Annotated in this window: 55 protein-coding genes and 4 pseudogenes (1 of these 59 running past the window's edge); 22 read left to right on the plus strand and 37 right to left on the minus strand. The window is 39.6% G+C overall.

Annotation, left to right across the window (positions count from 1 at the left end):
• Positions 1-245: 245 nt before the first annotated feature.
• The 7 genes and pseudogenes from ACTG7L_RS08835 to metG form a co-directional block, all read right to left on the minus strand.
• On the minus strand, positions 246-893 hold the full coding sequence (locus ACTG7L_RS08835) for a TfoX/Sxy family DNA transformation protein (protein ID WP_439328226.1): 648 nt from the start codon (positions 891-893) through the stop codon (positions 246-248).
• A gap of 456 nt (positions 894-1,349) precedes the next feature.
• Positions 1,350-1,637: pseudogene (locus ACTG7L_RS08840) on the minus strand (tetratricopeptide repeat protein); the annotation flags it as partial.
• 58 nt (positions 1,638-1,695) lie between these two features.
• Positions 1,696-1,937 (minus strand): annotated as a pseudogene (locus ACTG7L_RS08845) (heme ABC transporter permease); the annotation flags it as partial.
• A 30-nt stretch (positions 1,938-1,967) separates the two neighbouring features.
• Positions 1,968-2,398 (minus strand): annotated as a pseudogene (gene ccmB, locus ACTG7L_RS08850) (heme exporter protein CcmB); the annotation flags it as partial.
• A gap of 32 nt (positions 2,399-2,430) precedes the next feature.
• Positions 2,431-3,075, minus strand: coding sequence for a cytochrome c biogenesis heme-transporting ATPase CcmA (gene ccmA, locus ACTG7L_RS08855; protein ID WP_439328227.1), 645 nt, complete (start codon positions 3,073-3,075; stop codon positions 2,431-2,433).
• Between the two features lie 176 nt (positions 3,076-3,251).
• Positions 3,252-3,572, minus strand: coding sequence for a ribosome-associated translation inhibitor RaiA (raiA, locus tag ACTG7L_RS08860; RefSeq protein WP_439242885.1), 321 nt, complete (start codon positions 3,570-3,572; stop codon positions 3,252-3,254).
• A gap of 188 nt (positions 3,573-3,760) precedes the next feature.
• Positions 3,761-5,821 (minus strand): methionine--tRNA ligase, encoded by a 2,061-nt coding sequence (gene metG / locus ACTG7L_RS08865; RefSeq protein ID WP_439328228.1) that lies wholly within the window; start codon positions 5,819-5,821, stop codon positions 3,761-3,763.
• A 176-nt stretch (positions 5,822-5,997) separates the two neighbouring features.
• Here metG and apbC point away from each other — a divergent pair, with 176 nt between their 5' ends.
• The 7 genes from apbC (at position 5,998) to ACTG7L_RS08900 (ending at position 14,804) form a co-directional block, all read left to right on the plus strand.
• Positions 5,998-7,110, plus strand: coding sequence for an iron-sulfur cluster carrier protein ApbC (gene apbC, locus ACTG7L_RS08870; RefSeq protein WP_439328229.1), 1,113 nt, complete (start codon positions 5,998-6,000; stop codon positions 7,108-7,110).
• A gap of 483 nt (positions 7,111-7,593) precedes the next feature.
• Positions 7,594-9,147: a 2-isopropylmalate synthase gene (gene leuA / locus ACTG7L_RS08875; protein WP_439242891.1), complete on the plus strand. Its 1,554-nt coding sequence runs from the start codon at positions 7,594-7,596 to the stop codon at positions 9,145-9,147.
• Positions 9,148-9,212: 65 nt separating this feature from the next.
• Complete coding sequence (leuB, locus tag ACTG7L_RS08880) at positions 9,213-10,292, plus strand: 3-isopropylmalate dehydrogenase (protein WP_439328230.1); 1,080 nt, start codon at positions 9,213-9,215, stop codon at positions 10,290-10,292.
• A gap of 166 nt (positions 10,293-10,458) precedes the next feature.
• Positions 10,459-11,868 (plus strand): 3-isopropylmalate dehydratase large subunit, encoded by a 1,410-nt coding sequence (leuC, locus tag ACTG7L_RS08885; protein ID WP_439328231.1) that lies wholly within the window; start codon positions 10,459-10,461, stop codon positions 11,866-11,868.
• Positions 11,869-11,886: 18 nt separating this feature from the next.
• Positions 11,887-12,489 (plus strand): 3-isopropylmalate dehydratase small subunit, encoded by a 603-nt coding sequence (leuD, locus tag ACTG7L_RS08890; protein ID WP_439328232.1) that lies wholly within the window; start codon positions 11,887-11,889, stop codon positions 12,487-12,489.
• Between the two features lie 281 nt (positions 12,490-12,770).
• Positions 12,771-13,766: an amidohydrolase family protein gene (locus ACTG7L_RS08895; protein WP_439328233.1), complete on the plus strand. Its 996-nt coding sequence runs from the start codon at positions 12,771-12,773 to the stop codon at positions 13,764-13,766.
• Between the two features lie 114 nt (positions 13,767-13,880).
• On the plus strand, positions 13,881-14,804 hold the full coding sequence (locus ACTG7L_RS08900; RefSeq protein WP_439328234.1) for a DMT family transporter: 924 nt from the start codon (positions 13,881-13,883) through the stop codon (positions 14,802-14,804).
• A gap of 90 nt (positions 14,805-14,894) precedes the next feature.
• On the opposite strand, the gene ACTG7L_RS08905 is transcribed toward ACTG7L_RS08900, so the two are convergent.
• Complete coding sequence (locus tag ACTG7L_RS08905) at positions 14,895-15,725, minus strand: outer membrane protein assembly factor BamD (RefSeq protein WP_439328235.1); 831 nt, start codon at positions 15,723-15,725, stop codon at positions 14,895-14,897.
• 109 nt (positions 15,726-15,834) lie between these two features.
• On the opposite strand from ACTG7L_RS08905, the gene rluD reads away from it, so the two are divergent.
• The 5 genes from rluD (at position 15,835) to ACTG7L_RS08930 (ending at position 20,239) form a co-directional block, all read left to right on the plus strand.
• Positions 15,835-16,821, plus strand: coding sequence for a 23S rRNA pseudouridine(1911/1915/1917) synthase RluD (rluD, locus tag ACTG7L_RS08910; protein WP_439328236.1), 987 nt, complete (start codon positions 15,835-15,837; stop codon positions 16,819-16,821).
• Between the two features lie 2 nt (positions 16,822-16,823).
• Complete coding sequence (pgeF, locus tag ACTG7L_RS08915; RefSeq protein ID WP_439328237.1) at positions 16,824-17,582, plus strand: peptidoglycan editing factor PgeF; 759 nt, start codon at positions 16,824-16,826, stop codon at positions 17,580-17,582.
• A gap of 98 nt (positions 17,583-17,680) precedes the next feature.
• Positions 17,681-18,568, plus strand: a complete 888-nt coding sequence (gene djlA, locus ACTG7L_RS08920; RefSeq protein ID WP_439328238.1) for a co-chaperone DjlA — start codon at positions 17,681-17,683, stop codon at positions 18,566-18,568.
• 11 nt (positions 18,569-18,579) lie between these two features.
• A complete protein-coding gene (dusC, locus tag ACTG7L_RS08925) occupies positions 18,580-19,509 on the plus strand; it encodes a tRNA dihydrouridine(16) synthase DusC (RefSeq protein WP_439328239.1) in 930 nt (309 codons plus the stop codon).
• A gap of 133 nt (positions 19,510-19,642) precedes the next feature.
• A complete protein-coding gene (locus ACTG7L_RS08930; RefSeq protein ID WP_439328240.1) occupies positions 19,643-20,239 on the plus strand; it encodes a hypothetical protein in 597 nt (198 codons plus the stop codon).
• A 68-nt stretch (positions 20,240-20,307) separates the two neighbouring features.
• On the opposite strand, the gene ACTG7L_RS08935 is transcribed toward ACTG7L_RS08930, so the two are convergent.
• On the minus strand, positions 20,308-21,093 hold the full coding sequence (locus tag ACTG7L_RS08935) for a TatD family hydrolase (protein WP_439328241.1): 786 nt from the start codon (positions 21,091-21,093) through the stop codon (positions 20,308-20,310).
• A 54-nt stretch (positions 21,094-21,147) separates the two neighbouring features.
• Positions 21,148-21,657: a peptidylprolyl isomerase gene (locus ACTG7L_RS08940; protein WP_439256554.1), complete on the minus strand. Its 510-nt coding sequence runs from the start codon at positions 21,655-21,657 to the stop codon at positions 21,148-21,150.
• A gap of 120 nt (positions 21,658-21,777) precedes the next feature.
• On the opposite strand from ACTG7L_RS08940, the gene cysS reads away from it, so the two are divergent.
• The 3 genes from cysS to ACTG7L_RS08955 all read left to right on the plus strand — a co-directional run bounded on the left by cysS (position 21,778) and on the right by ACTG7L_RS08955 (position 25,599).
• The gene (gene cysS, locus ACTG7L_RS08945) at positions 21,778-23,157 is read left to right on the plus strand and encodes a cysteine--tRNA ligase (protein ID WP_439328242.1); all 1,380 of its coding nucleotides are present in this window, start codon (positions 21,778-21,780) and stop codon (positions 23,155-23,157) included.
• A gap of 76 nt (positions 23,158-23,233) precedes the next feature.
• Complete coding sequence (locus ACTG7L_RS08950) at positions 23,234-24,799, plus strand: subtype B tannase (protein WP_439328243.1); 1,566 nt, start codon at positions 23,234-23,236, stop codon at positions 24,797-24,799.
• Positions 24,800-24,858: 59 nt separating this feature from the next.
• Positions 24,859-25,599 carry an HAD-IIB family hydrolase gene (locus ACTG7L_RS08955; protein ID WP_439328244.1) on the plus strand — a complete coding sequence of 247 codons (741 nt, stop codon included), beginning with the start codon at positions 24,859-24,861 and terminating at the stop codon, positions 25,597-25,599.
• A gap of 38 nt (positions 25,600-25,637) precedes the next feature.
• Here the strand turns inward: ACTG7L_RS08955 and iscX are convergent, their stop codons facing one another.
• The 10 genes from iscX to trmJ form a co-directional block, all read right to left on the minus strand.
• Positions 25,638-25,832 carry a Fe-S cluster assembly protein IscX gene (gene iscX / locus ACTG7L_RS08960; protein WP_439328245.1) on the minus strand — a complete coding sequence of 65 codons (195 nt, stop codon included), beginning with the start codon at positions 25,830-25,832 and terminating at the stop codon, positions 25,638-25,640.
• Positions 25,832-26,173, minus strand: a complete 342-nt coding sequence (gene fdx, locus ACTG7L_RS08965; protein WP_439242959.1) for an ISC system 2Fe-2S type ferredoxin — start codon at positions 26,171-26,173, stop codon at positions 25,832-25,834. The genes iscX and fdx overlap by 1 nt, the downstream gene beginning before the upstream one ends.
• A 30-nt stretch (positions 26,174-26,203) precedes the next feature.
• Entirely contained in the window at positions 26,204-28,051 is a 1,848-nt protein-coding gene (hscA, locus tag ACTG7L_RS08970; protein ID WP_439328246.1) for a Fe-S protein assembly chaperone HscA, read from the minus strand.
• 10 nt (positions 28,052-28,061) lie between these two features.
• Positions 28,062-28,706: a hypothetical protein gene (locus ACTG7L_RS08975; protein WP_439328247.1), complete on the minus strand. Its 645-nt coding sequence runs from the start codon at positions 28,704-28,706 to the stop codon at positions 28,062-28,064.
• 10 nt (positions 28,707-28,716) lie between these two features.
• Complete coding sequence (gene hscB, locus ACTG7L_RS08980) at positions 28,717-29,232, minus strand: Fe-S protein assembly co-chaperone HscB (RefSeq protein ID WP_439328248.1); 516 nt, start codon at positions 29,230-29,232, stop codon at positions 28,717-28,719.
• Between the two features lie 14 nt (positions 29,233-29,246).
• On the minus strand, positions 29,247-29,570 hold the full coding sequence (gene iscA, locus ACTG7L_RS08985) for an iron-sulfur cluster assembly protein IscA (RefSeq protein WP_439242967.1): 324 nt from the start codon (positions 29,568-29,570) through the stop codon (positions 29,247-29,249).
• A 169-nt stretch (positions 29,571-29,739) separates the two neighbouring features.
• Complete coding sequence (iscU, locus tag ACTG7L_RS08990) at positions 29,740-30,123, minus strand: Fe-S cluster assembly scaffold IscU (protein WP_439258408.1); 384 nt, start codon at positions 30,121-30,123, stop codon at positions 29,740-29,742.
• A 19-nt stretch (positions 30,124-30,142) separates the two neighbouring features.
• Complete coding sequence (locus tag ACTG7L_RS08995; protein ID WP_439328249.1) at positions 30,143-31,357, minus strand: IscS subfamily cysteine desulfurase; 1,215 nt, start codon at positions 31,355-31,357, stop codon at positions 30,143-30,145.
• A 32-nt stretch (positions 31,358-31,389) separates the two neighbouring features.
• Positions 31,390-31,854, minus strand: a complete 465-nt coding sequence (gene iscR, locus ACTG7L_RS09000; protein ID WP_439242973.1) for a Fe-S cluster assembly transcriptional regulator IscR — start codon at positions 31,852-31,854, stop codon at positions 31,390-31,392.
• Positions 31,855-31,925: 71 nt separating this feature from the next.
• The gene (trmJ, locus tag ACTG7L_RS09005; RefSeq protein ID WP_439258433.1) at positions 31,926-32,672 is read right to left on the minus strand and encodes a tRNA (cytosine(32)/uridine(32)-2'-O)-methyltransferase TrmJ; all 747 of its coding nucleotides are present in this window, start codon (positions 32,670-32,672) and stop codon (positions 31,926-31,928) included.
• Between the two features lie 187 nt (positions 32,673-32,859).
• Here trmJ and suhB point away from each other — a divergent pair, with 187 nt between their 5' ends.
• On the plus strand, positions 32,860-33,663 hold the full coding sequence (suhB, locus tag ACTG7L_RS09010; protein ID WP_439328250.1) for an inositol-1-monophosphatase: 804 nt from the start codon (positions 32,860-32,862) through the stop codon (positions 33,661-33,663).
• Positions 33,664-33,702: 39 nt separating this feature from the next.
• Here suhB and ACTG7L_RS09015 read toward each other — a convergent pair whose 3' ends face one another.
• From ACTG7L_RS09015 to ACTG7L_RS09050, 8 genes are all read right to left on the minus strand, one after another.
• A complete protein-coding gene (locus tag ACTG7L_RS09015; RefSeq protein ID WP_439328251.1) occupies positions 33,703-34,824 on the minus strand; it encodes an AAA family ATPase in 1,122 nt (373 codons plus the stop codon).
• Positions 34,825-34,936: 112 nt separating this feature from the next.
• Complete coding sequence (locus tag ACTG7L_RS09020; protein WP_439328252.1) at positions 34,937-36,520, minus strand: restriction endonuclease subunit S; 1,584 nt, start codon at positions 36,518-36,520, stop codon at positions 34,937-34,939.
• Positions 36,513-38,426, minus strand: a complete 1,914-nt coding sequence (locus ACTG7L_RS09025) for an HsdM family class I SAM-dependent methyltransferase (protein ID WP_439328253.1) — start codon at positions 38,424-38,426, stop codon at positions 36,513-36,515. The genes ACTG7L_RS09020 and ACTG7L_RS09025 overlap by 8 nt, the downstream gene beginning before the upstream one ends.
• A gap of 124 nt (positions 38,427-38,550) precedes the next feature.
• The gene (locus ACTG7L_RS09030) at positions 38,551-40,341 is read right to left on the minus strand and encodes an ATP-binding protein (protein ID WP_439328254.1); all 1,791 of its coding nucleotides are present in this window, start codon (positions 40,339-40,341) and stop codon (positions 38,551-38,553) included.
• Positions 40,342-40,424: 83 nt separating this feature from the next.
• Positions 40,425-43,901 (minus strand): DNA polymerase III subunit alpha, encoded by a 3,477-nt coding sequence (gene dnaE, locus ACTG7L_RS09035; RefSeq protein ID WP_439328255.1) that lies wholly within the window; start codon positions 43,899-43,901, stop codon positions 40,425-40,427.
• A gap of 294 nt (positions 43,902-44,195) precedes the next feature.
• Positions 44,196-46,286, minus strand: a complete 2,091-nt coding sequence (locus ACTG7L_RS09040) for an AAA family ATPase (RefSeq protein WP_439328256.1) — start codon at positions 46,284-46,286, stop codon at positions 44,196-44,198.
• 157 nt (positions 46,287-46,443) lie between these two features.
• Positions 46,444-47,202 (minus strand): PP2C family protein-serine/threonine phosphatase, encoded by a 759-nt coding sequence (locus ACTG7L_RS09045; protein ID WP_439328257.1) that lies wholly within the window; start codon positions 47,200-47,202, stop codon positions 46,444-46,446.
• Positions 47,203-47,284: 82 nt separating this feature from the next.
• The gene (locus ACTG7L_RS09050; protein WP_439328258.1) at positions 47,285-47,782 is read right to left on the minus strand and encodes an opioid growth factor receptor-related protein; all 498 of its coding nucleotides are present in this window, start codon (positions 47,780-47,782) and stop codon (positions 47,285-47,287) included.
• A gap of 308 nt (positions 47,783-48,090) precedes the next feature.
• Here ACTG7L_RS09050 and ACTG7L_RS09055 point away from each other — a divergent pair, with 308 nt between their 5' ends.
• Positions 48,091-49,743 (plus strand): DUF262 domain-containing protein, encoded by a 1,653-nt coding sequence (locus tag ACTG7L_RS09055; protein ID WP_439328259.1) that lies wholly within the window; start codon positions 48,091-48,093, stop codon positions 49,741-49,743.
• Positions 49,744-49,773: 30 nt separating this feature from the next.
• On the opposite strand, the gene ACTG7L_RS09060 is transcribed toward ACTG7L_RS09055, so the two are convergent.
• Positions 49,774-49,923, minus strand: coding sequence for a hypothetical protein (locus tag ACTG7L_RS09060; RefSeq protein WP_439328260.1), 150 nt, complete (start codon positions 49,921-49,923; stop codon positions 49,774-49,776).
• Positions 49,924-50,029: 106 nt separating this feature from the next.
• Between ACTG7L_RS09060 and ACTG7L_RS09065 the strand changes: the two genes are divergently transcribed.
• On the plus strand, positions 50,030-50,404 hold the full coding sequence (locus ACTG7L_RS09065) for a hypothetical protein (RefSeq protein WP_439328261.1): 375 nt from the start codon (positions 50,030-50,032) through the stop codon (positions 50,402-50,404).
• Positions 50,405-50,442: 38 nt separating this feature from the next.
• Here the strand turns inward: ACTG7L_RS09065 and ACTG7L_RS09070 are convergent, their stop codons facing one another.
• The 6 genes from ACTG7L_RS09070 to ACTG7L_RS09095 all read right to left on the minus strand — a co-directional run bounded on the left by ACTG7L_RS09070 (position 50,443) and on the right by ACTG7L_RS09095 (position 54,990).
• Entirely contained in the window at positions 50,443-51,201 is a 759-nt protein-coding gene (locus ACTG7L_RS09070) for a PP2C family protein-serine/threonine phosphatase (protein WP_439328262.1), read from the minus strand.
• A 191-nt stretch (positions 51,202-51,392) separates the two neighbouring features.
• The gene (locus tag ACTG7L_RS09075; protein WP_439328263.1) at positions 51,393-52,028 is read right to left on the minus strand and encodes a hypothetical protein; all 636 of its coding nucleotides are present in this window, start codon (positions 52,026-52,028) and stop codon (positions 51,393-51,395) included.
• 142 nt (positions 52,029-52,170) lie between these two features.
• On the minus strand, positions 52,171-53,376 hold the full coding sequence (locus ACTG7L_RS09080) for a PD-(D/E)XK nuclease family protein (RefSeq protein WP_439328264.1): 1,206 nt from the start codon (positions 53,374-53,376) through the stop codon (positions 52,171-52,173).
• Between the two features lie 80 nt (positions 53,377-53,456).
• Positions 53,457-54,404 carry a helix-turn-helix transcriptional regulator gene (locus ACTG7L_RS09085; RefSeq protein ID WP_439328265.1) on the minus strand — a complete coding sequence of 316 codons (948 nt, stop codon included), beginning with the start codon at positions 54,402-54,404 and terminating at the stop codon, positions 53,457-53,459.
• Positions 54,405-54,605: 201 nt separating this feature from the next.
• Positions 54,606-54,836: a hypothetical protein gene (locus tag ACTG7L_RS09090; protein WP_439328283.1), complete on the minus strand. Its 231-nt coding sequence runs from the start codon at positions 54,834-54,836 to the stop codon at positions 54,606-54,608.
• Entirely contained in the window at positions 54,805-54,990 is a 186-nt protein-coding gene (locus ACTG7L_RS09095; protein ID WP_439328266.1) for a hypothetical protein, read from the minus strand. Before ACTG7L_RS09095 ends, ACTG7L_RS09090 begins: the two co-directional genes overlap by 32 nt.
• Positions 54,991-55,247: 257 nt before the next feature.
• Between ACTG7L_RS09095 and ACTG7L_RS09100 the strand changes: the two genes are divergently transcribed.
• The 4 genes from ACTG7L_RS09100 (at position 55,248) to ACTG7L_RS09115 (ending at position 57,268) form a co-directional block, all read left to right on the plus strand.
• Entirely contained in the window at positions 55,248-55,964 is a 717-nt protein-coding gene (locus ACTG7L_RS09100; RefSeq protein WP_439328267.1) for a hypothetical protein, read from the plus strand.
• A gap of 9 nt (positions 55,965-55,973) precedes the next feature.
• The gene (locus ACTG7L_RS09105) at positions 55,974-56,645 is read left to right on the plus strand and encodes a hypothetical protein (protein WP_439328268.1); all 672 of its coding nucleotides are present in this window, start codon (positions 55,974-55,976) and stop codon (positions 56,643-56,645) included.
• Between the two features lie 157 nt (positions 56,646-56,802).
• Positions 56,803-56,979: a hypothetical protein gene (locus ACTG7L_RS09110; protein WP_439328269.1), complete on the plus strand. Its 177-nt coding sequence runs from the start codon at positions 56,803-56,805 to the stop codon at positions 56,977-56,979.
• Positions 56,972-57,268: a type II toxin-antitoxin system RelE/ParE family toxin gene (locus ACTG7L_RS09115; RefSeq protein WP_439328270.1), complete on the plus strand. Its 297-nt coding sequence runs from the start codon at positions 56,972-56,974 to the stop codon at positions 57,266-57,268. Before ACTG7L_RS09110 ends, ACTG7L_RS09115 begins: the two co-directional genes overlap by 8 nt.
• 26 nt (positions 57,269-57,294) lie before the next feature.
• On the opposite strand, the pseudogene ACTG7L_RS09120 reads toward ACTG7L_RS09115, so the two are convergent.
• Both ACTG7L_RS09120 and ACTG7L_RS09125 read right to left on the minus strand, forming a co-directional pair.
• Positions 57,295-57,483, minus strand: a pseudogene (locus ACTG7L_RS09120) (DUF3418 domain-containing protein); the annotation flags it as partial.
• Positions 57,484-57,498: 15 nt separating this feature from the next.
• Positions 57,499-57,671, minus strand: partial view of a helix-turn-helix domain-containing protein gene (locus ACTG7L_RS09125; protein ID WP_439328271.1) — the 3' portion only. The gene runs 85 nt beyond the window's last position; the window shows 173 of its 258 coding nt (coding positions 86-258); its start codon lies off the right edge, out of view — the gene reads right to left on this strand; it ends in the stop codon at positions 57,499-57,501.

Raw genomic sequence — 57,671 nt, forward strand, 5'->3', positions numbered from 1 at the left:
AGACTTCAAGTTTTATTTAATTTTTTAAAACAAGTCAATCAACAAGTGCCCACACAGATTGTCTGATAAATTGTTAAAGAACAAAAAACAACGACGCACGCTAGAAACTTCGATTTTCACAACAGTGCGTCGTTGTGTGGAGCGTATTATAGAGATCTGAAAATCCTTTGCAAGTGTTTTTTATCAATTTCTTTGAAAAAATACTCACTCGAACAGAAAATCAACAATATACGCTTTACTTTATGCTATGGCTTATATTTCATCGCTCTAAAATCCGCACGAAGAAGTTTTTTATTCACTTCTTTCAATGCCAATTCTTTCTCTGTTTCGGTTAATAATTGCACATATTTATTCTTTAATGCGGCAAAAGTTTTCCAAAACATATGCGAAGTCACAAAAAGCCGATTGGATTTGATCAATATATAAGCGTCTGCTGCGCCAATTTCCCGTAATTTAGAAATTGTGTCAATTCCAACTTTCCCCAACAGACGTTCATACTTTAATGACATATTCGGTAAGTGCCGAATTCTCTTTGCTTTTTCTAACGATTCCGCTAATTTTTCCTTTTCAATTTGTTGTAAAGAGATGTGAATCATCTTAACCAATATAGCGCTCTTATCTTCATCAATAAAATAGATGCTAGGGATCAAATAATAATCTCGGATCTTCAGGTTGCTTGATATTGCCTCTCTATCCCATGGAATGGCGCCAATCGCTTGCACTTTTATCGCTAAATCATCCTTTGCTCTTAAATAAAAACCACCTTTCTTATAAATACCAAACATGTGGTCCTCATAAAAAATACCAATACCAGAAAATAATTGCTTTGACTTAACATTACCAAGCAAAGCAACCAGTTTTTCATGTAAGTTAATTGTAGGTATATTTAACATATATCCTTTCCTTATGTTAACTCAATTAATTTAAAACCCCATAAATCCTTATGAGATCACGAATGTGAATTCACACCCTATTAATATCACAGAACTAGGATGATTAATATAACCAATTGAAAAATAAAATTTATTTTTCAAAAATCGCTGTTTGATCACAGTAGTTTTAACAATATTTTGTTATATTGGAAAATTTTATTTGGCTTAATTTGCCCACATTCCATACAGATAGCCCCCAATTGAATGATATAATCAAGACGCTTAATTTCTTGCCTCTATAAATAACTCTCAAATAGCATGTTGCTTTTCAATATTGTAAAAATACTTGATAGGTCTACGATCGCAGTGAAAAGATAATAAGATTTAAGGAAAAAAGAGGTAAAATTAAGATTACAAGAATGGGGTTATGCTCCTACTCTTTCATCGTTTTGGTGAAATAGTAGAAGTACATGAATATTATTGCGTAGACAACGCATCTCTCGCCGAGCGAATAAACCGTTCTAATAACTCCCGTTTCGGATCATCTTCAGGCATTAATTTTAACATCATTGACCAACTGACGATGGCCATTTTGTAATCTTCCTGTTCAAAATAATGAAATGCCAGTAAGCTTAGAGCATCCAAATTTCTGTGATCTTGCCGAATCACTTGTTTTAACAGGGTTTCGCCTTGCTGTTTGTCCGTTTTATCATCGGAAAACATTAAAATCCGAGCATAAGCCAAAGTATAATCCGCATTTTCAGGGGCATGACGTTAACCGAGCGTCCCACACCCACCAAGTTCCCCACATCGGCTTGCCCTAAATGGCACCTGTCACCAAGGACAAAAAGGTCAACTTTGCCCCAATCGGGGCAAGGGCTAAAATCGATAAATGGGCTTGTTTAATTTGCCACACTAAACCAATCAAACCTGCCACCGCCATTGACACATAAATAATCCGAAAACCGTTGCCCTGTTGATAATCCGCTGGTGAAAATGCCAAGCCCCACACCAATCCCACAACAAGGTGAATACTGCCAACCACGGCAAGCCTTTTCCACACAATGCATATTGCTTTCAGGTAGAACACCGCCTTTTGCGTAAGCCCACTGTCAACGCCACGCCAATTGCCCCAAACAGCTTAATACGGGCGTACCAATCAACAAGGTCAATACCAACGCCCACCAGATGTCAGGCTCAAGGGATAATAACAACGCGGCGATTGGCGATAATAAAATCAACGGTAATCCTGTTAATAGCCAATGGGCGATCACTTTCTCTAAGGCGGTCAACGGCAAGGGTTGAGCAATTAACAGCAATTGTTCCAAGGAATCGTCCACAAAATCATCCCGAAACAGCCGTTCAAAAGACAATAACGCCGATAACAACGCTGCCACCCAAGCTACGGCAGGAGCGACTTTGGCTAATAATTTCGGATCCGCCCCCATTGCCAAGGGAAACAGGGTGATCACCATCAGGAAAAACCACAATGGATTGAGAATTTCCGACTGTTTTCGCCACGCCATTTTGATTTCTCGCTGGATAATTTAGGTGAATATCATTGTATTTCTCCCGAAGTGCGGTAACAATCCAACCGCACTTTTTGCAACATTGTGCTTTCCACATCCTGATGGCTAGTCAGAATCACGATTCCCCCTTGCTGGCAATGCTGTTCTAAATGGGTAATCAACATTTTCACACCGTGTTTATCAATGGCATTAAAGGGGTCATCTAAAATCCACAATGGAGCTTTTGACAGCCACAATCTCGCCAAGCCAATACGTTTTTGTTGTCCTGCGGAAAGTTGACTCGCCATAATATCTTCACGTCCTAACAGTTCCACATTTTGCAACGCCTGCCAAAACACATCATCACCTTGCCAACAATGGCTGGCTTGTTGATAAAATTTTAAATTTTCCCACGCCGTTAATTCAGGCTTAATCCCTGACAAATGCCCCAAATACAATAAATCATATTGGTAATCTTCTCGGCATTCAGAAATCTCCGTAAAATTCCACCGCACTTTACCGTGCAATGGACGAGCCAACCCCGTTAAAATCCGCAACAGACTGGTTTTACCTATCCCATTTTTCCCCTCAATCTGCACAAAATCACCTGATTGAAAACGCCAGTTCAGATCCGCCAACAGCAGATTATCGCCCCGTTGGCAAGCAAGGTGTTCAAGTTCAAGGGTGTTGGGCATTGTATAGTCCGTTCGTGATATTAGCCGTTTATTTTTGCCTGCGAATTTTATCACAAGGTCTTGTCTAAAGGGGTAACTCTTTTGGGGGATATTGCTGAGATAGATCAATTTATCGCCAATAAAAAGACGGATTTCACTGTTTTACTGAAATCCGCCTTAAATCAAAACTGAATTAATTATTGAAAAGAATCTTTCAACCGTTCATCAGCTCGGCGAGCTTCGCCTTTGTGTTGCAGTTTATTTAATTGTCTTTCCAATTTTTCTTCCACTTCATTGATGGCTTTATACATATCATCAGAAGTTGCACTGGCAAATAAATTACCATGTGCAGTACCAATGGTTGCCTCCACTGAAAAACCTTGCGGCACTTTGCTTAATACAAAATGCGGATTAATCAACTGGGTTTGCCATTTTTCCAATTTGGTTAATCGGTCTTCAATATGAGCTCGAATGGCTGGTGTGATGTCCATTTGTTTACTTGCAATATTAAGTGTCATAATAATCACCTCTTTTACTTCTTGATGAATGAAAATCTTTCCGCTTATCTACAAGGTAGGTTGTTTAACAACATTTTTCAAGTGCTTTCTCTCAATTTTTACAAGAAATTATTAAAAATGTGATCTTAGTCTCAAAAATGCAGAAAAACAGCGTCCCCGTTAATTTAGCACGAACATTTAATCAACAATTATTTCACCCGACTACCCGCTTTCGCCCCGTTATCCACATCCAACAAGAACAAATCTGCCCCACCTGTACCAGCCGATAAAATCATGCCTTGGGAGATACCGAATTTCATTTTGCGTGGGGCAAGGTTAGCGACCATAATCACTTGGCGACCGATTAAGTCTTGAGGTTGACTATACGCCCCCTTAATACCCGACAACACTTGGCGTTGTTCAAAGCCTAAATCCAATTGGAATTTCAATAATTTATTGCTTTCTGGTACGGCTTCGCAATGTAAAACAGTGGCGACACGTAAGTCAATTTTAGCAAAATCATCAATACTGATTTCAGGTTCTACGGGTTCAAATTCGCTCGAAACTGCGGTGTTTTTCTCCGCACTTTTTGCACTATTTGCAGAATTATTCACCGCCGCATTTTCTGCTTTGGAGGCCTCAATCATTTCATCAATTTGTTTCATATCCAAACGGTTAAATAAGGCTTTGAATGGGGCGATTTGATGTGCCAATAACGGTTGACTCAAATTGTCCCATGTTAATTCCGCTTGCAAGAATTGCTCCGCCCGTTCGGCTAATTTTGGTAGTACGGGTTTTAAATAGCCCATTAGCACACGGAATAATTGAATCCCCATGGAACAGACTTCGTGCAACTCCCGATCTTTGCCCTCTTGTTTGGCGATCACCCACGGGGCTTTGTCGTCCACATATTTATTGGCTTTATCCGCTAATGCCATAATGGCACGAATCGCCTTGCCATATTCACGACTTTCGTAAAATTCGGCAATTTGCTCGGATTGTGCGGTAAATTCGTCAAATAGGCTTTGATCTTCCAATTCTGCTGCTAATTTGCCATCAAAGCGTTTTTGGATAAAGCCCGCATTACGAGACGCCAAATTCACTAATTTATTGACTAAATCGGCGTTCACCCGTTGTACAAAGTCTTCTAAATTTAAGTCTAAATCATCAATACGGCTACTGAGTTTTGCCGCATAGTAATAACGCAAACATTCAGGATCGAGATGTTTTAAATAGGTGGCAGCTTGAATAAAAGTACCACGGGATTTTGACATTTTTTCGCCATTCACCGTCACATAACCATGCACAAAAATATTGCTTGGCTTGCGTAAGTTTGCCCCTTCTAGCATTGCTGGCCAGAAAAGACTGTGGAAATACATAATGTCTTTGCCGATAAAATGGTAAAGTTCCGCTGAACTGTCTTTCTTCCAAAAGGTATCAAAATCAATCTGTTCACGATCACAGAGATTTTTGAACGACGCCATATAGCCAATCGGGGCATCCAACCACACATAGAAATATTTGTTTTCGGTGTTCGGAATTTTAAAGCCAAAATACGGGGCATCACGGGAAATATCCCATTGTTGCAAGCCCGCATCAAACCATTCTTGCATTTTATTTGCCACTTCCGATTGCAATGCCCCTGAGCGGTTCCACTCTTGCAACATTTTTTCGAAACTTGGCAAATCAAAGAAATAATGCTCACTTTCTTTTAACACAGGCGTTGCCCCTGATACGGTGGAACGGGCGTCAATCAATTCCGTTGGGCTATAAGTCGCCGAACAGACTTCGCAGTTATCACCATATTGATCCGGTGCTTTACATTTCGGGCAAGTGCCTTTCACAAAACGGTCGGGCAAGAACATGGCTTTTTCAGGATCGAATAATTGAGAAATCGTGCGGTTTTTAATAAAACCGTTTTCTTTCAATTTGGTGTAGATCATTTCCGACAACACCCGGTTTTCTTCGCTATGCGTGGAATGATAATTATCGAAACTGATATTAAAACCTGAAAAATCTGCATAATGGGCGGTATGCACATCATCGATCAGTTGCTCAGGCGTGATACCCATTTGATCCGCTTTTAACATAATCGGCGTGCCGTGCGCATCATCGGCACAGACAAAATGAATGTCATTGCCCCGCATACGTTGGAAACGCACCCAAATATCCGCTTGGATATGTTCTAACATGTGGCCTAAATGAATGGGGCCATTGGCGTAAGGCAACGCACAGGTAACAAGAATTTGACGTTTTGGTTGAGTAGACATAAAAATACCTTTTAGAAAATTGACTGGCACAGAACACTGTGAAAATTGCGGTGATTTTACCTGATTTGGGGTATTTTATCCAGTTCATCCGCAATAAAACCATTCTTTGCTTAACATCACCTAAATATCGTGGTTAAATAGTCGGGTATTTAAGCGACTTCATTTTAGGAAAGATAATGAATATCCAATTTTCCCCTCATTTTACTGAAAAACAACAAACAGAGTTCATTCAACTGTTTAAACAGTTTACTCACCCAACCTTGCAAAAAGATTTAATTGCCCTAAGTGCGGTGAAAAAAATCGAAAAAATGCAAGATGTGTTGCGGATCGAAATTCAAATGCCTTTTGCTTGGAACACGGCATTTGAGCAGTTAAAAACCACGCTTAGCCAAAATTTGTTAGGCATAGCAGAAGCCCAACAAATGAAATGGCAATTACATTATCAAATTGCCACCTTAAAACGTGCCAATAATCACCCCGCAGTCAAAGGGGTAAAAAACATTATTGCCATTAGTTCTGGCAAAGGCGGGGTAGGAAAATCTACCACGACGGTCAATTTAGCGTTAGCGTTACAAGCGCAAGGCGCAAAGGTGGGGATTTTAGATGCGGATATTTACGGCCCCTCCATTCCGCACATGCTTGGCGTGCCACACAAACGCCCGACTTCACCCGATAACAAACATATGCAACCGATTCAGGCTTATGATTTGCAGACTAACTCTATCGGTTATTTAATGGCGGAGGACAATGCCACCATTTGGCGTGGCCCCATGGCAAGCAGTGCGTTAAATCAACTGCTAAATGAAACCCTGTGGAATGAGCTAGATTATTTGGTAATTGATATGCCTCCAGGCACGGGGGATATTCAACTTACCCTATCACAACAAATCCCCGTCACAGGCGCCGTTGTGGTCACGACACCGCAAGATATTGCATTACTTGACGCAATCAAAGGCATTGCCATGTTTAATAAAGTATCGGTACCCGTGTTAGGAATTGTAGAAAATATGTCTATGCACATTTGCGCAAACTGCGGTCATCATGAGGCCATCTTTGGTACGGGCGGTGCAGAAAAAATTGCGGAAAAATATCAAGTCAATGTGCTAGGGCAATTACCGTTACATATTTGCTTGCGGGAAGATTTAGATAAAGGTACCCCAACTGTGATTGCTGAATCTAACCCTGACATTAAACAAGCCTATTTACAACTTGCTGAGAAAGTTGCTAGTGAATTATATTGGCAAGGCTCGGTTATTCCGGGTGAAATTATGTTTAAAGAAGTAAAATAGACGCTAATCAGTCTGTTGATCAAATAAAAGCTCAACAGACTGATGTTTAGAAAAAATCCTTATCTAAAGGTTAAATATTTTCAACACAAACCCACCTTAAAAGAAAATAAAATCAAGATAAAACACTAAATATTTTCCAATCCATAGATTTTTATATAAACAATATTTTTATACCATTACATTTTTTGATATTTTTTACTAAAAAACCTTTGACAGAATGCGCTAAATCAGTAATATAGACGCTAATTTAACAAATTTTAGGAATTTTATGTTTATCTTTCACGCTCTGCTACTCAACTTACGATTATCACATTCTTTGTGCGGTTAAGTTGTGGACGATAGAAAAATAGCATAAAACACGAATTTACAACCCCGCACTTTGATAAAAAGTTCGGGGTTTTTTATTAAAAAAACATAAAAAATACACCGCACTTTTAAAGTAAAACCCTAACGAAACGATCTAACAAAGAAAAGGACGACATTATGGCAGCAAACAACATTATTATTTTTGATACGACTCTACGTGATGGTGAACAGGCATTAAAAGCAAGTCTTACCGTAAAAGAAAAATTACAAATTGCCCTTGCTTTAGAACGATTAGGGGTGGATGTCATGGAAGTCGGATTTCCTGTTTCATCAGAGGGCGATTTTCTATCAGTACGTACGATTGCGGAAAATATTAAAAACAGCCGTGTTTGTGCCTTATCTCGTGCTGTAGATAAAGATATTGATGCGGCTTATGAAGCCTTGAAAGTGGCTGATGCTTATCGGATTCATACCTTTATTGCCAGTTCAGCGTTACACGTAGAAGCCAAATTAAAACGTTCTTTTGATGATGTGGTGGGTATGGCTGTGGCAGCAGTAAAACGTGCGAGAAATTATACCGATGATGTAGAATTTTCTTGTGAAGATGCGGGACGTACAGGGATTGACAACATCTGTCGCATCGTGGAAGCTGCCATTTCCGCTGGAGCAACCACAGTCAATATTCCTGATACAGTAGGTTTTTGCTTACCAACCCAATATGGTGGCATTATGGCAGATGTGTTAAACCGCGTGCCAAACATTGATAAAGCGATTATCTCCGTGCATTGCCATAACGATTTGGGTATGGCAACCGCCAACTCGTTAACTGCGGTGTTAAATGGGGCAAGACAAATTGAATGTACCATTAATGGTATTGGTGAACGGGCAGGCAATACCGCACTTGAAGAAGTGGTGATGGCGATTAAAACTCGTCAGGATATGTTTAACGGCTTAGATACCCGTATTAATACCCAAGAAATTCACCGTGTCAGCCAAATGGTGAGCCAACTTTGTAATATGCCAATTCAACCGAATAAAGCCATTGTGGGCGATAATGCTTTTGCTCATTCATCGGGTATTCACCAAGACGGTATGTTGAAAAATAAAAATACTTACGAAATTATGTCGCCTGAAAGTATCGGTTTGAAAAAAGAAAAATTGAATTTGACTGCTCGTTCTGGTCGTGCGGCGGTGAAAGGTCACATGGCGGATATGGGTTATACCGAAGCAGATTACGATTTGGACAAATTATATGAGGCTTTCTTAAAATTGGCGGATAAGAAAGGTCAGGTGTTTGATTACGATTTAGAGGCGTTGGCATTTATTGATATGCAACAGGGCGATGAAGATCGTTTAACCTTAGACGTGATTACTTCACAAACGTTAAGTGGTTTACCTGCTTCAGCCTTTGTACAAGTGGCGTTAGACGGTCATCGTATTAATCAAGTTTCTAATGGCGGTAATGGTCCAGTAGATGCGGTGTATAATGCGATTATGCAAATTGTGGGTATGGATTTGAAAATGTCCCATTATAATTTAACCGCCAAAGGTGAGGGAGCGGAAGCACTTGGTCAAGTGGATATTGTGGTGGAATATGAAGGTCGCCGGTTCCATGGGGTCGGTCTTGCCACAGATATTGTGGAATCTTCCGCACTGGCGTTAATTCATGCGATTAATGCTATTTATCGTTCGCAAAAAGTGGCGAATTTGACCAGAAATTTAAAACATTAATCTTGTAGGGGCGTATTGCATACGCCCCAAAACTCAACATATTGATAAAAAATAGGAAATAAACAATGTCAACATACAATGTAGCAGTTTTATCCGGCGACGGTATCGGTCCTGAAATTATGGCAGAAGCCATTAAAGTGTTAGATGTGGTACAACAAAAATACGGTTTTAAATTAAACTATCAGCATTTTAACGTAGGCGGTATTGCCATTGATAAACAAGGTTGTCCATTGCCTGAAAATACCTTACAAGGCTGTGAATCAGCGGATGCGATTTTATTTGGTTCGGTGGGTGGTCCAAAATGGGAAAACTTACCGCCAGATCAACAGCCTGAACGTGGTGCCTTATTGCCGTTACGTAAGCATTTTAAATTATTCAGTAACTTACGCCCCGCCACGCTGTACAAAGGTTTAGAAAAATTCTGTCCATTGCGTGCGGATATTGCCGAAACAGGCTTTGATATGGTAACAGTGCGTGAATTAACTGGCGGGATTTATTTCGGTCAACCTAAAGGTCGTGAGGGCGAGGGCAAAGATGAAAAAGCCTTTGACACCGAAGTGTATCATAAATATGAAATTGAACGCATTGCCAAAGTCGCCTTTGAAACCGCCATGAAGCGTAGTAAACACGTAACTTCAGTGGATAAAGCCAATGTGTTAATCAGCTCAATTTTATGGCGTGAAACGGTGAATGAAGTAGCAAAACAATATCCAGAAGTCAAATTGGATCATATTTATATTGATAACGCCACCATGCAGTTGATTAAACAGCCGTCTTTCTTTGACGTGCTACTCTGCTCTAATATTTTTGGTGATATTATTTCTGATGAATGTGCCATGATCACAGGTTCAATGGGCATGTTGCCGTCTGCTAGCTTAAATGAACAAGGCTTTGGTTTATACGAACCTGCTGGCGGTTCTGCCCCTGATATTGCGGGCAAAGGTATCGCCAACCCGATTGCTCAGATTTTATCGGCAGCGATGATGTTACGTCATAGTTTTAACCAAAACGAAGCCGCCACAGCCATTGAAAGTGCGGTGAAAAAAGTGTTAGCTTTAGGACACCGTACTGCCGATTTAGCAGATGACAGCCAACCTGTTTCTACCAGTGAAATGGGAACGTTGATTGCGAATGCGATTGAATAAATAACAGCCTCTCCCTTTGGGAGAGGACGGAGAAAATCCGCAAGGATTTTCGGGAGGTGAGGGTTAATGATGTTTTACCCTCACCCTAGCCCTCTCCCAGAGGGAGAGGGGATTTTTATGAATTACCTCCAACGAATAACGAATTAAAACCTAACGAGAAATAAAAATGGGAAAAACACTCTACCAAAAATTATTCGATAGCCATGTGGTGTATGAGGCAGACGGCGAAACACCGATTCTGTATATTAACCGCCATTTGATCCATGAAGTCACCAGTCCGCAAGCCTTTGACGGCTTGCGTGTGGCTAATCGTCAAGTTCGCCAAGTCAATAAAACCTTTGGCACCATGGATCACAGTATTTCTACCCAAGTACGTGATGTGAATAAACTTGAAGGTCAAGCCAAAATTCAAGTACTTGAACTGGATAAAAACTGCAAAAATACCGGTATTCAATTATTTGATATGAATACCAAACAACAAGGGATCGTGCATGTTATGGGGCCTGAACAAGGCTTAACTTTACCCGGTATGACCATTGTTTGCGGTGATTCGCATACCGCTACTCACGGTGCATTTGGTGCTTTAGCATTTGGGATCGGGACATCTGAAGTCGAACATGTACTTGCCACCCAAACCCTAAAACAAGCACGTGCCAAAAGTATGAAAATTGAAGTGCGTGGCAAAGTCAACCCAGGGATTACGGCGAAAGATATTGTGTTAGCCATTATTGGCAAAACCACCATGGCAGGCGGAACAGGTTATGTAGTCGAATTCTGTGGTGAGGCCATTCGTGATCTTTCCATGGAAGGGCGTATGACCGTCTGCAATATGGCGATTGAATTAGGTGCCAAAGCAGGACTTGTTGCACCCGATGAAACCACCTTTGCTTATTTAAAAGATCGCCAACACGCACCGAAAGGCAAAGATTGGGACGACGCCGTTGCCTATTGGAAAACCTTAAAAACCGATGATGATGCCGAATTTGATGCGGTAGTCACCTTAGAGGCGAAAGATATTGCACCACAAGTGACTTGGGGAACCAACCCAGGGCAAGTGATTGGTATTGATCAACGGGTGCCAAATCCTGAAGAAATGGCGGATCCAGTGGCTCGAGCGTCAGCAGAAAAAGCCTTAAACTACATTGGATTAGACGCTAATACCGATTTAACTAAAGTAGAAGTGGATCAAGTCTTTATCGGATCTTGCACGAACTCACGTATTGAAGATTTACGTGCGGCAGCGGCGGTGATGAAAGGTCGTAAAAAAGCGGATAATGTCAAACGTGTATTAGTCGTACCGGGTTCGGGTTTAGTCAAAGAACAGGCGGAAAAAGAGGGATTAGACAAAATCTTTATTGCCGCTGGTGCAGAATGGCGTAACCCTGGTTGCTCCATGTGTTTAGGTATGAATGATGACCGTTTAGGTGAATGGGAACGTTGTGCATCTACATCTAACCGTAACTTTGAAGGTCGTCAAGGTCGAAACGGTCGTACCCACTTAGTTAGCCCTGCTATGGCGGCGGCGGCGGCGGTGTTTGGTAAATTCGTTGATATTCGTAATGTCGCACTAAACTAAGCCAATAAGGAGCAAAACATGGCAGGATTTAAACAACTTTCTGGTCTCGTTGTGCCACTTGATGCGGCGAACGTAGATACGGATGCAATTATTCCAAAACAATTTTTACAAGCCATTACTCGTGTTGGGTTTGGTAAACATTTATTTCATGAATGGCGTTATTTAGACGCTGACGGAACCCAAGCCAACCCTGAATTTGTATTGAACTATCCACAATATCAAGGTGCCACCATTCTACTGGCACGCAAAAATTTAGGTTGTGGATCTTCACGTGAACACGCCCCATGGGCATTAGCAGATTATGGTTTCAAAGCGATGATCGCCCCGAGCTTTGCGGATATTTTCTATAACAACAGCTTAAATAATCACATGCTACCCGTGCGTTTAAGCGAAGAGGAAGTCGAAGAAATTTTTCAATGGGTCTGGGCGAATACAGGCAAAGAAATTCAAATTGATCTGGAAGCTATGACCGTGACCACAGGCGATAAAGTCTATCATTTTGAACTGGACGAATTTCGCCGTCATTGTTTATTAAATGGCTTAGATAATATCGGGTTAACCTTGCAACACGAAGACAAAATTGCGGAATACGAAAGTAAAATTCCCGCATTTTTACGTTAAAAATAACAAAAAAAACACCGCAGTTTAATGGAAAAATCCAAAAACTGCGGTGTTTTTTCAGGTAATTTTCTGATTAACACTAGCCTTTTTCCCCATAAAGTTTTATACTACTTTTCTAGTATCAACTCGGACTAGAACAGTATGTTATTAATGAAAAATCAGCGAATTTTTTATAACATTCCCACCCTATTTATCAATACATGCTCATTGATAAGCGGTTTATTTTCTATTAATACGCATTTCCTATCCGCTCACTTCACATCTATCATTATGGAATCCTTATGAAAAATCATGTTCGTAGCTTTAAAACCTATATAAGAGATGAAATTATCAAAAAAGGCGGTTGGGTCAACGCCCATGCTCATGCCGACCGTGCTTTTACCATGACACCGGAAAAAATCAGTATTTATCATAACTGTAATCTGCAACAAAAATGGGATCTGGTGGATGAAGTAAAACGCACCTCCACGGTGGAACATTATTATGCACGTTTTAGTCAAGCTATTGAGCTGATGATTTCGCAAGGGGTTACGGCGTTTGGCACATTCGTGGATATTGATCCTGTCTGTGAAGATCGGGCGATTATTGCGGCACATAAAGCTCGAGAAGTGTATAAAAGCGACATTGTGTTGAAATTTGCCAACCAAACCTTAAAAGGGGTGATTGAGCCAACCGCAAGAAAATGGTTTGATATTGGTTCAGACATGGTGGATATGATCGGTGGCTTACCCTATCGTGATGAATTAGATTATGGTCGTGGTTTAGAGGCCATGGATATTTTACTGGATAAAGCCAAATCGCTGGGGATTATGTGTCATGTTCACGTGGATCAATTTAATACCCCCAAAGAAAAAGAAACCGAGCAACTTTGTGATAAAACCATTGAGCATGGTATGCAAGGACGTGTCGTCGCCATTCATGGGATTTCGATTGGCGCCCACTCCAAAACTTACCGCTACAATTTGTATAAAAAAATGCGTGAGGCACAAATGATGATGATCGCTTGTCCGATGGCATGGATTGATAGTAACCGCAAAGAAGAATTGATGCCATTCCATAACGCCTTAACGCCCGCTGATGAAATGATCCCTGAGGGTATCACAGTCGCCATTGGTACGGATAATATTTGTGATTATATGGTGCCATTATGTGAGGGAGATATGTGGCAGGAACTTAGCTTGTTAGCTGCAGGCTGCCGTTTCCCAAATTTAGAAGAAATGGTCAATATTGCCAGTATTAATGGGCGTAAAGTATTAGGTTTAGATCCGATTAAATAATCGCCGTTTATCCTTTTTATTCAGGGGATCTTTTTCATAAAATCCCCTGAATTTTTTTCTTTTTCGCAGTAAAATAATCTTATCATTTCATTTAACCAAGATCAGGATGACATCATGTTGTGGATTAGTTTTGCCTTATTCATTGGGGCAGGCATTGCATTACAAACGGCGATCAATGCCAAATTACGCCTTGCCGTAGGATCGCCTTTTATTGCCTCTAATATTTCTTTTTTAGTGGGTACCCTTTGCTTGTTTTGTTTTGGCTTGCTGAGTGCTCAATCTTTTCTCGTTGATACCCAAACCCTCGCCGATACGCCCCTTTGGATGTGGCTTGGTGGTTTTTTAGGCACCATTGCGTTGACCACCAATATTTTGCTATTTCCTCATTTAGGCGGTGTGCAAACGGTAATTATGGTGATTCTCGGGCAAGTGTCCATGGGCCTGATTATCGATCACTTTGGTTTATTTCATACCCCACAATACGCCTTTAGTTTAAGCCGTTTATTGGGGGCAATTTTATTGTTAAGCGGTATTTTTCTGGTCGTGCGTCGCCCTAAAATATCTCACACACCGCAGATGACGTCCTCCCTTTGGTTATGGCGAATTATCGGGATTGTGGCAGGTGGCATGGGCGCTATGCAAACCGCTATCAATGGTGCCTTAGGCCATGAATTACATTCACCATTACTCTCTGCCCTGATCTCTTTTGCAGTGGGAACCCTCTGTTTATTCCTGTTTATTAACGCACAACGTCAACCTATTTTGCCTGCCTTACATCAAGCGGCAAAAGCCAAACTCCCTATTTGGGTGTGGTTTGGCGGTTCACTAGGGGCATTGTTTGTGTTTGGTAACGTGTTGTTAGTGCCAGAATTGGGCACCGGTCAAACGGTGATCTTTGCCTTAGCCGGTATGATTATTGGTAGCCAATGTATTGACCACTTCGGTATATTAGGCGCAGTGAAAAAGCCATTACAGCTTATACAATTTATTGGATTAGCGCTGTTACTCACTGGCATTGCCATTATTCGATTATATTAAAAAAAATCACCGCACTTTATTGAATGTGGGTAAACCAACTAAAAAAGTGCGGTGTTTTTAGACGGATTTTATAAACAATAAGCTGTTGGCTTATTGCGTTACGACACCAGCATCATCTTTCTTATCCCAAAACTTCATCCAAGATGGAATACTCAAAAACGGTTCATCTGGTTTCTTCGCTTGCTGAATTTGTTTGCCCTCATTGGCTTTCACCAATGTTGCAGCTTGCTGTTCAAGCTGTGTTAATCCCAATTCGTGATAGGCATTTTGCATTAATGGCAAGGCCTCTAAAGTGGATTGGGTATCTGGGTAGGTTTTCAACATTCCCGTTACACGGTTGGCCACGGCCACCCAAGCCTTGCGTTCGGTGTAGAATCGGGCAATTTCTAATTCGTGACGAGCCAGATGATCTTTAATATAGGCCATACGTGCTAAGGCATCCGGTGTGTATGGACTGTTTGGGAAATGCGTGACCAAGGTTTGGAAGTTACTAAAGGCCGTTTTCATGGAGGTGCTTTCACGGGTGGCACGGTCGATACCAAAGAAATCTTGCATAAAGTTATCGCCCATGGAAGTATTGGTTAAACCCACCATATATAAGGCGTAATCCACATGTTGGCTGTTTGGGAATGTACGCAAGAAACTGTCAGCGGTGGTAATGGCTTTGGTGTAATCTTGGGTTTTATAGGCGGCATAAATAATATTGAGTTTCGCTTGTTCGCTATAAGTGCTACCGGGGAAACGAGTATCTAACGCATCAAAATAGCGCATTGCATCGCTATAGCTCCCCTCTTGAGTATGGGTTTGTGCTATATTAAATAACTCTTGTTCGGAGGCTTGTTCCACCGCTTTGTTGCTGGAACAGGCTGAAATGGCTAACGCCGTTAATGCAATAAGTGTGAGCGATTTTAATTTACGCATAGCCTATTAATCCTTTTCTATGTAAAAATGTCATCTTAAGGTACAATATCTGTTATCTCCGTCATATTCTATCTGACATTACAAAATAATTCACGGAATTTTATTCTTTATGGCACAAAATACCAAACAAATTACGCTCTCGGCAGAAGTGCAGCCCGAGCAAATGGGACAACGTTTAGACCAAACCTTGGCGGAATTGTTCCCCGATTATTCACGTTCACGCTTAAAAACTTGGATTGAGGCCGATTTAGTGCGTGTCAATGGCCAGTTATTAAATGTGCCACGACATAAGTTGTTAGGCGGTGAGCAAGTTGAAATTTGTGTGGAAGTGGAAGATGAAACCCATTATACGCCAGAAAATTTGCCGTTAGATATTGTATATGAAGATGATGATATTTTGGTGATCAATAAGCCAAAAGATTTTGTGGTTCACCCTGGGGCGGGCAATCCAAATGGTACGGTGTTAAATGCACTACTCTATCATTATCCAGCTATTGCGGAAGTGCCACGGGCAGGCATTGTTCACCGTTTGGATAAAGATACCACAGGGCTTATGGTGGTGGCCAAAACCATTCCCGCCCAAACTCAGTTGGTACGGGATTTGCAGAAACGTAAAATTACCCGAGAATATGAGGCGGTGGCCTTTGGGGTGATGACCAAAGGGGGAAAAGTGGATCAACCTATGGCTCGCCATGCCACCAAACGCACGTTAATGGCCGTTCACCCCATGGGCAAACCGGCGGTGACCCATTATCGGATTATGGAGCATTTTCGCAATTACACTCGTTTACGCTTGCGCTTAGAAACCGGTCGCACCCATCAAATTCGGGTGCATATGGCGCATATTGCTCACCCGTTATTAGGCGATCAAACCTATGGCGGTCGCCCTCGTCCACCGAAAAATGCTACGGAAGCATTTAGTGCGGTATTGCGCCATTTTCAGCGTCAAGCCTTGCATGCGGTGATGTTACGCTTAGAACATCCGATCACCCGTGAAACCATGGAATGGCACGCACCGTTGCCAGAGGATTTTGTGGAATTGATCAATGCCCTGAAAGCGGATTATCAGTTGCATAAAGATGAATTGGATTATTAATCATGACGCAAAAAATCTCACCAAAAATCACCGCACTTTCGCCAGATTGGGACACACCTCATGGCGTGAAAGCCTTTAGCACCACTCGTCAAGGCGGTGTGAGTTTACCACCTTATGACAGCTTTAATCTCGGCGATCATGTGGGAGACGATAAAACTGCGGTGCAAAATAATCGACTTTTATTAACCGAGCAGTTAGGCCTGCCACAGTTTCCGCTGTTTTTAACGCAAACCCATAGCACAAGGGTGATTCAGTTGCCTTATGCGGGTGACGATATCAAGGCGGATGCGGTATATACCCGAGAAAAAAATCAAGTATGCTTGGTCATGACCGCAGATTGCTTGCCGGTGTTATTTTGCACCCGACAAGGTGACGAAGTGGCCGCCGCCCATGCGGGTTGGCGAGGCTTATGTGACGGGATTTTGGAACAAACAATCAGCTATTTTCAAGCGTCGCCAACGGAGATGATGGCTTGGTTCGCCCCCGCCATAGGCCCAACCGCCTTTCAGGTGGGGCAAGAAGTGGTGGAGCAATTTGTGGCACAGGATCCTAATGCCTTATCAGCGTTTACTCCTGATCCCGTGAATAATGGGAAATATTATGGCAATCTGTATCAATTAGCCACACAACGCTTACAGAAATTAGGTATCACGCACATTTATGGCGGTGAATATTGTACGTATCGGCAAGCGGAGGATTTTTTCTCTTATCGCCGTGACGGTCAAACAGGACGAATGGCCAGTTTGATTTGGTTTGAATAAAAAAATCATAAAGTGCGGTTGAATTTTTGCCAGAAATCACCATCTAATCAAAAAATCACCGCACTTTTGGTACGCTTTATTAAGGAAAACATATCACAATGAATTTTATCGGTAAACTGTTAGGTTTTTTGATTGGTTATAGATTAGCTGGCGTGTTCGGCGGGATTGCCGGTGCCGTGGTAGGCCATTGGGCAGAGAAAAAATTATATGAATTAGGCACCGTGAGTTCATCTTTTTTTGGTAAGAAAATCACTCGCCAAGCCTTATTTATGCAAACCACCTTTGCGGTGATGGGGCATTTAAGCAAATCCAAAGGCCAAGTCACGCAAGAAGATATTCAGTTAGCCACCAACGTGATGGGGCAATTACAACTTGATGAGGCCAACCGCAAACTGGCTCAACAAGCCTTTAATCGAGGTAAAGAAGCTGATTTTCCATTACGTCAGGTGATCCGTGAATTTCGCTTAGGTTGTGGTCAACGGGCAGATCTCTTGCGGATGTTCCTCAGCATTCAAGTGCAAACCGCTTTCGCTGACGACGAATTACACCAAAATGAAAAAGAAGTATTGCGCATTGTAGCGGAAGAGCTGGGCTTGTCCTCCATGCAGTTTGAGCAAATGATAATGATGGAATTGGCCCGTCGCCAGTTCTCCAATGGTGGTTTCTATCAACAAGCCTATCAGCGATATCAACAACAGCAACAACAATATCAGGGTGGCTATCAACAACAAGGCAGTTACCAACGAGGAAATTACGGCTATCAATCTGGCCCAACAGTGGAAGATGCCTATAAAGTACTCGGGGTCAACGCCTCTGACGATCAACAAACCATTAAACGTGCCTATCGCCGTTTAATGAACGAAAATCACCCCGATAAATTGGTGTCAAAAGGGTTACCAAAAGAAATGCTTGAAATGGCCAAAGAAAAAGCACAACAAATTCAAGCCGCTTATGATTTGATTTGTAAGGCGAAAGGCTGGAAGTAAGGCTTTTTCATTTGCGTGTTATTTTAGCCCCAATGCAAGGCGTACTGGATCCTTTTGTACGCCAATTACTCACTGAAATTAATGAGTATGATCTGTGCATTTCTGAATTTGTGCGGGTCGTTGATCAGTTATTACCTAGCAAAGTATTTTATCGTCTTGCCCCCGAATTGTCTCATCAGGGATATACGCCATCAGGCACACCCGTGCGGGTGCAATTACTCGGTCAACACCCACAATGGTTAGCCGAAAATGCCAATCGGGCCATAGAATTAGGCTCTCATGGCATTGATTTAAATTGTGGTTGCCCGTCAAAAACCGTTAATGGTAGCCATGGTGGCGCCAGTTTGCTGAAAAATCCGGAATTGATTTATCAAGCGACGCTTGCCTTACGCCAAGCTGTACCATGCCATTTGCCTGTCAGCGTAAAAGTGCGGTTAGGTTGGGACGATATTTCTCAAGCCCTAGAAATTGCAGAGGCGGTACAACAAGGGGGCGCCACGGAAATCACCATTCATGGCCGCACCAAAGCGGATGGCTACCGTGCCGATCGGATTAATTGGCAAAAAATCGGTGAAGTTCGGGCAAAATTGCGTATTCCCGTGATTGCCAATGGTGAAATTTGGCGTTATCAAGACGCTCAACGTTGTCTTGCCATTACCGGTTGTCAAGATGTCATGATTGGGCGTGGAGCGTTAACTATTCCAAATTTAAGTTTAGTACTAAAACATAATCAAGCCAAATTAGGCTGGCAAGAAATCATGTCAATGTTGCAAAAATATGCCCAAACAGAAAACCAATATGACACAGGTTTCTATCATATGGCACGAATTAAACAATGGTTGCAATATTTGAAAAAAGAATACCCCGAAGCCAACCCATGTTTTGAGCAAATCAAAACCTGCCAAAGTGCGGTGGATTTACGCCAGAATTTGAACAAATAACAACCAAATCAAAGAAATATTGATTAAAAAGCAAGCGATTAACAACCAGGGTTGGAACAAACGTTTATAATGCCTGTCTTATTAAACTGGCTACGGTCAATTAGCATTTCTACATTTTATAGGATTATTTTTAATGAACAAATTTACAAAACTCAGCGCGGTATCATTACTCGCCTTATTATTAACCGCTTGTGATAAACCAGCAGAAAAAGCGCCTGAAGCATCTCAACCACAGATTAGCTCTCAACAAAATACTCAAAACAAGCAAGTCACCATCACCGTTGATCAACAAAATATTGCAGAATTTAAAGCATTATTAAATTGGGATGCTCAACTCGTTAGCTTATTCGCTGAACCACAAGAAGCGTTAAACACAGCAAAAGAAAGCAAAGATCCAAACAAAATCAATGCTGCTCTTAAACAATTAGGCGACAAAGTAGCCGAATCTTTAACTAACGTAGATAAACTTGATATCAAAAATGAGCAAGTTAAATTTATTAAAGAAAAATTTAAAGAAAATTTAGTCATTTCGCTAGATTTCGTCAATAGTACTGTTGGTTTATTGGCTCAAGGCAAAGCACCATCAGAAGATGACAAAAAAGCATTAAATGCAAAATATCAACGATTGGCAGCAAATTCCCAAGAAGTACAACAAATTCGTGAAAAATTAACCCAAATTCTTGCACCAAAACCAGCCCAGCCTGCGCAAGAACAACCGGCACAAAAATAGTCGTGATTCATTCAATTCAAAAAGTCAGATCAATGGATCTGACTTTTTTGTTTTTACGCCAACAAGCGCTAACTGAATAACATCATTGACTGCGCCCAGATTTGCCGCTCAATTTGTTCTGGCGATTCTTGCCGAAGCGCACAAAGTGCGGTAAAAATGGATAAAATTCTTTCTGGACGATTCGGTTGGCCTTGATACCCAAACACGGGCATATCAGGGCTGTCAGTTTCTAATAACAACGCATCAAGGGGCAATTTGGCAATCGTTTGGCGAGTTTTGTTGGCTCGGGCATAGGTAATCGTACCGCCCACACCGATTTTATAACCGAGATCCACAAAGCGCTTGGCTTGCGTGTAACTGCCCGCAAAGCCATGAATCACCCCGCACTTTGGCAGTTGAATACGTTTCAAAAAAGAGAAAAGTTGATCATGTGCTTTGCGACTGTGTAAATTCACCGGTAACTGATACTGCTTAGCAAGCTGTAATTGTGCCTCTAAAAAATCGCATTGCTTACGCCATAAGGGATCCTCAATTAATTCTGGCACGGCTCGCTCTAACCCAATTTCCGCCACGGCCGTTAAGTTTTTTGCTGGTTGGCTAAGTTGCTGATGTAATAAATCTAAATCAACATGCTGATGTTGTTGAATATATAAGGGATGTAACCCTAAACCATAATAAAGGTTATCAGGAAAAAGTGAGGTAATTTTTTCAAGAGTTTCGAAATTCTGTTGTGATACTGCCACCATCAGGATTTTTTGCACGCCCGCCTGTTGCGCATTCTTCACCAACTGCGATAATGTTTCGCCGGTGTCTTGCTGCAAATAATCAAGGTGAGTGTGGGTGTCAAAAAACATCGTTTACAAAATCCCCAAAATAACGGGCGGATACATTGCTCCGCCCTACCTACCTTATTCTACGGTCACCGACGTAATCACCACATCTTCTTTCGGCACATCTTGGTGAAAACCCGCATTGCCCGTTTTGACGCCTTTGATTTTATCCACCACGTCCATGCCCTCAACCACTTCACCAAATACCGCATAACCCCATTCTTGTACCACTTCTTTGCCAAACATTTCTTTTGAACGGTAATCTAAGAACGTATTATCCGCCACGTTAATAAAAAATTGTGAACTGGCGGAATGCGGATCGCTAGTACGTGCCATGGCCAAGGTGCCACGTTTATTGCTTAAACGGTTATTGGCTTCATTTTTAATCGGCGCATTGGTGGCTTTTTCACGTAAACCGCTTTCCATGCCACCGCCTTGAATCATAAAACCATCAATCACACGGTGGAAAATTGTGTTATTATAGAAACCAGATTTGCAGTAATCTTCAAAGTTTTTGGCCGTGATCGGTGCTTTTTCAAAATTTAACGCAATTTTAATGTCGCCGAAATTAGTATGTAATGTAATCATTGTGTTTTCCTTGTTAAGTAAATATTTTGTTGGAGCATTATTCCATAAAATGCCGTCTAGTGCTATGCTTAACCTAAAAATAAGTCCCCTCTCCCCTTGGGAGAGTATATAGGAAATAATATGTTAAAAATTTTCAATACCCTCACTCGAGAAAAAGAACAATTTAAACCCATCAATCCGAATAAAATCGGCATGTATGTATGTGGCGTGACAGTTTACGATCTATGCCATTTTGGACATGGTCGTACCTTTGTGTCCTTTGATGTGATTGTGCGTTATTTACGCTATTTGGGCTATGATGTGCGTTATGTGCGCAACATCACTGATGTCGACGACAAAATCATTAAACGTGCCTTAGAAAATAATGAAACTTGTGATGAATTGGTCGCACGGATGATCAAGGAAATGCACCAAGATTTTGATGCGTTAAACATTTTACGCCCTGATATTGAGCCTCGAGCCACGCAACATATCAGCGAAATTATTGCCATGGTGCAAAGTCTGATTGAACGCCAACATGCTTATGTGGCCGAAGATGGTGATGTCATGTTTGATGTGGAAAGTTTTCAGCAATACGGGCGTTTATCTCGCCAAAATTTGGAACAATTACAAGCCGGTGCCAGAGTGGAGATAAAATCGGTGAAACGTAATCCCATGGATTTTGTGTTATGGAAAATGTCGAAACCCAACGAACCGAGTTGGGAAAGTCCATGGGGGAAAGGTCGCCCCGGTTGGCATATTGAATGTTCCGCCATGAACAGCAAAGAATTGGGTCATCATTTTGATATTCACGGGGGCGGTTCGGATTTAATGTTCCCACACCATGAAAATGAAATTGCGCAATCTTGCTGCGCCCATGATGGTGACTATGTGAATTATTGGCTACATACGGGTATGTTGACAATTAATGAAGAAAAAATGTCAAAATCCCTCAATAACTTCTTCACTATTCGAGATATTTTAAGCAAATACGACAGCGAAAGTGTGCGTTATTTCTTCTTAACAGCGCAATATCGTAGTCTTTTAGATTACAGCGAAGAAAATATTGGCTTGGCACGCAAAGCCTTAGAACGCCTTTATACCGCCTTACGTGGCTGTGAAACCGATCTCAGCTTGGAAACCGAAGATCAGTATGTTGTTGCGTTTAAAGAGGCAATGAATGATGACTTTAATACCCCCGGTGCATTGGCCGTCTTATTTGAATTAGCCCGTGAAATCAATAAATTAAAAACCGAAAATCTGGCGCAAGCGAATCAACTGGCGAGCCGATTAAAACAACTGGCCGGCGTATTAGGATTATTACAACAGGATCCCGCCCTCTTTTTACAAGGGGATAATGCGGATGATGAAGTGACTAAAATTGAAGCCTTAATCAAACAACGCAATGATGCCCGTGCCGCCAAAGATTGGCCTACTGCTGACGCTGCCCGCAATGCTTTAACCGCCATGGGCGTGGTGTTGGAAGATGGGGCAAACGGTACCACGTGGCGAAAAGCCTAAACTAAATTGAACTCGAGGCGTAAAGTGCGGTCGAAAACGACAACATTTTACGTCTTTTTTCTACTCGGAGAACATCATGAAATTATCAAAAATTAGCACCACACTTTTCGCCGGCAGTTTAGTCGCTGGCAGTTTAGCCACGCAAGTTTTTGCGGCGCCACCAGCACAAAAAAATCCATTGGCCGATTTACCTTATGCCAATAAAACTGACAAGGGTTACAACCTTGAATTCGACGGCACCCATTACACCACGGCAACCGCCACCGTGAATGGTAAAGACATTATTTACCGTGCCTACGAAAAAATTGTGTATGTGGCCAATCCTGTGGAACCAGACTACCAAACCTTAAATTTCTATGTGCCAGAAGAATATTATCAAGGCAAAGACATTAATGGCTACAACGCCAAAACCGCCCCGATATTCTTACCTAACTCTATCGGTGGTTACATGCCGGCCATGGCAGCCGCAGCAAGCCAAGCCGGTCACGGTGGCAAAACCAGCACGATTTTACAAGCCCTTGAACGTGGTTATGTGGTAGCAAGCGTCGGGGCCCGTGGACGTACACTCAAACAAGGCGACACCTATACGGGCAAAGCCCCAACTGTGATTGTAGATTTGAAATCTGCAGTACGTTATTTACACGCCAACGACGCCAATATGCCAGGTGACGCCAATAAAATTATCTCAAACGGCACCAGTGCTGGCGGGGCCATGTCCGCATTACTCGGTGCCAGTGGCGACAGTGCAGATTACAACCGCTTATTAAAAGACATGGGCGCTGTCAATGCCAGTGATGCCATCTTTGCGGTATCCGCCTATTGCCCAATTACCAATTTAGAACATGCGGATGCCGCCTATGAATGGGAATTCAACGGATTACACCAGTATAGCCGTATGGATATGAGCAAATTGGACGCCAAAAGTTTTAATGACCGCTCCATGAAACAAGCAGTGGTTGAGGGCGAATTAACCGCAGATCAAATTAACATTTCCGATCAATTAAAAGCGCAATTTCCCGATTATCTTAACAGCTTGCAACTAAAAGATAGCGACGGCAAAGCATTAACCTTAGATAAAGCGGGCAACGGCACATTCCGTCATTACGTCGAAAATGCCTTAGTACAATCCGCTAATCAGGCGTTAACAGGCTTAACCGAAGAAGAGAAAAAAGCCTTTATGGCCAAATATAAAGGCCTAAGCTATACCAATGAAAACGTCAGTGCAGTGAATCTAGCCGAATTTGTCACCAACAAAAAACGCATGAAATCCCCGCCAGCCTTTGACGCATTAGATTTAAGTTCTGGCGAAAATGATGAATTTGGCACTGCCACCGTGCAAGCCTTACACTTTACGCCATACAGTTTAAAACACAGCACCGTCAACGGTGGCATGGCGGATGCCGAAAACATCAAATTACTCAACGCCATGAACTACACCGATAACAGCAAAGCCGCGCCACATTGGCGTATTCGTGTCGGCTCCGAGGACTACGACACCTCCCATGCCATTTCCGCCATGCTTGCGGTGAAATTGCGCATGTCAGGCAAAAATGTCGACTACGCTTTACCTTGGGGCGTGGGCCATGCGGGCGATTATGATTTAGCGGAATTGTTTGATTGGATTGATGGAATTGCTAAGTAGATGATAAACGCCATCCCCTCAACCCTATCTTTGAGGGGATCTTTTTTTGTGAGAACAATATGACAACTTTTGTTTTTGATATTGACGGCACGATTTCCAAAAATGGCTTAAAAGTCAGTGATGCCATCTCTGATGCTATTGCGGACTTACTCAAAAATCACTCGGTCATTTTTGCCTCCGCCAGACCTATTCGGGATATGTTGCCCGTGTTGCCGACTGACCTCACCTCACATAAAAACACGACTTTAGTCGGGTGCAATGGTGGCATGGCGTATCAGCAAGACACCTTTATTTTAACCAAATTGTTAGCACAAGATTATGTGGAAAATTGTTTAACCACATTAAAACAATTAAAGTTAGCCTATGTTCTTGATGGCAAATGGGCGTTTTCCTTATCTGAACAACCTCATGATTTTCATCAATATATTGCGTCATTAAGCAATGAGCAAGTCAGCGAACAAGCGTTAATAAATGAGGGAGTGAGTAAAATTTTGGTGCTGTTGGATCACCCTCAACAAGCAATTTATGATCAATTTAATACCGAGAATATTAGCTTTCATATTCATAAAAAAGAATGTTTCTTTGATATTACCCCTAAAGGTAACAATAAATATCATACGCTAAAGCAGTTAATTGGAGAACAAGACTATGTAGCATTTGGTAATGATTTCAATGACTTTTTAATGCTACAACACGCCAAAACCTCTGTTTATTTAGGGGAGAAATCCGAATTTCACGCTGACTATTATGTTGATGATGTGGATTTGGTTGCTGAATTTATTCGTACACATTTTCTTTAAAGCATATAAAAAGTCGCCCTCAAGCGACTTTTTTTTGTTTACTCAAACTCATCCAACCAAGCCAATAAAATCCCCTCTAGGATTTTCTCATTACTGGCCTCTGGATTATCATCAAAATCTTCCAATTCACAAATCCATTGGTGCATATCGGTAAAACGTACGGTCTTAGGATCTAGATCAGGATCACGGTCATATAATGCCTCGGCAATGGCTTGTACATCTGTCCATTTCATTAGTGCGCCGCCTCATTTGCGTGGTTCAGGTTATATTTTGGAATTTCCACCACTAAATCTTCATCACCCACGATACATTGACAAGATAAACGGCTTTCAATTTCTAAGCCCCAGGCTTTATCCAACATATCCTCTTCTTGGTCAGAACTTTCGTTTAAACTGTCATACCCCTCACGGATCACCACGTGACAGGTGGTACAAGCACAAGAACCGTCACAAGCATGATGAATTTCCACATCATGATCATGTGCAAGATCTAACAAGTTATCCCCTTTTTTGGCGTCAATCACCATACCCTCGGGGCAAAATTCTTCATGGGGTAAAAACACAACTTTTGGCATATTTTCTTTCCTATTGTAAATTCGTAAATACTATAAATTATTGACTGATTGCCCTTTTAAGGCTTTTTGGATGGATTTATCCATTCGGCGTGCCGCAAATTCTTGCGTCGCCTGATCTAAATCCTTAATCCCTTGTTTAATGGCTAAGGTGTCAGTGCCTTGCTGTAAATTGTCTAACGAAACTAAGGCATTTTTCACCGCACTGAGTTCATCTGCGTTCAGTAAATCTTGGTCATTTTCCAAGGCGGTTAACACGGCTTCCATCACTCGACGTGCCTCGACACGTTGTTCGGCTAATAAGCGTGCATCAATATCCTGTTTCGCATTTTCCATGGAAGATTTAAGCATATTCGTAATCTCATCATCGGTTAAACCATAGGACGGTTTCACTTGGATAGACGACTGCACGCCAGTGGATTTTTCCATGGCGGTCACACTTAACAAGCCGTCGGCATCCACTTGATAAGTTACACGAATATGTGCCGCACCGGCTGCCATGGCGGGAATACCACGTAGCGTAAAGCGAGCTAATGAACGGCAATCTTCCACCATTTCACGTTCGCCTTGCACAATATGCACTGACATGGCGGTCTGACCGTCTTTGAACGTGGTAAATTCCTGAGCACGAGCCACAGGAATCGTGGTGTTACGTGGAATAATTTTTTCCACTAAACCGCCCATGGTTTCAATCCCCAAAGAAAGCGGAATCACGTCTAATAACAACATATCCGCATCCGGTTTATTGCCCACCAAAATATCCGCTTGAATCGCTGCCCCCAAGGCCACCACTTTGTCAGGATCGATAGAGGTTAACGGCATTTTCCCAAAGAATACGCCCACTTCTTCACGCACAAACGGCACTCGTGTCGAACCGCCCACCATCACCACTTCTCGTACTTCTTCGGCGGTAATATTGGCGTCTTTTAACGCTCGACGACAAGCCATTAAAGAACGTTTTACCAAAGGCTGAATTAATTGATTAAACTGCGCTCGACTAATGCTGCCTTGCCAACCTTGCCAAGCAATCTCCACCTCTTGTTCTTGGGATAAAAACACTTTGATGTCATTTGACATCTCAATCAATTCACGTTGTTGTTGTGCATTTTCAGGGGACTGTCCTGATTGGCTAATGATCCAATCTGCAATTAAATGATCGAAATCATCTCCGCCCAAAGCGGTATCGCCACCTGTCGCCAACACTTCAAACACACCTTTAGATAGACGCAAAATGGAAATATCAAAGGTGCCACCGCCTAAATCATAGACTGCAATCACCCCCTCTTGGCCACTATCCAAGCCATAAGCAATGGCTGCGGCTGTTGGTTCGTTTAACAAACGTAACACATTCAAGCCAGCCAATTTCGCTGCATCTTTGGTGCTTTGACGTTGGGCATCATCAAAATAAGCAGGTACCGTAATCACCGCACCAGACAGTTCACCGCCTAGCGTTTGTTCCCCAAGTGCGGTTAATTTTTTCAGAATTTCGCTAGATACTTCAACTGGACTGACGTTACCTTGTGGCGTTTGAATTAATGGTAAACCGTTTTCCGTCGCCTGAAATTGATAAGGCAAATTTGGATAACGCTGTTGCACATCTGTTAAACTTCGTCCGATTAAGCGTTTAACAGAAATAATCGTATGTTGCGGATCTTGGCTCGCTAACGCCCCAGCATCATGACCCACCACAACGTTATTTTCCGCATAATGCACAATAGATGGGGTTAAGGCTTGCCCTTGTTCGTCTAATAAAATATCCGCCGTCCCACTACGCACCGAGGCAACCAAGGAATTTGTGGTGCCTAAATCAATGCCCACCGCCAATTTATGTTGGTGCGGTGCGGCCATTTGGCCGGGTTCAGCAATTTGTAATAATGCCATGTTTATCTTCTTATTTATATAAATTTTCGATCATCAAACTATCTGCGATAACATTAAATAATGGGCGATAGGTTTCAAATGAAGCACCGGTTGATGTTCCATTGAAAGATGTCATGACCATACCTTGAATCGCCACCATTTTATCTTGAGTGAAGATAAAATAAGTAATATTTTCCATACCAAAATTATTATCTAATCGCTCTGCATTAACCTGATTCCTAAGCCAAAAACCTGGAAATCCTTCAAGCGTTATCACGCCACTCCCGAGATAAACGCCATTATAATCTTCGAGCATAGCCTCTGCAAAATCACGTCTTTCATTGGCATCTGATAAATATTCTCGCCATTCAGCCTTTGAAACACCCCGAATTTCCTCTGGTAAATCTTTTACCATCAACATCACTTGGGCTTCTTTGCCATATTTGCTTTGAAATTTTTGCACAATATTGGAACGTCTCGCCTCTTGCCCGATCCAACTATTCGGCAATCTTAATGACAATGTTAAGCCTTTCGATTTGGGTGAATTACTCGTATAAATATAACTCTCATTCGTTTGTATTTCTTTTAGGGGATCGGTTCCGTAAGCGGTTTGAGCAAAAGACAAAGAAGTCGTCAATAACATGACTGCAACAACGAATAAGTGGCTTAACTTCATGCTCTGTCCCCTAAAACAATTTTTCTTCTACGTTTTCAATCTGTTCAATCAGTTTTTTCACAAAACGTAATTTATCTGCCGTCATTTGTGCGGCTGACCAATTTTGCTCGGCTAGTTCAGTTTCAATTTGTTGCAACAGCGTTTTTTGTTCCGTCTCAATCTCACCACGAAATTCATCAAGTGCGGTGTGATTTTGTTGCGTTTCTATCTCGTCTAACTGTTCACGCCATTGTAATTGTTGCATTAAAAAAGCAATATCTTGCGTACTTTTTTGCTCTAGATCCTGTACTTCGCCTGTGTGAATTTGAATAATCGCCTCAGCACGCAAAATCGGATCTTTAAGGGTTTTTAAGGCATCATTAATTTCTGCCGATTGTTGCATCGCCAAACGCTGATCTTGTACGGATTGGGTAGCAAAATTATCGGGATGAAATTGCTTTTGTAACTGCAAAAAACGCTCGGACAATAAGGCCATATCCACGGCAAATTGTACGGGTAAATTAAATAGGGAAAAGGGATTTGTCATAAAATTTATCTTATTTATACGTTAAAACTTTCACCACAACCACATTGATCTTTGACATTTGGGTTGTTGAATTTAAAGCCCTCGTTTAAGCCCTCTTTCACAAAATCCAGTTCTGTACCGTCTAAATACACCAGGCTTTTGGTATCCACGATCACTTTTACACCGTCATATTCAAACACATGATCATCTTCATTTAGGCTATCCACAAATTCTAACACATAAGCTAATCCAGAACAGCCTGATGTTTTAATGCCTAAACGTAAACCAATACCTTTGCCACGATTTTGTAAAAAAGTGCTAACACGATGAGCGGCACTTGGCGTTAATGTGACTGCCATTATATGCTCCCAATAAAAGAATACAGCCTCTCCCTGTGGGAGAGGATGGAGAAAATCTGAAAGATTTTCGGGAGGTGAGGGTCAATCTCGTGTTCCCTCACCAAAACTATTACCCTCACCCTAGCCCTCTTCCAGAGGGAGAGGGGATTTTATGAGGAGAGGGAATTAATTACTTCGCTTGTTTCGCTTTATAATCCGCAATGGCGGCTTTAATCGCATCTTCCGCAAGAATTGAGCAATGCACTTTTACCGGTGGTAACTCTAATTCTTCGGCAATTTGGCTGTTTTTAATTGCTCCAGCCTCGTCTAAAGATTTGCCTTTGACCCATTCGGTAATTAATGAGCTAGAGGCAATCGCTGAACCGCAGCCATAGGTTTTGAATTTCGCATCTTCAATAATGCCATTGTCGCCGACTTTAATTTGTAACTGCATTACGTCACCACAAGCCGGTGCCCCGACCATGCCTGTACCCACGTCAGCAGATTTTTTATCCATAGCACCCACATTGCGTGGATTTTCATAATGATCTAATAATTTTTCACTGTATGCCATTTTCTTGTTCCTTATAAAATTAGTGAGCTGACCACTCAATGGTGTTTAAATCAATACCCTCTTTGAATAAATCCCAAAGTGGTGATAAATCTCTTAATTTTTGCACCGCACCTTGCATTAGGCTAATGGTGTAATCAATTTCTTCTTCCGTCGTATAACGGCCTAAGGTGAAACGAATTGAGCTGTGAGCTAATTCATCATTTAAGCCTAAAGAACGCAACACATAAGACGGTTCAAGGCTCGCTGAGGTACAAGCAGAACCAGAAGACACCGCAATATCACGCAATGCCATCATTAAACTTTCACCCTCAACATAGTTAAAGCTGATGTTTAAATTGTTGTCTAAACGGTGTTCCATAGAACCGTTCACATAGGTTTCTTCAATGCCTTTTAAGCCATTGTATAAACGGTCACGTAAGGCTTTTAAGCGTGGCATTTCAGTTGCCATTTCTTCTTTACAAATACGATAAGCCTCACCCATACCGACGATTTGATGCACAGGTAACGTACCTGAACGCATACCACGCTCATGGCCACCACCGTGAATAATCGCCTCTAAACGAATACGTGGTTTACGACGTACATATAATGCCCCAATCCCTTTTGGCCCATATAATTTGTGGCTTGACATAGACAGTAAATCTACCGGTAATTCCGCTAAATTAATCTCAACTTTACCCACGCTTTGCGTGGCGTCGGTATGGAAAATGGTTTTATTGGCACGACAAAGTTCACCAATGGCTTTAATATCTTGAATCACCCCGATTTCGTTGTTGGCGTGCATAATCGAAACTAAAATCGTATCTGGACGAAGTGTCGCTTTAAACACGTCAAGATCGATTAAACCGTCCGCTTTCGGATCTAAATACGTGACTTCAAAGCCCTCACGCTCCAACTGACGACAAGTATCTAACACCGCTTTATGCTCAGTTTTGCAAGTAATAATGTGCTTGCCTTTGGTTTGATAGAAATGTGCAGCCCCTTTAATGGCCAAGTTATCCGCCTCGGTTGCCCCCGAAGTAAACACGATTTCACGGCTGTCTGCACCGATTAAATCCGCAATTTGATTACGTGCGATATCCACCGCCTCTTCCGCTTGCCAACCAAATTTGTGTGAACGAGAGGCTGGGTTACCAAAGTTACCATCAATGGTTAAAAATTCCATCATTTTTTTTGCCACACGTTCATCTACTGGACAGGTTGCTGCATAGTCCAAATAAATTGGTAATTTCATTAAATTCACTCCTAAAAATGCTATATTTATAGCTAGCTATTGACGACTAAAAGATTATCAAAATCTTGATGTGTTTGATGAGTACGTGCTTTCGTACTCTGCTTATTAACCAGTTCTGCCAAGGTGATTTGATCTAAAAAACTCTCAATCCGTTGGCTTAATTCTTCCCATAAAGAATGGGTTAAACATTCATGCCCGTCATGACAATTCCCTTGACCTAGACATTTCGTCACGGAAATATTTTCATTCACCGCCGAAATAATCATACCAATGGAAATATCTTGTGTCGGCAGTCCTAATTGATAGCCACCACCTGGCCCACGCACGCTTTTCACTAAGCCATGTCGGCGTAATTTAGCAAAAAGCTGCTCCAAATAAGAAAGGGAAATACTTTGCCGTTCAGAAATGTCAGACAATGTCACCGGATTTTCCTGACCATTTAGTGCAATATCTAAAATGGCCGTCACGGCATAACGTCCTTTGGAAGTTAATTTCATCTTTCTCTCTCTTCTTATCCTAAAAATCAATGTGAATAGTTTACTTAACCTAGTAAAATAGTCAACTATTATTACTTATGAAAATCTAAGCGTTTTTCCACCGCAGTTAACATACCACGCAAAATATTTAACTCATTTTGCTCCACTTCAGCACGTTGATACAAACGCCTTAATTTCGGCATAACACCTTGATTTTGAATAAAACCTAAAGATTGATAAAGGCGTTCCGTATGTTCAAAAAAGTATTCTAATTGTTGTGTCGTGGCTAAAAGTGCGGTGTTTTTAACGGTATTTTCTATGGGAGTAACAGGCATTTCCTGTGCAGTTTGCGACAAAAACGCCATACGTAATTCATAACACACCAACTGCACCGCCATGGCTAAATTGAGCGAAGAATAATCAGGATTCGCCGGAATAGTTAAATGATAACGGCATTTCAAGAGTTCATCATTGGTTAACCCCACTCGCTCACGACCGAAAATAATCGCCACTTTTTCACCGCACTTCGTGGCTTGCATGGCAATCTCACCGCATTGACGAGGTTCAATTAAACTATTCTGCAAATGGCGGAGTCTGGCACTGGTGCCAATCAACAGCGAACAATCGCCCACCGCTTGCTCAAAACGCTCAACCACCACCGCATTTTTCACCACATCCTCCGCCCCTGCGGACAAAGCTATTGCCTGTTCATCAATACCTTGTTTCGGCGAAACCAAATACAACTCACGCAAGCCCATGGTTTTCATGGCCCGAGCCGCCGAGCCAATATTGCCAGAATGGGAGGTTTCGATTAATACAATGCGGATGTTGTCTAACATAGTTGCGATATTCAAATTAAATTTGTTGCTTATTTTAGCACAATATCCCTATTTATTAGTAGGTTTTAGAAAATATTTTTAATAGTGGAAACGGCTCAAAAAATTCACTATAATGCACCGCAGTTTAAGGCAAAACGCAAAATACGCTTTGCCATTGTTCTTTTCACAATCTCTAATGGATATTCTTATGAACCCAATGTTAAATATCGCAATTCGTGCTGCACGAAAAGCAGGCAATGTTATCGCAAAAAGTTATGAAAACCGTGCGGATATTGAAACCCAAGTTAAAGGCAACTATGACTACGTGACCAACGTAGATAAAGCGGCCGAGGCCGCCGTGATTGAAACCATTCGTGCCTCCTACCCTGATCACAGTATTATCACCGAAGAATCAGGCGTGTTAGCCGGTAACGACCGTGATACGCAATGGGTAATCGATCCATTAGACGGCACCACCAACTTTATCAAGGGTTTCCCACATTTTGCCGTGTCTATCGCTATTCGTGTCAAAGGTCGCACTGAAGTGGGCGTGGTTTATGACCCAATCAAAAATGAATTATTTACTGCGGTACGTGGCGAGGGAGCAAAATTAAACGATATTCGTTTACGTGTTGCAGACCGCCGTGATATGAAAGGCACCGTACTAGCCACTGGTTTCCCATTCAAACAAGCCAAACTGATGCCAATTCACATGGCCATGATGAATGCCTTAATCACCGATGCTGCTGATTTCCGTCGCACAGGCTCTGCCGCCTTAGATTTGTGCTACACCGCTGCCAACCGTGTTGATGGTTTCTTTGAAATGGGTTTAAAACCTTGGGATATTGCCGCAGGTGAATTGGTCGTTCGTGAGGCGGGTGGCTTAGTTTGTGATTTTAATGGCGGACATGATTATTTAAAAGACGGTCATATTGTCGCAGCTCACCCTCGTGTGGTGAAAGAAATTTTGACTAAAATTCAGCCTTGTTTAGGGGATGCGTTTAAAGAGTAATATCTGTTGTAATATGAAAAAGGGGCGTTAGCCCCTTTTTTAAATTTTATTTTCTATTAACCACGTTTGAAACTGCGGTTGATTAATCTTTAATTCATCTCCCACACCCCGAGTGATCAAATCCGCTCGTTCAAGTTTTTTCATTTTACCTTGAATTGTACTGCTACTTATTTGTTCAACGCCCAACAAATTTGCTAATTGTTGACGAGTGTCTTGGCTGTACAATGCACTTTTTCCTTGAGCGATCAAACGTAAAATCTGTCTCTCAAGCTCACTAAGCTGTTGCCATTGTTGTACATTCTCATTTTGAAAGCCTATTTCATCTAAGGTCTTTTGTACGGCTTGTTCTAAAGAAAGCTCAGGATCGATAATCAAATTCTGTGTAATCGTCCGCATATATAATGGCGTATAATTTAATCGTTGAAAAATCGTAAAAAATACCGCTTTATCTAATCCTTTTCCAACTCGTTGCTGATAAATATTCGCTAAAAAGTCAGTAAAATCACGACCAAGATTGGGAAAATTGAGTGCATGTGCAAAATGAAAGAACGGTGCTTTACTGTCATTAAACATCGTACGTAAACCATTTGTGCTTGATCCAGTAAAAATTACTTTAATTTTAGATTGATACATATCAAGCCCTGTACGCAAAGATTTCACTAAGGCTTGCATTCCCTTAATTCTAGCCAATTCTTGGATTTCATCAAACAGCATTAAGACAGGTTTCTGACTGGTTTCGGCAATTTCTTGCAATAGACGACTTGGGCTTGTTTGCACCGGTAATTTTCCATTGTCTAAACCTACACCAACCATCCCTGCAATTTCAACGGTTTTAATTTTTCCCAACGCTTTGTTTAGCTTAGCTTGTACTGTTTTAGTTAGAAAAGTGGATAATGCCTGACAAAAGGCTTGCTGAATATCCGTTCCCTGAGCTTGGTTATCTCCAGAAATAAATGTATCCATAAAACTAAAATAGCAAACGTGAAACCCCATTTTTTCCGCTAAGGGTTTAATATCCTGTAATAAAAATTGTGTTTTGCCCATACGACGTGGAGCAAACAATGTCAAAGCATGGCTAATACCATCTTTCAAACTCACCACTAAACGTTCTGCCAGTTCTGTTCGTGGATAATAGAGAGGATCCTTGGTTATATTGCTCATTTTATATACCTTTATACAAAATTATACTTCACGTATATAATTATACTTTACATATATAATTTTGTATATTTTATTTTGATAACCATAAATCAATCAAATCCAAGCTGATTGTTCATTGATAATACTTCAAGATTACTTGTATTTTCTCCAATTCAATCTGTTTCATATAATTTTCCATAAATGCCCAATTTGGGGAATTATCGGAATTAACAGGCAATAAAATTTTCTGTTTAGCCATACGTTTTGCATTAAATTTATAGCCATACTGATATTTAGATTTCTGTTGTAAAATCGCCATTTTTAAAAATAGATAAGCATGTTTACCTACCGAACAATCTTTAATTTTTAGGCGTTTTACATCATCTGAAAATAAACACTCATAGGGGTGATAAAAACTCTCTACTACGCTACCGTTATAATTTACCCCTAATACATTTTTATCTAGGCTTGCATTTGAATTAGCGACAAAAGCCGTTACACCATTATGACTATCACTTGCTCCAATAAATGGTATAATGCCCTCTTGCATATCTTGCTTGATTAAACGAACACCTGAATAAATTTCACAAATATCTTCAATAACAAAGGTTTGCCATTTGACATTATCAGCAAGGCGTGTTACCCCCCCCCGCTCATTTTTTGTACTATTATAATAGGCTAATACGGTCTTGATTTTATCCTGTTCAATTTTTTGCATAAAATCCGCCATCAATTGCCAATCAGGGAGATTATCTTTATTAACAGGTAACATGATTTTTTGAAATTTCAATCTATTATTATTAATAGAATAGCCATGACTAAATTTATCTCGTTGATTAGTAATGCTACAAGCAATAAAGAGCATAGTAAATTTTGATAATTCAAGTTTAGGTAATAGTGCCGTAACGTGAGTATCTAAAGCACATTCAGCAGGTTGGTAATAAGCCATACCAACACCACCATCACCGTCATTATTTAAGGTGATAATATGGCTTGAAAATAAAGATTTTCCATTATATTCAATAAAATCTTTATAGCCATTATCTACTTTTTTCGCTGAAACTAAGGGGATTTTTCCTGTTTGACATTTAGCCATATTGCTTTGATTACCACGGATAAAATCAAAATAATCACTAATAAAAAATTCTTTCCAATTAGTACCTTTTAAATTTCCAGTATCAATCATCAAAGAAAAGGCTTGACTAGCATAATAATCAGTAATTTCATCAATCTGTTTTTGCTCTTTTTGCTTGATAAAATCTTCCATAAATTGCCAATCTGGTGCATTTTTTCCATTGACTGGTAACATCACAACTTGCTTTCTTAAACGAGTTGAATTGATCGTAAAAGAATAGGAATATTTACTCTTATGTTGTTTTAAACTACTTACAATAAACGATAAAACTTCTCTGCTTAATGTTTGTTTCGCTTTAAGAATATTAACTTTAGTTCCTGTAAAAAAAGGATAATTTTGTACAAATGGTTCAGCTGTTTCATTGCCAATGGTAATCACTGGATAATCGGTATTCAAATAGGCTTCATCATAATCTATAAAGCCATCTAAGCCATTATTCTGTTCTTTACGAGTAATATAAGCATAATAGCCCTGTTCTCTATTAACTTTATTACCATCAATGCTTTTACCAATTTTGACATCAAATAAATTACCGATAAGAAAACCTTTCCACTCTTTATCCGTTAATTTGAGTTCATTCATTTCCACTCTCCAAACCAAACAAATAGCCCCGACCGTGTGAAATCATATTCACTTCAAAAGTCAGATAATCAGCTATGATTTTTTCAAAATCCGATTCGCTTGGAATTTCATCATTAAAATAATAGAACGAGTGCAACCATTCATCATCGGCTTCAATGGTAGTTTCTACACAAAATTTGCTTTCTGCTTGAATTCGTCCAAACCAGACATCTAATAAATGCGATTTTTTATCTTTGGCTTCGACCGTTTCCACTAAACCAATATGTTTTTGCACCTCAAAACCGTCATTTTCAAAATTGATGAATTTCACCAATTTGTCTTTGTCGTGTGGCACGCCTGTAGTAAATATCGCAATACAAGGATTGGTTCCCACCCCGTAAAAGGTATTTTTATTCAGCGTAATCACACCATCAAGGCTGTGTTTTTTCAGAATGTTTTCTTTAATCGCTTGTTCTTCTCTGGTTTTACCTGTCATTGATGATTGCGGTACAATAACAATCGCTTTTCCGTCTTCAGTCAAACTATCAAGTAAATGTTCGGTAAAGGCAATTTCATAGCGTTGCGGATCTTGTTTTGAACCTTGCGAATAAGGTGGGTTCATCATACCAATATTACAGCCTTTTAACTGTAATTGGGCGGCATTTTGTTTGAGAAAATCTTCTTGTTCTAAATTACTTTTACCATCACCACGCAAAATCATATTAGTAGTGGCAATAGTAAACATATAAGGCTGTAATTCTATGCCGTGTAATTGATTTTTACGAATTTCTCGTTTTTGCATTTCGCTATTCGTTTTTTCTAGCATGGTGTGCATTGCCGAAATCAAAAATCCTGCCGTGCCACAACAAGGGTCAAAGACTTTATCTGTTGGCTGCAAATCCACTAAATCACAAAAAAGATCCACAATATGACGTGGTGTTAAAATAATACCGAGCGTTTGCCCATCACCACCAGAATAAGACATAAATTCACTATAAAAACGACCAATATAATCTTCCGAAGATTGAATATTTTTGATGTTTTTATAAATATGTTCATATAAAAATTCGGTGTAATGTTTGAGTGGTGTTTTTCCCAACGTGGCATTAATTTCATTAATGGCTTTAGTGTCTTTAATCACTAAAAATTGACTCAGTAATTTATCTTTTTTCACTTCGGGTTGCACTTTAGCACGTTGCAAATTACTTTCAATGGCTTCATAAATTTTTTGCCCGTCTGTTTTGACTTCATCGCCATTTAAATGGTCTATGCTAAAATTATGAAAATCCATTTCACGCAAAGCCAATAAAATTCCCGATACAATTAATGGCTTGTCTTTATCTTGAATGCTACCAAATTTGAAAAAATCTTCATGTAATGTTTTAGCATCGCTAAGAATTTCAGCGGTGGTTTTCTCTTGGCTAGTTTGTTCTTTTAAAATATTCTTGGTGTAATATTCCTGAATATTTTTAGGGCTAAACAGCATAAAAGTTTCAACATCATCAAGCTCTTTATACTCGGCCCTTTCATTGATAAATAACGGCGAAATCTTATGCCGTTTTTCATCGCCCGATACCCCAATGGCAATAATTTTTTTGTAATTGGTGCTTTTGGCTAAATGCAAGCCATAATGCAATGCACCATTCACAGCAAAATCTGTCAGGCTTTTTGTTTCTTGGCAAATAAGGTTATTGTCATTGCGTTTGATGTGATCTTTAACGTTAGCTTTATCTTCAATCACAATCAGAAAATCTTGCACCACGCCGCAATATTCAGGATAGCCAATGTTGCCTGTTTTGGATTTCGATGCCGTTTTTAAGGCTTCATCAACGTCTTTAATTGTACTTCCTTGAGCATCTAGTTTTAAGCCTGCTTCTTTAAGCAATTCATATACCCAAAGATCGGTTGCGATTTCTTTTTTTGCCATGGTGTATCTCAATATGTTGTGTGTGGGGGGGGAAATTAGGTCGCTATTCTAACACAGTTAAAATAACAAAAAAATGACCGCACTTTTTTGTGTCACCTAAAAAGTGCGGTGTAAAATAAAGAAATTATTTGATATTATTTTCTTTTTCCAACCATTGTTCAATCAACATCAAACTCTCTCCTATCCGTTGTTCAACATCAATTATCCAACGCTCGATACACTTATCCCATTCTTCCAACTCCCCCTGTTGCATCAAATTCGCCACATTCTGCACCGATTGCATAGCAAGACTCGCCGCTGCCCCTTTGAGCTTATGAGCGGTTTCGGTGAATTGTTGTTTGCTAATATGGCCTTGTTGGTAATCTTGATAAGCAGAAACCACATCTAAATCCCCGCCGTTGATTTCCTGTTTAAATAAACGGATATTTTCGGCATATAAATCTTTGCCAATAAATTCAAGCAGTTCCGCCAGAATGTCAGGGTTAAAATATTCAGTTAAATCTTCGGGAATGGGTTGAGTCTCTGCGTGCTTTGGTGCATGTGCTAACATTTCACTTTCGCCAAAATAGGTATTCAAGCAAGCGGTTAATTCATTCACTAACAAGGGTTTACGCAATACGTCGTCCATGCCTTGGCGTTGATATTCGGCTTTGTTTTGCATCACATTAGCAGTTAACGCAATTAACGGTGGCAGATAATCATAACGATCGTTTTCATAGCCATCACGTAAATAATGGGCAATGTCAAAGCCAGTCATATCGGGCAGTTGAATGTCTAATAACAATAAATCATAGCTGTTGTGTTCAAAGGCGTGAATGGCCTCTTTGCCTGACATGGCGACATCTACTTGGTGACCGAGTTTTTCTAACAGGGTTTTCGCCACGGTGATATTGAGTTGAATATCTTCCACCAGTAAAATGTGTAAATTTTGTACCGCACTTTTTACCATAGGCGACGCTTTGGGTTCCACACTTTCCGCTTGAATGCGGAGCGTAAAGGTGGTGCCTTGTCCGAGTTTGCTAGTGACAGTTAAATCTCCCTGCATTAAATGTGCCAGATTTTTTGAAATGGCTAACCCAATGCCACTGCCAGCGGAGCGTTTGCCACTGCTGGCCACTTGGTAATACATGGTGAAGATTTTATCTAGCTCTTGGCTTGGCACACCTTGTCCGGTATCCGTGACGGAAAATTGATAGTGATTATCGGGCAAGGCGTTGACTGCTAGGCTGATCGTCCCCTGTTCAGTGAATTTCACCGCATTACTCAATAAATTCCATAAAATTTGGTTTAGCCTTGTTTGATCTAAGCGTAAAAAGTGCGGTAAATTTTCGTCACATTTCATCTCAAAAGACAAGCCTTTTTGACTGGCTAATAAGGTCGCAATATTTTGTATATCGTTTAAAAACGCATAAAAATCCGTTTCACGTTGATATAACTCGATATTATGGCTATCAATTTTTTCTAAGTCGATAATATCATTAAAAATATTACCTAAAGACACCGCACTTAGGCTAATGGTATGCAGATAATTTCGCTGTTGTTCCGTCAATGATGTGTCTAACAGCATTTGGCTTAACCCCAAAATGCCATTTAATGGCGTGCGGAGTTCGTGACTAATACTAGCGAGCAAGGCACTTTTATCTTGAATGGATTTGGCTAAGGCTAAACGTGAACGTTCGAGCCGATCGACTAATAAAGTGAAAAAATAAATCACAAAAGGGGCGGAAATCAAGCCAAAGATGATGGCATAACTTAAACTTTCCCAATTTATTCGCCCCATCACCACAAAACTTAACACAATATGGGTCAGCAAGGCAAAGGTGGCGACAATGAGGAAACCTAACAGGGAAAATTTGAGCCGACCGAGTTTGATCACCCAGTCGATATAGCGTTGTGTGAAATGATTGACGTTCATAGCGGATCTCATTAAGATTTTTTGCGTATCTTAACAAAATTTGATGCAACAAGGGGGAATTTTTGTCTGGCTAATTCTAGCCACTAACTAAATTCCAATTCCACCGCACTTTGCCCCAGCATTTCCACCAAATCCACTAATAACTCGTCATCAGGTTTGATGTACCATTGCACGCCGAGCTTTAACAATGCTCGTCCTTGTGGGCTGTCATAATAAATATGAATCGGTATCGTGCCACCGCTGTAAGGCGCTATAACAGATTGAAATTGCTTAATAAACTGCGGTGTAATTTGGTCTTGTTTTAGCATAATCGCCAGACTTTTTACATAACGGCTGCGTGCCTCACTTAAGGTCATCAATTCACGCACCGACATGCGCAAGCCTTGGGTGTATTCATCTTCGCTCACTTGGCCCGACACAATCACAATATTGTCTTTCTGCAAATGCTCGCCGTATTTTTCCAAGGCCTCGGAAAATAAGGTAATATCTAATTTCCCCGAACGATCATCAAGGGTAGCAATGCCAAGACGATTGCCTTTTTTAGTAACCGCAAAGCGAGAGGCAATAATCAAGCCGTAAGCCGTGCTGACTTCCCATCGTCGATTCGGCATCAGTTCTTTTAAGCGGAAACGACCATAATGTTTCAACTCGGTCAAATAGCGACTAATCGGGTGGCTGCTTAAATACAGGCCGAGCGTTTCCCGTTCGCCGTCTAAAATTTGCTTATCCGTCCAAGGTGGCGTGTGGGCGTATTTACGCTCCACGTCTTCGTGGCTTTCGGTCAACACACCAAACATATCCGCTTGGCCAATTTCTTCATTTTTGGCAAATTGGTTAGAAGATTGCAGTGCATCTTCTAAATTTTTCGCTAACGCCGCACGGTGTGGCCCGAGTTTATCGAAAGCCCCTGATTTAATCAGGCTTTCAAAGGTACGGCGGTTAACTTGTTTCAAATCCACTCTGGCACATAAATCAAATAAATCTTTGAAAATGCCGCCTTTTTCACGCACCGACACTAACGCCTCAATCGGCGCCACCCCGACCCCTTTGATCGCCCCAATGCCGTACACAATTTCGCCTTGTTCATTCACGCTAAAATGATGTTTACCCGTGTTAATATCGGGCGGGGTCACTTTTAAGCCCATGCGTAAACATTCATCATACAAGCCAACAATTTTGTCGGTATTGTCCATTTCCGAGGTCATCACTGCCGCCATAAATTCCGCAGGGAAATGGGTTTTCAGCCATAGGGTTTGATAGGACACCAAGGCATAAGCGGCCGAGTGCGATTTGTTAAACCCATAGCCGGCAAATTTTTCCACCAAGTCGAAAATCTTCATGGCTAATTCGCCATCTACGCCGTTTTTAATCGCCCCCGCCTCAAACACCGAGCGCTGTTTTGCCATTTCTTCTGGCTTTTTCTTCCCCATGGCTCGGCGTAATAAATCCGCCCCACCGAGCGTATACCCCGCCAAGGCTTGTGCGATTTGCATGACCTGCTCTTGATACACAATCACGCCATAGGTCGGTTCTAAAATCGGTTTCAGGCAATCGTGTTGATAGGTTGAATCCGGATAGGACACTTCTTCTCGCCCATGTTTGCGGTCGATAAAGTTTTGCACCATGCCCGATTCCAACGGACCAGGGCGGAACAAGGCCACCAAGGCGATAATATCTTCAAAACAGTCTGGTTGCAGGCGTTTAATCAAATCTTTCATACCACGAGATTCCAACTGGAACACCGCCGTGGTTTCTGCGGCGAGCAAGGTTCTAAAGGAATCGGGATCGTTTAATGGAATACTTTCAATGCGAACTGGTGGCTTGCCCTCTTTTTCCATACGAGCATTAATCATATCCAACGCCCATTTAATAATGGTGAGCGTGCGCAAACCGAGGAAGTCGAATTTCACCAATCCCGCATATTCCACATCATTTTTATCAAAATGGGTGACGGGGTGCAGCCCCTCACTGTCGCAATACAATGGTGAAAAATCCGTAATCAAGGTCGGGGAAATCACCACGCCCCCCGCATGTTTCCCCGCATTGCGAGTCACGCCCTCGAGTTTGCGAGCCATATCAATTAAGGCTTTGACTTCCTCGTCCGATTCATAAATTTCGGGTAATTTCGGCTCGGCCTCAAAGGCTTTGGCTAACGTCATACCAGGATCCGGTGGCACTAATTTGGAAATACGATCCACAAAACCGTACGGGTGGCCTAATACACGCCCCACATCACGGATTACCGCCTTAGCCGCCATAGTACCGAATGTGATAATCTGCGACACAGCTCCCCGTCCGTACATTTCTGCCACGTGATCGATCACCCGATCTCGCCCATCCATGCAAAAATCCACGTCAAAGTCGGGCATGGACACCCGTTCAGGGTTTAAAAAACGTTCAAAAAGTAAGTCAAAAGCGAGCGGATCCAAATCGGTAATTTTTAACGCATAGGCCACTAAAGATCCTGCCCCAGAACCCCGCCCCGGTCCAACAGGAATACCGTTATCTTTCGACCATTGAATAAATTCCATCACGATCAAGAAATAACCGGGGAATCCCATTTGGTTAATCACATCTAATTCAATTTGCAAACGTTCATCATATTCTGGACGTTTTTCCAACCGCACTTTTTCATCAGGAAATAAAAACGCCAACCGTTCTTCCAAGCCCTCTTTGGCTTTTTTGACTAAAAAATCTTCCGTACTCAATTCGCCCGTTGGAAACTGCGGTAAAAAATATTCGCCTAATCGAATGGTGACATTACAGCGTTGTGCAATGAGTAAGGTATTTTCAATCGCCGACGGAATATCTGCAAACAGCTCGCACATTTCTTGTTCCGAACGGAAATATTGTTGATCGGTATAAAGTTTCGGGCGTTTTGGATCGTCCAACGTATAACCATCATGAATCGCCACCCGAATTTCATGTGCCTCAAAATCCGCCGATTTCAAAAAACACACATCATTCACCGCCACCACAGGCAATTGATAACGTTGAGCCAGTTCCAACGCTCCTGCAATATAACGTTCTTCTTCCTGATGACCGGTACGTGCTACACTTAAATAAAAATGATTAGGGAAAAATTCTTGATAAAAAGCCACCGCACTTTCCACCGCCGAGGCATTCTCTTTTAACAATGACAGCCCAATATCGCCCTTGCGACCGCCAGACAGTACAATCACACCCTCATGATGTTCGGTCAACCATGCTTGATCGATATAAGGCAAATCATCATAACCACGCTGATAAGCCTTTGATAATAAAAGGGTAATATTTTTATAGCCCGCATTATTTTTCGCCAGTAAAGTTAATTCAAAACGTTCCTCCCCACAAAGCTCGCTTTTCACCAACACATCCGCCCCAATAATCGGCTTAATCCCCGCCCCTAAAGCCTCACCATAAAATTTCACCAAACCACAAAAGTTAGCAAAATCTGTCAACGCCATCGCCACCATATTTTCTGCCGCACAGGCTTTTACTAACGGTTTCACTTTGGCGATACCATCAATCATGGAAAAATCGCTGTGGGTACGCAGATGGACAAATCGTGGGGCTGACATGAGAATTCCTTAAATGGCTATAAAAGTGCGGTCTATTTTACGTTAATTTTGGGGAAAATGAAAATACCGAGCAATTGGCGCAGTAGATTTGATTGTATAACATAAGTCCTGACATGATGTTGCGACAAATTCTCGTCAGTCTAATTCTATCATTATTGATTAAATTAAAATCAATAAATTCCAAGACTTCATCAAAAGGAAGTGAAAGAAGAAACACGTAGTTTAATTAGGGAATTGCTGATTTAACAAAACAAGAGCGGAACATTTCCGCCCAATATTTCCTAAAGTTTTCTACTAAAAACCCATTCTTCGGTCATTTTTCACCACGGGCTTTAATTCACACTCTTTTGCCAATGCCATCACCCAATCTTCCCCCTTTTTAAACGGTGAAAATTGATGACGACGAGCAACGGCGGCAAAATCCCCAGCAGTTAAATAATCAATTTCGGCTAATCGCATAAAATCTTGCTCATTTAGGGCAATCCCGAGATTTTCCGCCTGACATTTCGCCAATTCGCAAATTTGCGTTTGAGTCAAATAATCAAATTTTAATTTCAGATCGAAACGGCGTAACACCGCAGGATCAAGGCTGTCCATTAAATTGGTGGACACCACCAACAAACCGTCAAATTTCTCAATTTGGGTAAGCATTTCATTCACCATTGAGCGTTCCCAACTGCGATCCGCCCCATTTCGGTCAAATAAAAAACTGTCCACTTCATCTAACACCAATAGCATATTATTTTCCTTGGCTTTGTTAAATGCACGGGCGATTTTCTGCTCCGTACCACCCACATAAGGATCGAGCAAATCCGATCCATTGAGCTGCAATAACGGCAAATTCGCTTGTTCACTCAACCATTTCGCCCACGCGGTTTTTCCCGTACCCGCGGGGCCATAACAACAAATTCGCCCCCGTTTATGTTGCTGTAAACCTTGACTAATTTGATAAATATTATCGCTACAAGCTATAAAATCTAAAGAATAATACACCGCACTTTGATTCAACGGTTCGATTTTTTTATAACCTTGTGCTTGCAACGTTTGGTTAAACCAATTGATCGCCATATTGCCATCGATTTTCTCTTGCTGTTCTGCCAGCTGATTCATAATCGTAAAACCTTTATCAATTAACGCTGGCGAAATGGCATCTTGCACCGCAAAATGATGAATATAAGCAGGCGATAATTTATTCCCCACTTTTGCTAAAATTAGTTTTTCTTTATTTTTAATCGGCAAATCGGGCATTTCAAAAATAAAATCAAAACGACGTAAAAAAGCAGGATCAATGCCTTGAATATTATTGGACAACCAAATCATCGGCGTTAAATTATTTTCCAGCAATTGATTGACCCACGCTTTATGCGATTGAGCCACCGATTTTTCAAAAAAGCCGCCATAAAACACATCTTCCACTTCATCAAAAATAATCATCGCTTGTTGTTCTGCCGTTTCTAATAAACGTTGAGCTAAACGGCAATTATTTAAACGTTGCTCCCCATCAATAATATCGCCATCTCGATCTTCAGGGCTAAGGGTATAACAAGTCACACCTAATTGTTGGGCTAATAAAGAAGCAAATTCTGTTTTACCCACACCAGCTTTGCCGTGAATGAGAATATTCATTCCACGTTGTTTGTTGATAATGTTAGGTGTTAAATAATCTAAAAGTTGCTGTTTAAATTCGCTAATATGCTCAAATTGAGCAAAGGTTAATTTCGGCTTAGCACTTTCTTGTAAACAACGGGATAATAAGAGATTACAATCTATTTCAAAATAGGTAAACTCGTGAATATCCACCAAACCTTCCCAACGAATAAAGTCCTTCACTTCATTACAATAATGAGCTCGTTCCAAAATGCCATAGCTAAATAATTTCGCCTTTTTCTTTACCACATTCTTTAATACTTGTTTATTTACATTCAATACTTTCGACATAATATCCAAACAGTCATTCAAATTTAAATCTCGGTGACGAGATAAATTCATTGCTAAAACTAATTCATTTTCTAATTCAAGATGTGTTGCTAAATGTAATACAGCTTGTTCCACATCAGATAAATTTAATAAATCTGTCAAAAAAACAATATTTTTATCCAACATTTTCCATTGTTCTTCGCTATCTTGTTGCTGCCGAATTTGTTGATATCGTTGCGTTAATAATTGTTTGAAAATACTTTCTTTTACCTGTTTTTCATTGTTTTCATCCGAAAATTCAATATTCAATTCTTCTGGCATACCTAACGCACGGGCTAAATCGCTATCTGCCCAACTATTCTTTTCAATAAAAAATCGCCACGCATTACAATCTAGCAAATAATGCAAAATCATTTTTTGACTATAAAGAGAAAGGGAAGTGGGTTGTAATTGATGTTGTGTTGTCATCATAAACTCCTTATTATTAATGTTCTCGCTATAAATAAGCTTAAAGGGTAAATTAAAAGTCGGTTTATGATAATTTTAGTCATTGGTGCGACAAATTATGTCGTAAAAGCACAATAAAAAGAAAAAGGATCATAACGATCCTTTAGATTGAAGAAAATTAGACTTTATACGTCCACGCCACTGCTGAAAAATCATCGCTCCATTTTAGGGTATGTCCTTTTCTAGCTTCTTGACAATACACCCGTAAACGCTGTTCATTAGTGGTATAACTCGTCCAAATATCGGTGAGCCGTTTAGATTCAATAAAATCCGTCAAACCATCGGAACATAATAATAAACTTTCATTCGGATTAAGCGAATAGTCTTGGCTAAAAATTTGAAAATCATCACTGTCAAAATCTGCTATCAAACAATCTGACAACATATAATACATCTCCGCATATTCGCCATTAGGATCAAGATGTTTATTTTCATTTAAATACCAATTTAACACAGTATGATCATAGCTTAATTGAATAAACTCGCCTTGCTCCGTAATCTTATACGCCCGACTATCGCCCACGTTTACGATTTTTATTCGTCCATTTTCAAATAATTGTGCGGCGACTAATGTGGTCGCTGAACCGCATTGGAAAGGAAAATCATCACAAAATTGTAAATGTGTTTCCCTTACCCATTGGCTATTTAATACATCACAATTCTTAATTTTCTCCATCCAATAACGACTGGCTTTTTGTGGATTGGGCGTAGCAGAAACCCCATCCGCCACAGCAATAATCGGATGTGGCTTTTCTACCAACACGGTTTCTGTATTCTTATTTTTATATTGATATACATCAATGCCATTAAATAACGCATCTTGACAAGTGAGTTTATATTTTGAACGTTGACAAAAACTAATTGGATAAACTGCCATTTGATTTTCCTTTTCTCTATTCAAGCATACATTTATTAACCAGCTTTTATTTCATCTTAAAAGTCCATTTTGAGAAATTTTTTCAGTCCTCAAAAATATCTTGCCAAATTTCTAACGTATCAGGCAACAAATACCCCTTTTCCTGCCCAATCCTGATCGCTAACTGCTGTAAATTGCGGGCTAGAGTCTCTTGCCCTAATAAGTTTAGGCTACGAATAATTCGACTGATTTTTTTCTGTTGATGACCAATATTTTTAAGCCAATAAGATCGTTGTTTTAACGTTTCCGTGATGGTTAATTCCGTGCCATTTCGCTGTATTTCAAAATATGCCATAATCGCATCAAAGGCTTGCAAAAAACGCTGTTGAATCTGTTCATTTTGTTTGAAAAATTCAATTTCATCAGCGGAAAGCAACGGCATTTTCTTATTCCATTTAGAGCGTTCCAACACAGGGAAAAACCACGGAATCCAGAAATAACCTAATTCAATAGCTAACGGCTCAATCGCTAACATTTGTTCAAAGCTAAAATTCATTTCGCTTTTACGTTGGTCTAGGTAAAATTCAATGACTGGGTGCATAATGTTCTCCTTTGGTGTGCGAAAGTGCGGTGAAAAATGGTAGATTTTTCACCATTTGTTAAGGTGTTACAGAAGATTTTATCCACTCTACCGACAAAGTGTGTCGTATATAGCATAACCATAGTTTTATCATATGCCTAAATTATGGTATAGTTCTGTCAAATTTAAGCATAACAAACTGTGCAAAAAAAAAACAATAGTAGAATATAAAACATTCTTATAACATGAACAATATCTCCAAAATCATGGAAGTTATTTATTGATCTTTCATGAAAAAACATCCACCATACATCAAAGAGGATATACTTATGAACTCAACACAAAACACCATTCAACAATTTTTTACTGGGAAAAATTACTACCAGATTCCTGTTTATCAAAGGGCATATTCTTGGGAAGAATATCAATGGAAACAATTTTTAGCAGACCTTCAAGAAGTGAAAGCTAATCATTATTTCTTTGGCAATGTCTTATTACAAAAAAATGGCGATATGCGTGATATTATTGATGGACAACAACGCATTACCACCATCATTATTTTTGCTCGTGCTGTTTATGATACCCTCAAGCAATGTGGTGAAAGCGAGGATGTACTGCAAGATATTGCCGAAGATTATTTCTATTACAGAAAAAGCAAACTAAATGCGGTAGAATACGATAGGGATTATTTTAAAAAGCTCATTATTGAAGGTGATGACGGTATGCACGATCCACAAACACCTTCACAAATTCGCATTTACAACGCCAAAGCATTTTTTAAAGAACAACTCAAAAATCTTGATAAAGAGAGTATTACTCAATTATTTAATATTGTTAAAGAATCCCAAATTTTAGAAGTGAATTTTGATAATATCAAGGATAGTGTTTTGATGTTTGAATTACAAAACAATCGAGGTAAAAATTTAACCAATATGGAAAAATTAAAATCGTATTTTTCCTATCAAATTTACAATAATTGCGATAATGCAGAAGATAAATTAAGTGAAACCACCCGAATTTTTGAAGAAATATACAGATTAATCAATGATATAAAAACACTTAATGAAGATGAAATTCTACTTTATTTTAATTATTACAAATTTGGATACGCTTACAGAGAAAATAATGACACATTAAATTATAAAAAACATCTTAAAGAAAGCCAAAATATCATCAAATTTATTGATGATTATACAAAAGACTTGAAAAATGCATTTGTTAATTTAAAAATCTTTTTCGCATTAGATAATAAAGCCAAAAATGATTTATTAAGACTTAATGCTTGGGAAATTTATCCATTTATTATCAAGGCTTATACATTGTTTGGTACGGATGCAACAAAACTTAATGAAGTCTTCAAGTTACTTGAAATCATTATTTTCAGAGATAAATTATCCAATACTAGAGCAGATTTGGCATCACGCCTTATTTCTGTATTAAAAAATTTTACAGATTTAGAAAGTCTAAAAAATGCGCTTAAATCTGTTTGTGAAAGTGAATATTATTGGAGTGATGACAATATACAAAATACACTTCGTTATATCTATAATTCTAAAGGTAATACCATTGTACCTTATATTCTTGAGAAATATGAAAATTCACTCAGACAGAATAACAATGTTCAAAAAGATTACATTTTTACTTGTGGCGATAACTTAAAAGATGTTTCACGAGAACATATTGCACCACAAACTAACGATGGTGAAGAAATTGCCACCGGTTATGATAAATATGACAGTGAATTTTATGAAAAATATTTACATAATATCGGCAATCTTGTGTTAGTTACACCTTCACATAATTCATCAAATAGCAATAAACCATTTAGTGAAAAATTACCGACTTTTACCAACAATATTGATCTGTTACAACAACGAGAAATTAAAGATTTTCTTGTGAATGGTGAAATTTGGGATAAAGCGGCAATAGACAAACGTTTTGAAAAAATTAAAAACTTTGTACTGGAGAATTGGAAGATTTAGACACAATAAATAAAATATACAAGCTATTAATCAAGTGCGGTAAAAAATGACTGTTTTTTCACCGCACTTGAAAATGTCAAATTTACTGTTCACTTTGACAGGTAAAATCGGTTGACTCATAGTGGCAATAGCGACTTTGTTTAGCCATTGTTTTTCCAATTTTTTATTGTCACCATTCATAAAATAAATTTTAAACATTAATTAAAAATGAATTTTCACCTTGCGACACAATTTGTCGCACAATTGGATACACTATAACTCATTCAATTAACTCAGGAGAAAATCTATGCCTATGATCATTTGGACAATCAGTGATTATTTCTATCACAAACAACGCGATCTTTATTTCATTAAATTCAACCAAGAAGACCATGAAAAAGAAGAAGAAATGCTGCTCAATTGGTTTAATCAAAATTTGCCTGATGTGCCCATTGCTCCAATCTTCCCTTTCATGTCTGATGAAGTTATTTTGTCGGGTTCTGCTAATGCTTTTTATATTGATTTTGATGAAAAATCCTTAGCTATTTTTTGTGAACGTTGGGAAGATGGACATGACAATTCCATTGATAAACGTTTTCAATGTTATTTTTTCCCATTGGAAGATTACAAAGCATTATATAATGGACAAATTCCAAACCCTTATGAATTTGATTACGAATAAATAGAGTAAAAATAAAGGCTCATACGAGCCTTTTTTCCTTATCCTTGATACGTCCATACCACAATCGACAAATCTTCCTTTATTTCTGGCTGAGTTAACTTATCTTGATAGGCTTGCAAACGCTGCTCATTGGTTGAATAGGACTGCCAAATTTCGCTTAATTGTTCGGATTTTAAAAAAGCAGTTAGACCATCAGAACATAATAAGAGCGTTTCATTGGGTTTTAGCTGGTATTCTTGGTTAAAAATAGTAAAATTTCTCGCTGCTCTATCGGCAACCAAACAATCGGACAACATATATTTGATTTCTTCACATACAATATTGGGATCAACTTCTGGATAGGCTGTTAATAATTCATTGAGCATAGTATGGTCATAACTTAATTGAATAAATTCACCAAGCTCGGTAATTTTATAGGCTCGACTATCACCAATATTTAAAATTCTCACTTTACCTTTTTCAAATAATTGAGCCGAAACTAAAGTGGTGGTGGTTCCCCAAGGTTTAGGGAAATAACTGCAATAATATTCAAATACTTGTCTAATCCATTGGTCGGTTAAATGTGTACAATCCTCTTTTAACCATTCAATCCAATAACGACTTGCTTTAAAACATTTTGGGGTGGTAGATAGCCCATCCGCAATCGCAATAATCGGATTTTCTTTTTCGAAAGTAACTGTTTTCGCTTTTTGCGGTTCACGTCTAAGCACCTGGCAAAGCTCTACGCCTGTTAATAAAGCATCGTGGCAAACAAATCGTTGAGCAGATTGACAATAAGTGATGGAATAGGTTGGCATAATTTTCTCCTTTGCTGTGGGAAAGTGCGGTACAAAATGGTAGATTTTTCACCGCAGTTGATATTTCAAAGAAGATTTTATTGAGTTTTGCGACAAAGTATGTCGTATAAAATATGATAGTGGGTATTTTATTCCATCACACAAATTTCTATCATTTTTTGTGTATACAAAGATTCTCTTAATTAGCACAATTAAAAATAAATTAAATGTGTTTTTATCATTTTAAGATCGTTATTCAATATGTGACTTATCCGTATATCAGAATCATCATTCTGACAAATCTTCAGTAAAGAAAAAATATTCATTACACCTAAAAAATCAACTGTCTCATTGCTTTCTACGACAAAAAGCCCTGATTTAATCGGAAAAATTGACTCCATATAATGCGTTATATCAGCAGTCACATCATCAATACTGCCACAAAAAGCACAATAATTTAACGTTAAAGTTGGCGAGATGACGCTCAATAGATCATTAAAATCAATGCTCATCACGCCTTTTTTATCAATCACATCCACAAGTAGTCTCATTATTTCTTGTTGTTCACTCCCTTCCCTATAAAAAATGTGATTAACTTGTTCAATCGTTGGCATAAGTTCATCAAATTTTTTATGGCGTAGAATAATTGGTATAATCCTTTGGCGAATTAACATTGAAATACAATCTGGTAGTAAAGGATCATCCGTATCCGCAATGACAAAGCAAATATCTGCCCCCCAAATAGCTGACATATCCATTAAACAAAATATGGATATTGATTGAATACCTTCGATGAATTGGGACGGTTTATTAATATAAATCGCTGAGAATTTAACAAAATGGCACATATCTATTTCCTAAAAGTACGTTACTTAATGGAAATTATATGCCTCAGTTGCGACAAAATATGTCGCATGTAATTATTTTTCAAAGTGAAAAGTGCGGTTAAAAAATCATATTTTAACCGCACTTCGCAAATTTAAGTCATATTCATTCTTTTAGTTGATTATCTATCTCTATCATTTTATTCACTAAAGGGAGCAACATATCATAAATCTTTTGAGCTATTTCGCCACTTGGAATTTTTGACCAAACTTCTTTATTCCAAATTAGAATAGAGGTATCTGCATATTTCCAACAAAACCACCACTCATTAGAATTTTTATCCGTTATTTCATCAAAAATAGTTTTATTAGTTTTATAAAATTCATTTTCATTCTCTAATTTAAATCTCTTATAAAAACCATAAAATAGATTTTGATAATTAGATCTATCGAATTCCATTCTCACACTATATTTTGTAGTATTTGATTTAATCTCCACAATAGAAAAATATTTACTTTTCCCTTTTTCGGCATCCTCAAAATGTAGAAATTGATTTATCCGATAAACATCTGAAAATAACCCTTGTAATTGTTTTTGTAACTTTTTCATTAACTCTATCTTTAATAAATCCTGTAATTCTCCAAGTAAAATAGCCATTTTTATATCTTGTTCACTTTGGATAATTTGTTCAATTAACTGGTTACTTTCTTTTGTCATTGCTAAAAATTCCTGTTGTAAAAATTGTTTTATATCATCACAAAACTGTTGCATTCGTGGTGCAATAATGGGGGTTTGATCTAGCCACTGAATTAAATCCGTAGGTGTTATTATTTTGAATTTATTTTCTTTGCTTAATTTTTCCCGTTCTTCTTTCGATAGAGATGACTCATCAGGATCCTTATCATAGTTGGGCAAATAAATGAGACAATAATTCTCCTTTACCCTATTTCCTATATCCTTTAGATAATCTTGGATTTGTTTAGGTTGATCTACTGCACCTCTCAATTTATTTTCAATCGAAATAATCCATTTTATTTCATTATTTAAATAACCTTGAATAAAAATATCGTGTCTGCGGTTCTCTGCGGTACTTTGTTCAGTCACCACGTCAACTCTGTCATAGGCTAAAAATGTTGCAAGGTGTGAATATTTCAAAAAGCTGTTGAGAAATAAATCTTGTTGCCCGTGAGTTTCGTTTGGATCTAATAAAAAAGCCAAAATCGCAGATAATCCCATTTCATCTGTACGAAGAAAACGAAGTGGATTAAAAGCATTCGCATCATACAATGCGGTTTTCTGCTGTTTCTGCTTTATTTCAGTATATTGTTGGTAATAATGGCGTAAGAAAGTCACTATCTCTTTTAGTTCCATTGCTTGGTTCTCCTTAAACTATAGCTTAATATTCAATATCATTATATACTTGTTAACGACAATCTATGTCGCAAAAATTATCAAATTTCAATTTTCTCAATATCCCAAATATCCTCCCCAAATTTCGCCAGCCACCAATCTAGCATTTCGCTATCCACCACCGTGGCTTGAAAACGATAATATTGATCGGATTGTTCCAAAATTTGTTGATCTGCTGATAACGGCGTTTCGGTTAAATGAAAGCCTGCATAACGCGCCACCGAAAATCGCAGTTGAATGAGTTTGCCGTTGCCAAAGCCAAAATGAGCATCATTCACATAATTTTTCAATACAAAGTCGATCGGACGATCAAAAAACATCGTGGAAAGCTCTGCGGATTTAATACGATGCAGTGCAAGATGTTTTGGCGTGTCATCGTCTTGATAACGTGCCACTAAATAGCTACTCGCCCCCTGTTGCACCAAGGCTAACGGCATTATTCTGGCTTGATGAGAGCGATATTGCCCTTGATAATTCACCATCAAATAGCGATTTTCAAATAGTGCGGTGCTAATGGTGTCAAAAATTTTGCCGCTCACTTTGGCTGGCAAAAGCGGTTGACTAGTGGGAGCAATGGCGACTTTGTTTAACCATTGTTTTTCCAACTTTTTATTATCGCCACTCAACTGCGAACGAGCTTGCTCAAAAAAGCCTTGCATTGAACGCATAATATTGGCAGGCAACAAAGTTTTAAGCTGTTCTTCGGCAAGGCGTAATACAAGGGCTTGTTGTGGGCTTAAGGATGGGATATTTAAGCCATTGGAATTTTGTTTCCAGCGGTAACCATAAGGTTTAGAACGGTCATCCACTTCAATATCAAAATTTTCTGCCAACACTTTAAGCAAGCGTTGAATGGAACGTTTATCACGTACATAACCCGCATCTGCCAATTTTTGTTGCAATTCGTGGCTGTCGATTTTTCTGCTTTTCGGAATATTGCATAATACTTCAATGGCTAACAAGGCAGTGTCTAGGCTTTTTTCGGACATATTTTCCTCTAAATTTCGTTAATCATTCACAACGCCATTTTATCCAAAATAGGGGGTTTTGTCCCCAGCCACCAGACAAATAAATATGTAATGATGTTTACTTACTCTGTCAAGAGTAAGTAAAAAGGAATGTATTCCTTTGGCTCAAAGAACACCGCATTTTTCTTAAAGATATAGTGAAATTTACAAGATCAACTTACCCTACTGTTCCATTAACAAATGATACAAATCCACATTGATATAAAAATTCTCTTTGCCGATTTTCACTTTCTGCAAAACACCTAACTGAACCAGCTCATCTAACCGTTTCACTGCCGTGTTGCGGTGAATTTGGCAGTCTTCGGCAACAAAATCAATTTTGGTATAAGGGTGTTTATATAAATTATTAATGAGTTCGTGACTATAGATTTTCGGTAAATTTGCCCGAATAATTTGGGATCGTTTGCACCAGCCCTTTTAGTTCACCTAATGCCTGATGAGCCTGATTTGTTGCTTTTAATACCGCCTTGGTTTCCACCTCACCTAAAGCAAAAAGATCGGGAATTTGATAGCTGTTTTCCATATTCTTTTTTCTCTTACTAAACATACACACATTTTTCTTATTTCTTGTGTATATCATCCTCACGTACACAAGTTTTTGTGATTTCTTGTGCGTATTAACATAACACACATAAGTTTTCTGCATTTCTTGTGTGCGTTATTTTATCATGCACAAATTTTGCCGTTTTTGTGTATAAATATACTGCAAACAATATGTTCTCTTGAACTGTACATTTATTTATTCTAACATAGCGCTATCTCAATCAAGTTCTAGGCAAAAATATTTAGGAGCTGTTCATTTTCGTGATAATTACCATTACTGCGTTTGCAGTAAGACAAATAGAGAAAATTCCCAATCAATTTCAAGTCTATATAGACTTATCAACAAAGAGAAAAATGATGAAAAAATTAATCTTCAGCCTCTGTATCTTATTACTCACCGCTTGTAGTGCCAAAGAAATTGTTTCACCAGAAGGCTATGATCCAACACAGCACGCACGAATTAGAATATTTGATGGCGCAGGGTATTACGTTGATATTGATTGCAAAGAAAATAAAGGCGGCACGCATATTTTTACTAGTGAATTATCTTGGTTTAGTAATAAAACCGATAGTCAAGGACGAATTATCATTGGTATGCCAAACTCGCCAAATACGGTTAATGCTGAGAAAAATGATCTGACCTATCGTGAATATGTCGTACACGCCAATCTCCCCATCAATATTTACCCAAGTGTGAGGGTAGTTGACAGAACAGTCTGCCCTGGTGGTAATAAGCCTTGCTATCAAGTTACAAAAGATCTTTGTCATCGTGGTGAATCAGACCTTGAAGCAATGTTGATTAACACAATCTTTAGGACTGATCTTGCTACTAAAGAAAACGATTCTCGCCGTTCTTTTATTCCACAAGCAGGACAGCAATATGATATTGTTCCAAATGGTTGTAGCGTAACATTATATAATATCAGTCAAGATGAGCCTAAAAAAGAACCATTATCGCCGGTTTATCAATGTAAATAGGAAAATGCAATGTTTAAAAAATTGTTCATTTTTTATCTTATTTTAAATCTCGTTGGTTGTGTCACACACACCCAAACAACGAAAAGTAAAGAACAAATTTCTGCCTTTTTTATTGAAAAAGAAACGCTTTATTTATTAGGTGAACAATACGATTATGAATTAACAGGGAGAGATGTGGTTAATTTAGATAAATTAATTCGCTCCCCTTATATGAAAAACATTGTAACCGTTAAAACAGAGCTTTCTGCTAATAATAACAATGCGTTTGGCATTTATACTGTCTATATTGATCCAACCCATTTAAGCGAAAAAGAAAAATCAGAATTAATGAAAGTTTATTGGTTTAATGAAATCACTGAAATTAGCCCTAACGTCATTGCCATGATAAAACAGACCAAACCAAATTGGCATGAAAATGGCAGCTTATTAAAACGTCAATATCAAGCCAAGGGGAAATTAGGGAAATTTAAAGAACGGAACCAAATTTTGCAGGCATACACTTTCCCGAAAACCATTAATGTGAATTTTGAGCATACCGTAACATCAAACGAAATGATGCCAACAAAGGAAATACTCTCCATTGGCGCAGCATATCTACTCTTGCCTGTGTTTATTACCGTATTCACCCCTATTCTTGCGGTGATGTACTCAATAGGGGAAGTACAGAAATGGGGGGATTAAATCTCCCCAATCACACTCAACACTCTCTTATCCGAAATCGGCTACTTAGCGCCTAACTGTTTGGCGAATAAATTTGTCCTAATTTCTAACAACTGTTCCATAGTATAATGAAAAGGGATATAATCGGCACTATTACTAGTTCAAAAGAGATAAATCTATGTTTAAAGAAAAAGGTTATGATGAATTTGTGAGTGAATGCATTCGCAAAGGTCGTGAAGAAAAACAAGCTGGATTAGGCTTTACTTTGGAGCAAGCAAAAGCCAGTTCTCAACAAGTAATTGAACGTAAATCACAAGAATTAGACGATTTTATTAAAAATGTCGCCTATGCCTAAATTAACTATTCTTCCACAAGCGTTACAACAAATAAATGAAATTCTAGAAAATGTGGTTGAATTTACTGGATTTGATATGAGTGGTATTCGCTTATCTAATGAAATCTATGAAAAAATAGAACGGATTGCTTTTATGCCACTTGCCATAGGGCGTTTGCAAGAAGATGGCTCAAGGGAGTCGTTCGCAAGAAAATATCGCATCGTCTATGATTTTGATGAACAGACAAACGAAGTGGTTATTTTATCTGTTATTCACAGTAACAGAATATATCCACGCCCTGAAAATTAAATAAAACATTTCATCATTCGGGGAGCCTATTGATCCCCAATCACACCCAACACCCTCTTATCCGAAATCGGGTATTTCGTCCCCAACTGTTGAGCAAACAAACTCACTCTAAGTTCTTCAATCATATAACGAATTTCCAAAACGATCTCAGAGTGCGGTTTCGATTTTGGCAGTTTTGCTAACAGCTGATTGTAGGCTTGTTGGCATTGTTCTACTGTAAATTTGAAAAGTTATCGATCACTGAAATGTTGATTTATTTCTTGTAAAACGACCATCGGATCAAGCTCAAGACCTTTACAATAAGCGATAAACTCAAAAACATCTAATCGTCTATCACCCGTTTCCACTTTACCAATAAAGGAATGAATTACTCCCAACTTATCGGCTAATGCTCGTTGTGATA

The organism is Lonepinella sp. BR2357, from assembly GCF_051851525.1.
Lineage (GTDB): Bacteria > Pseudomonadota > Gammaproteobacteria > Enterobacterales > Pasteurellaceae > Lonepinella.

Excerpts from the sequence above, each read along its gene's own strand:
- ACTG7L_RS08835 (WP_439328226.1), bottom strand. The coding sequence starts at position 893 with ATGTTAAATATACCTACAATTAACTTACATGAAAAACTGGTTGCTTTG.
- ccmA (WP_439328227.1), bottom strand. The coding sequence starts at position 3,075 with ATGCCCAACACCCTTGAACTTGAACACCTTGCTTGCCAACGGGGCGAT.
- raiA (WP_439242885.1), bottom strand. The coding sequence starts at position 3,572 with ATGACACTTAATATTGCAAGTAAACAAATGGACATCACACCAGCCATT.
- metG (WP_439328228.1), bottom strand. The coding sequence starts at position 5,821 with ATGTCTACTCAACCAAAACGTCAAATTCTTGTTACCTGTGCGTTGCCT.
- apbC (WP_439328229.1), top strand. The coding sequence starts at position 5,998 with ATGAATATCCAATTTTCCCCTCATTTTACTGAAAAACAACAAACAGAG.
- leuA (WP_439242891.1), top strand. The coding sequence starts at position 7,594 with ATGGCAGCAAACAACATTATTATTTTTGATACGACTCTACGTGATGGT.
- leuB (WP_439328230.1), top strand. The coding sequence starts at position 9,213 with ATGTCAACATACAATGTAGCAGTTTTATCCGGCGACGGTATCGGTCCT.
- leuC (WP_439328231.1), top strand. The coding sequence starts at position 10,459 with ATGGGAAAAACACTCTACCAAAAATTATTCGATAGCCATGTGGTGTAT.
- leuD (WP_439328232.1), top strand. The coding sequence starts at position 11,887 with ATGGCAGGATTTAAACAACTTTCTGGTCTCGTTGTGCCACTTGATGCG.
- ACTG7L_RS08895 (WP_439328233.1), top strand. The coding sequence starts at position 12,771 with ATGAAAAATCATGTTCGTAGCTTTAAAACCTATATAAGAGATGAAATT.
- ACTG7L_RS08900 (WP_439328234.1), top strand. The coding sequence starts at position 13,881 with ATGTTGTGGATTAGTTTTGCCTTATTCATTGGGGCAGGCATTGCATTA.
- ACTG7L_RS08905 (WP_439328235.1), bottom strand. The coding sequence starts at position 15,725 with ATGCGTAAATTAAAATCGCTCACACTTATTGCATTAACGGCGTTAGCC.
- rluD (WP_439328236.1), top strand. The coding sequence starts at position 15,835 with ATGGCACAAAATACCAAACAAATTACGCTCTCGGCAGAAGTGCAGCCC.
- pgeF (WP_439328237.1), top strand. The coding sequence starts at position 16,824 with ATGACGCAAAAAATCTCACCAAAAATCACCGCACTTTCGCCAGATTGG.
- djlA (WP_439328238.1), top strand. The coding sequence starts at position 17,681 with ATGAATTTTATCGGTAAACTGTTAGGTTTTTTGATTGGTTATAGATTA.
- ACTG7L_RS08930 (WP_439328240.1), top strand. The coding sequence starts at position 19,643 with ATGAACAAATTTACAAAACTCAGCGCGGTATCATTACTCGCCTTATTA.
- ACTG7L_RS08935 (WP_439328241.1), bottom strand. The coding sequence starts at position 21,093 with ATGTTTTTTGACACCCACACTCACCTTGATTATTTGCAGCAAGACACC.
- ACTG7L_RS08940 (WP_439256554.1), bottom strand. The coding sequence starts at position 21,657 with ATGATTACATTACATACTAATTTCGGCGACATTAAAATTGCGTTAAAT.
- cysS (WP_439328242.1), top strand. The coding sequence starts at position 21,778 with ATGTTAAAAATTTTCAATACCCTCACTCGAGAAAAAGAACAATTTAAA.
- ACTG7L_RS08950 (WP_439328243.1), top strand. The coding sequence starts at position 23,234 with ATGAAATTATCAAAAATTAGCACCACACTTTTCGCCGGCAGTTTAGTC.
- ACTG7L_RS08955 (WP_439328244.1), top strand. The coding sequence starts at position 24,859 with ATGACAACTTTTGTTTTTGATATTGACGGCACGATTTCCAAAAATGGC.
- iscX (WP_439328245.1), bottom strand. The coding sequence starts at position 25,832 with ATGAAATGGACAGATGTACAAGCCATTGCCGAGGCATTATATGACCGT.
- fdx (WP_439242959.1), bottom strand. The coding sequence starts at position 26,173 with ATGCCAAAAGTTGTGTTTTTACCCCATGAAGAATTTTGCCCCGAGGGT.
- hscA (WP_439328246.1), bottom strand. The coding sequence starts at position 28,051 with ATGGCATTATTACAAATTGCTGAACCCGGCCAAATGGCCGCACCGCAC.
- ACTG7L_RS08975 (WP_439328247.1), bottom strand. The coding sequence starts at position 28,706 with ATGAAGTTAAGCCACTTATTCGTTGTTGCAGTCATGTTATTGACGACT.
- hscB (WP_439328248.1), bottom strand. The coding sequence starts at position 29,232 with ATGACAAATCCCTTTTCCCTATTTAATTTACCCGTACAATTTGCCGTG.
- iscA (WP_439242967.1), bottom strand. The coding sequence starts at position 29,570 with ATGGCAGTCACATTAACGCCAAGTGCCGCTCATCGTGTTAGCACTTTT.
- iscU (WP_439258408.1), bottom strand. The coding sequence starts at position 30,123 with ATGGCATACAGTGAAAAATTATTAGATCATTATGAAAATCCACGCAAT.
- ACTG7L_RS08995 (WP_439328249.1), bottom strand. The coding sequence starts at position 31,357 with ATGAAATTACCAATTTATTTGGACTATGCAGCAACCTGTCCAGTAGAT.
- iscR (WP_439242973.1), bottom strand. The coding sequence starts at position 31,854 with ATGAAATTAACTTCCAAAGGACGTTATGCCGTGACGGCCATTTTAGAT.
- trmJ (WP_439258433.1), bottom strand. The coding sequence starts at position 32,672 with ATGTTAGACAACATCCGCATTGTATTAATCGAAACCTCCCATTCTGGC.
- suhB (WP_439328250.1), top strand. The coding sequence starts at position 32,860 with ATGAACCCAATGTTAAATATCGCAATTCGTGCTGCACGAAAAGCAGGC.
- ACTG7L_RS09015 (WP_439328251.1), bottom strand. The coding sequence starts at position 34,824 with ATGAGCAATATAACCAAGGATCCTCTCTATTATCCACGAACAGAACTG.
- ACTG7L_RS09020 (WP_439328252.1), bottom strand. The coding sequence starts at position 36,520 with ATGAATGAACTCAAATTAACGGATAAAGAGTGGAAAGGTTTTCTTATC.
- ACTG7L_RS09025 (WP_439328253.1), bottom strand. The coding sequence starts at position 38,426 with ATGGCAAAAAAAGAAATCGCAACCGATCTTTGGGTATATGAATTGCTT.
- ACTG7L_RS09030 (WP_439328254.1), bottom strand. The coding sequence starts at position 40,341 with ATGAACGTCAATCATTTCACACAACGCTATATCGACTGGGTGATCAAA.
- dnaE (WP_439328255.1), bottom strand. The coding sequence starts at position 43,901 with ATGTCAGCCCCACGATTTGTCCATCTGCGTACCCACAGCGATTTTTCC.
- ACTG7L_RS09040 (WP_439328256.1), bottom strand. The coding sequence starts at position 46,286 with ATGACAACACAACATCAATTACAACCCACTTCCCTTTCTCTTTATAGT.
- ACTG7L_RS09045 (WP_439328257.1), bottom strand. The coding sequence starts at position 47,202 with ATGGCAGTTTATCCAATTAGTTTTTGTCAACGTTCAAAATATAAACTC.
- ACTG7L_RS09050 (WP_439328258.1), bottom strand. The coding sequence starts at position 47,782 with ATGCACCCAGTCATTGAATTTTACCTAGACCAACGTAAAAGCGAAATG.
- ACTG7L_RS09055 (WP_439328259.1), top strand. The coding sequence starts at position 48,091 with ATGAACTCAACACAAAACACCATTCAACAATTTTTTACTGGGAAAAAT.
- ACTG7L_RS09060 (WP_439328260.1), bottom strand. The coding sequence starts at position 49,923 with ATGAATGGTGACAATAAAAAATTGGAAAAACAATGGCTAAACAAAGTC.
- ACTG7L_RS09065 (WP_439328261.1), top strand. The coding sequence starts at position 50,030 with ATGCCTATGATCATTTGGACAATCAGTGATTATTTCTATCACAAACAA.
- ACTG7L_RS09070 (WP_439328262.1), bottom strand. The coding sequence starts at position 51,201 with ATGCCAACCTATTCCATCACTTATTGTCAATCTGCTCAACGATTTGTT.
- ACTG7L_RS09075 (WP_439328263.1), bottom strand. The coding sequence starts at position 52,028 with ATGTGCCATTTTGTTAAATTCTCAGCGATTTATATTAATAAACCGTCC.
- ACTG7L_RS09080 (WP_439328264.1), bottom strand. The coding sequence starts at position 53,376 with ATGGAACTAAAAGAGATAGTGACTTTCTTACGCCATTATTACCAACAA.
- ACTG7L_RS09085 (WP_439328265.1), bottom strand. The coding sequence starts at position 54,404 with ATGTCCGAAAAAAGCCTAGACACTGCCTTGTTAGCCATTGAAGTATTA.
- ACTG7L_RS09095 (WP_439328266.1), bottom strand. The coding sequence starts at position 54,990 with ATGTTTAGTAAGAGAAAAAAGAATATGGAAAACAGCTATCAAATTCCC.
- ACTG7L_RS09105 (WP_439328268.1), top strand. The coding sequence starts at position 55,974 with ATGTTTAAAAAATTGTTCATTTTTTATCTTATTTTAAATCTCGTTGGT.
- ACTG7L_RS09110 (WP_439328269.1), top strand. The coding sequence starts at position 56,803 with ATGTTTAAAGAAAAAGGTTATGATGAATTTGTGAGTGAATGCATTCGC.
- ACTG7L_RS09115 (WP_439328270.1), top strand. The coding sequence starts at position 56,972 with ATGCCTAAATTAACTATTCTTCCACAAGCGTTACAACAAATAAATGAA.